General features: G+C 64.0%; 58 protein-coding genes (2 of these 58 running past the window's edge). 20 read left to right on the top strand and 38 right to left on the bottom strand.

Annotated elements, in window-relative coordinates; all coding sequences use genetic code 11:
- The 19 genes from rpsN to rpsL all read right to left on the bottom strand — a co-directional run.
- Positions 1-107: the beginning of a 30S ribosomal protein S14 gene (gene rpsN, locus IYY11_RS14300; RefSeq protein WP_014890750.1), read on the bottom strand. It extends 199 nt beyond the left edge of the window; the window shows 107 of its 306 coding nt (coding positions 1-107); its start codon is at positions 105-107; its stop codon lies beyond the left edge, outside the window.
- Between the two features lie 47 nt (positions 108-154).
- Positions 155-877 (bottom strand): 50S ribosomal protein L5, encoded by a 723-nt coding sequence (gene rplE, locus IYY11_RS14305; protein ID WP_246719987.1) that lies wholly within the window; start codon positions 875-877, stop codon positions 155-157.
- Complete coding sequence (gene rplX, locus IYY11_RS14310; protein ID WP_196404464.1) at positions 870-1187, bottom strand: 50S ribosomal protein L24; 318 nt, start codon at positions 1185-1187, stop codon at positions 870-872. The genes rplE and rplX overlap by 8 nt, the downstream gene beginning before the upstream one ends.
- Complete coding sequence (gene rplN, locus IYY11_RS14315; RefSeq protein ID WP_018266630.1) at positions 1187-1555, bottom strand: 50S ribosomal protein L14; 369 nt, start codon at positions 1553-1555, stop codon at positions 1187-1189. The genes rplX and rplN overlap by 1 nt, the downstream gene beginning before the upstream one ends.
- Before the next feature lie 84 nt (positions 1556-1639).
- The gene (rpsQ, locus tag IYY11_RS14320) at positions 1640-1882 is read right to left on the bottom strand and encodes a 30S ribosomal protein S17 (protein WP_196404465.1); all 243 of its coding nucleotides are present in this window, start codon (positions 1880-1882) and stop codon (positions 1640-1642) included.
- A 6-nt stretch (positions 1883-1888) separates the two neighbouring features.
- The gene (gene rpmC, locus IYY11_RS14325; protein WP_018406013.1) at positions 1889-2101 is read right to left on the bottom strand and encodes a 50S ribosomal protein L29; all 213 of its coding nucleotides are present in this window, start codon (positions 2099-2101) and stop codon (positions 1889-1891) included.
- Between the two features lie 10 nt (positions 2102-2111).
- On the bottom strand, positions 2112-2525 hold the full coding sequence (gene rplP, locus IYY11_RS14330; protein ID WP_029651571.1) for a 50S ribosomal protein L16: 414 nt from the start codon (positions 2523-2525) through the stop codon (positions 2112-2114).
- A 24-nt stretch (positions 2526-2549) separates the two neighbouring features.
- Positions 2550-3299 carry a 30S ribosomal protein S3 gene (gene rpsC / locus IYY11_RS14335; protein ID WP_196404466.1) on the bottom strand — a complete coding sequence of 250 codons (750 nt, stop codon included), beginning with the start codon at positions 3297-3299 and terminating at the stop codon, positions 2550-2552.
- Positions 3300-3312: 13 nt separating this feature from the next.
- Entirely contained in the window at positions 3313-3699 is a 387-nt protein-coding gene (rplV, locus tag IYY11_RS14340) for a 50S ribosomal protein L22 (RefSeq protein ID WP_196399689.1), read from the bottom strand.
- Between the two features lie 22 nt (positions 3700-3721).
- Positions 3722-4000 (bottom strand): 30S ribosomal protein S19, encoded by a 279-nt coding sequence (rpsS, locus tag IYY11_RS14345; RefSeq protein ID WP_018406017.1) that lies wholly within the window; start codon positions 3998-4000, stop codon positions 3722-3724.
- Positions 4001-4003: 3 nt separating this feature from the next.
- On the bottom strand, positions 4004-4843 hold the full coding sequence (gene rplB, locus IYY11_RS14350) for a 50S ribosomal protein L2 (RefSeq protein ID WP_196404467.1): 840 nt from the start codon (positions 4841-4843) through the stop codon (positions 4004-4006).
- Between the two features lie 21 nt (positions 4844-4864).
- Positions 4865-5161, bottom strand: coding sequence for a 50S ribosomal protein L23 (locus IYY11_RS14355; RefSeq protein ID WP_196404468.1), 297 nt, complete (start codon positions 5159-5161; stop codon positions 4865-4867).
- Positions 5158-5778 (bottom strand): 50S ribosomal protein L4, encoded by a 621-nt coding sequence (gene rplD, locus IYY11_RS14360; RefSeq protein ID WP_175095542.1) that lies wholly within the window; start codon positions 5776-5778, stop codon positions 5158-5160. The genes IYY11_RS14355 and rplD overlap by 4 nt, the downstream gene beginning before the upstream one ends.
- A 3-nt stretch (positions 5779-5781) precedes the next feature.
- Complete coding sequence (gene rplC / locus IYY11_RS14365; RefSeq protein ID WP_029651573.1) at positions 5782-6519, bottom strand: 50S ribosomal protein L3; 738 nt, start codon at positions 6517-6519, stop codon at positions 5782-5784.
- A 57-nt stretch (positions 6520-6576) separates the two neighbouring features.
- Entirely contained in the window at positions 6577-6885 is a 309-nt protein-coding gene (gene rpsJ, locus IYY11_RS14370; RefSeq protein ID WP_014890764.1) for a 30S ribosomal protein S10, read from the bottom strand.
- A gap of 112 nt (positions 6886-6997) precedes the next feature.
- Entirely contained in the window at positions 6998-8188 is a 1191-nt protein-coding gene (tuf, locus tag IYY11_RS14375; protein ID WP_196404469.1) for an elongation factor Tu, read from the bottom strand.
- Between the two features lie 46 nt (positions 8189-8234).
- A complete protein-coding gene (fusA, locus tag IYY11_RS14380) occupies positions 8235-10310 on the bottom strand; it encodes an elongation factor G (RefSeq protein ID WP_196404470.1) in 2076 nt (691 codons plus the stop codon).
- Between the two features lie 11 nt (positions 10311-10321).
- Positions 10322-10792, bottom strand: coding sequence for a 30S ribosomal protein S7 (gene rpsG / locus IYY11_RS14385; RefSeq protein ID WP_196404471.1), 471 nt, complete (start codon positions 10790-10792; stop codon positions 10322-10324).
- Positions 10793-10803: 11 nt separating this feature from the next.
- A complete protein-coding gene (rpsL, locus tag IYY11_RS14390) occupies positions 10804-11175 on the bottom strand; it encodes a 30S ribosomal protein S12 (protein ID WP_014890767.1) in 372 nt (123 codons plus the stop codon).
- Positions 11176-11913: 738 nt separating this feature from the next.
- Here rpsL and IYY11_RS14395 point away from each other — a divergent pair.
- A complete protein-coding gene (locus tag IYY11_RS14395) occupies positions 11914-13389 on the top strand; it encodes a hypothetical protein (protein WP_196404472.1) in 1476 nt (491 codons plus the stop codon).
- Positions 13390-13536: 147 nt separating this feature from the next.
- Here the strand turns inward: IYY11_RS14395 and IYY11_RS14400 are convergent, their stop codons facing one another.
- Complete coding sequence (locus IYY11_RS14400; RefSeq protein WP_196404473.1) at positions 13537-14145, bottom strand: phage tail protein; 609 nt, start codon at positions 14143-14145, stop codon at positions 13537-13539.
- 417 nt (positions 14146-14562) lie between these two features.
- On the opposite strand from IYY11_RS14400, the gene IYY11_RS14405 reads away from it, so the two are divergent.
- The gene (locus IYY11_RS14405) at positions 14563-14802 is read left to right on the top strand and encodes a YdcH family protein (RefSeq protein WP_196404474.1); all 240 of its coding nucleotides are present in this window, start codon (positions 14563-14565) and stop codon (positions 14800-14802) included.
- A gap of 186 nt (positions 14803-14988) precedes the next feature.
- Here IYY11_RS14405 and IYY11_RS14410 read toward each other — a convergent pair whose 3' ends face one another.
- Positions 14989-15414 carry a hypothetical protein gene (locus IYY11_RS14410; RefSeq protein ID WP_196404475.1) on the bottom strand — a complete coding sequence of 142 codons (426 nt, stop codon included), beginning with the start codon at positions 15412-15414 and terminating at the stop codon, positions 14989-14991.
- A 503-nt stretch (positions 15415-15917) separates the two neighbouring features.
- Here IYY11_RS14410 and IYY11_RS14415 point away from each other — a divergent pair.
- The 6 genes from IYY11_RS14415 to IYY11_RS14440 all read left to right on the top strand — a co-directional run bounded on the left by IYY11_RS14415 (position 15918) and on the right by IYY11_RS14440 (position 21915).
- On the top strand, positions 15918-16616 hold the full coding sequence (locus tag IYY11_RS14415; protein WP_124739188.1) for a response regulator transcription factor: 699 nt from the start codon (positions 15918-15920) through the stop codon (positions 16614-16616).
- Positions 16617-16638: 22 nt separating this feature from the next.
- Positions 16639-18558, top strand: a complete 1920-nt coding sequence (locus tag IYY11_RS14420) for a sensor histidine kinase (protein ID WP_196404476.1) — start codon at positions 16639-16641, stop codon at positions 18556-18558.
- Entirely contained in the window at positions 18555-19022 is a 468-nt protein-coding gene (locus IYY11_RS14425) for an HPr kinase/phosphorylase (protein WP_196404477.1), read from the top strand. Before IYY11_RS14420 ends, IYY11_RS14425 begins: the two co-directional genes overlap by 4 nt.
- Before the next feature lie 189 nt (positions 19023-19211).
- Positions 19212-19613, top strand: a complete 402-nt coding sequence (locus IYY11_RS14430; protein WP_196404478.1) for a PTS sugar transporter subunit IIA — start codon at positions 19212-19214, stop codon at positions 19611-19613.
- On the top strand, positions 19610-19927 hold the full coding sequence (locus IYY11_RS14435; protein WP_196404479.1) for an HPr family phosphocarrier protein: 318 nt from the start codon (positions 19610-19612) through the stop codon (positions 19925-19927). The genes IYY11_RS14430 and IYY11_RS14435 overlap by 4 nt, the downstream gene beginning before the upstream one ends.
- 173 nt (positions 19928-20100) lie before the next feature.
- Positions 20101-21915: a glucan ABC transporter ATP-binding protein/ permease gene (locus tag IYY11_RS14440; protein ID WP_196404480.1), complete on the top strand. Its 1815-nt coding sequence runs from the start codon at positions 20101-20103 to the stop codon at positions 21913-21915.
- Between the two features lie 113 nt (positions 21916-22028).
- Here the strand turns inward: IYY11_RS14440 and rpsR are convergent, their stop codons facing one another.
- Both rpsR and rpsF read right to left on the bottom strand, forming a co-directional pair.
- Positions 22029-22265 carry a 30S ribosomal protein S18 gene (gene rpsR, locus IYY11_RS14445; protein ID WP_014890780.1) on the bottom strand — a complete coding sequence of 79 codons (237 nt, stop codon included), beginning with the start codon at positions 22263-22265 and terminating at the stop codon, positions 22029-22031.
- Positions 22262-22717 carry a 30S ribosomal protein S6 gene (gene rpsF, locus IYY11_RS14450; protein ID WP_196391599.1) on the bottom strand — a complete coding sequence of 152 codons (456 nt, stop codon included), beginning with the start codon at positions 22715-22717 and terminating at the stop codon, positions 22262-22264. Before rpsF ends, rpsR begins: the two co-directional genes overlap by 4 nt.
- A gap of 350 nt (positions 22718-23067) precedes the next feature.
- On the opposite strand from rpsF, the gene IYY11_RS14455 reads away from it, so the two are divergent.
- The gene (locus IYY11_RS14455; protein WP_196404481.1) at positions 23068-23205 is read left to right on the top strand and encodes a hypothetical protein; all 138 of its coding nucleotides are present in this window, start codon (positions 23068-23070) and stop codon (positions 23203-23205) included.
- A 71-nt stretch (positions 23206-23276) separates the two neighbouring features.
- A complete protein-coding gene (panB, locus tag IYY11_RS14460; RefSeq protein WP_281431701.1) occupies positions 23277-24104 on the top strand; it encodes a 3-methyl-2-oxobutanoate hydroxymethyltransferase in 828 nt (275 codons plus the stop codon).
- Here the strand turns inward: panB and IYY11_RS14465 are convergent.
- A complete protein-coding gene (locus IYY11_RS14465; protein WP_196404482.1) occupies positions 24088-25443 on the bottom strand; it encodes a UDP-N-acetylglucosamine-peptide N-acetylglucosaminyltransferase in 1356 nt (451 codons plus the stop codon). The genes panB and IYY11_RS14465 overlap by 17 nt on opposite strands.
- A 172-nt stretch (positions 25444-25615) precedes the next feature.
- On the opposite strand from IYY11_RS14465, the gene hemH reads away from it, so the two are divergent.
- Entirely contained in the window at positions 25616-26623 is a 1008-nt protein-coding gene (hemH, locus tag IYY11_RS14470) for a ferrochelatase (RefSeq protein WP_196404483.1), read from the top strand.
- Between the two features lie 186 nt (positions 26624-26809).
- On the opposite strand, the gene IYY11_RS14475 is transcribed toward hemH, so the two are convergent.
- Both IYY11_RS14475 and IYY11_RS14480 read right to left on the bottom strand, forming a co-directional pair.
- Positions 26810-29089: a hypothetical protein gene (locus tag IYY11_RS14475; RefSeq protein WP_196404484.1), complete on the bottom strand. Its 2280-nt coding sequence runs from the start codon at positions 29087-29089 to the stop codon at positions 26810-26812.
- 31 nt (positions 29090-29120) lie between these two features.
- Positions 29121-29666 carry a TetR family transcriptional regulator gene (locus IYY11_RS14480; protein ID WP_196404485.1) on the bottom strand — a complete coding sequence of 182 codons (546 nt, stop codon included), beginning with the start codon at positions 29664-29666 and terminating at the stop codon, positions 29121-29123.
- 140 nt (positions 29667-29806) lie between these two features.
- On the opposite strand from IYY11_RS14480, the gene IYY11_RS14485 reads away from it, so the two are divergent.
- The 5 genes from IYY11_RS14485 to IYY11_RS14505 all read left to right on the top strand — a co-directional run bounded on the left by IYY11_RS14485 (position 29807) and on the right by IYY11_RS14505 (position 37582).
- Positions 29807-30256, top strand: coding sequence for a copper uptake system-associated protein (locus tag IYY11_RS14485; RefSeq protein WP_196404486.1), 450 nt, complete (start codon positions 29807-29809; stop codon positions 30254-30256).
- A 611-nt stretch (positions 30257-30867) separates the two neighbouring features.
- Entirely contained in the window at positions 30868-33222 is a 2355-nt protein-coding gene (locus IYY11_RS14490) for a TonB-dependent receptor domain-containing protein (RefSeq protein WP_196404487.1), read from the top strand.
- Between the two features lie 142 nt (positions 33223-33364).
- Positions 33365-34024, top strand: coding sequence for an ABC transporter ATP-binding protein (locus tag IYY11_RS14495; RefSeq protein ID WP_196404629.1), 660 nt, complete (start codon positions 33365-33367; stop codon positions 34022-34024).
- Complete coding sequence (locus IYY11_RS14500) at positions 34021-36489, top strand: ABC transporter permease (RefSeq protein WP_196404488.1); 2469 nt, start codon at positions 34021-34023, stop codon at positions 36487-36489. Before IYY11_RS14495 ends, IYY11_RS14500 begins: the two co-directional genes overlap by 4 nt.
- Positions 36479-37582: a lipocalin-like domain-containing protein gene (locus IYY11_RS14505; protein ID WP_210331369.1), complete on the top strand. Its 1104-nt coding sequence runs from the start codon at positions 36479-36481 to the stop codon at positions 37580-37582. Before IYY11_RS14500 ends, IYY11_RS14505 begins: the two co-directional genes overlap by 11 nt.
- On the opposite strand, the gene IYY11_RS14510 is transcribed toward IYY11_RS14505, so the two are convergent.
- From IYY11_RS14510 to IYY11_RS14540, 7 genes are all read right to left on the bottom strand, one after another.
- The gene (locus tag IYY11_RS14510) at positions 37576-38022 is read right to left on the bottom strand and encodes a MarR family winged helix-turn-helix transcriptional regulator (RefSeq protein ID WP_196404489.1); all 447 of its coding nucleotides are present in this window, start codon (positions 38020-38022) and stop codon (positions 37576-37578) included. The two genes, IYY11_RS14505 and IYY11_RS14510, sit on opposite strands and share 7 nt — an antisense overlap.
- Before the next feature lie 110 nt (positions 38023-38132).
- Positions 38133-39470 carry a glycosyltransferase family 1 protein gene (locus tag IYY11_RS14515; RefSeq protein ID WP_210331370.1) on the bottom strand — a complete coding sequence of 446 codons (1338 nt, stop codon included), beginning with the start codon at positions 39468-39470 and terminating at the stop codon, positions 38133-38135.
- A 412-nt stretch (positions 39471-39882) separates the two neighbouring features.
- On the bottom strand, positions 39883-40869 hold the full coding sequence (hpnA, locus tag IYY11_RS14520; protein WP_196404490.1) for a hopanoid-associated sugar epimerase: 987 nt from the start codon (positions 40867-40869) through the stop codon (positions 39883-39885).
- Positions 40870-41021: 152 nt separating this feature from the next.
- Positions 41022-41771 carry a CDP-alcohol phosphatidyltransferase family protein gene (locus IYY11_RS14525; protein WP_196404491.1) on the bottom strand — a complete coding sequence of 250 codons (750 nt, stop codon included), beginning with the start codon at positions 41769-41771 and terminating at the stop codon, positions 41022-41024.
- Between the two features lie 206 nt (positions 41772-41977).
- Complete coding sequence (locus tag IYY11_RS14530) at positions 41978-43159, bottom strand: polysaccharide biosynthesis/export family protein (RefSeq protein WP_246719988.1); 1182 nt, start codon at positions 43157-43159, stop codon at positions 41978-41980.
- 196 nt (positions 43160-43355) lie between these two features.
- On the bottom strand, positions 43356-43784 hold the full coding sequence (locus IYY11_RS14535) for a hypothetical protein (RefSeq protein ID WP_196404492.1): 429 nt from the start codon (positions 43782-43784) through the stop codon (positions 43356-43358).
- A gap of 37 nt (positions 43785-43821) precedes the next feature.
- On the bottom strand, positions 43822-44583 hold the full coding sequence (locus IYY11_RS14540; RefSeq protein WP_246719989.1) for a hypothetical protein: 762 nt from the start codon (positions 44581-44583) through the stop codon (positions 43822-43824).
- Positions 44584-44719: 136 nt separating this feature from the next.
- Between IYY11_RS14540 and IYY11_RS14545 the strand changes: the two genes are divergently transcribed.
- Positions 44720-45469: an enoyl-CoA hydratase-related protein gene (locus IYY11_RS14545; RefSeq protein ID WP_196404493.1), complete on the top strand. Its 750-nt coding sequence runs from the start codon at positions 44720-44722 to the stop codon at positions 45467-45469.
- 120 nt (positions 45470-45589) lie between these two features.
- Positions 45590-46570 (top strand): DnaJ C-terminal domain-containing protein, encoded by a 981-nt coding sequence (locus IYY11_RS14550; RefSeq protein WP_196404494.1) that lies wholly within the window; start codon positions 45590-45592, stop codon positions 46568-46570.
- Between the two features lie 9 nt (positions 46571-46579).
- Here the strand turns inward: IYY11_RS14550 and IYY11_RS14555 are convergent, their stop codons facing one another.
- Positions 46580-47473, bottom strand: coding sequence for an anti-sigma factor (locus IYY11_RS14555; RefSeq protein WP_196404495.1), 894 nt, complete (start codon positions 47471-47473; stop codon positions 46580-46582).
- 2 nt (positions 47474-47475) lie between these two features.
- On the bottom strand, positions 47476-47976 hold the full coding sequence (locus IYY11_RS14560; protein WP_196404496.1) for an RNA polymerase subunit sigma-70: 501 nt from the start codon (positions 47974-47976) through the stop codon (positions 47476-47478).
- A 218-nt stretch (positions 47977-48194) separates the two neighbouring features.
- Between IYY11_RS14560 and fabI the strand changes: the two genes are divergently transcribed.
- Together fabI and IYY11_RS14570 are read left to right on the top strand one after the other, a co-directional pair.
- On the top strand, positions 48195-49055 hold the full coding sequence (gene fabI, locus IYY11_RS14565; protein ID WP_196404497.1) for an enoyl-ACP reductase FabI: 861 nt from the start codon (positions 48195-48197) through the stop codon (positions 49053-49055).
- A 323-nt stretch (positions 49056-49378) separates the two neighbouring features.
- Positions 49379-49648: a Fis family transcriptional regulator gene (locus IYY11_RS14570; protein ID WP_196404498.1), complete on the top strand. Its 270-nt coding sequence runs from the start codon at positions 49379-49381 to the stop codon at positions 49646-49648.
- A 230-nt stretch (positions 49649-49878) separates the two neighbouring features.
- Here IYY11_RS14570 and IYY11_RS14575 read toward each other — a convergent pair whose 3' ends face one another.
- The 3 genes from IYY11_RS14575 to IYY11_RS14585 all read right to left on the bottom strand — a co-directional run.
- Positions 49879-51924 (bottom strand): M3 family metallopeptidase, encoded by a 2046-nt coding sequence (locus IYY11_RS14575; RefSeq protein ID WP_196404499.1) that lies wholly within the window; start codon positions 51922-51924, stop codon positions 49879-49881.
- Between the two features lie 46 nt (positions 51925-51970).
- Entirely contained in the window at positions 51971-53254 is a 1284-nt protein-coding gene (locus IYY11_RS14580) for a M16 family metallopeptidase (RefSeq protein ID WP_196404500.1), read from the bottom strand.
- Between the two features lie 87 nt (positions 53255-53341).
- Positions 53342-54657: the 3' portion of a pitrilysin family protein gene (locus tag IYY11_RS14585; protein WP_196404501.1), read on the bottom strand. It continues 10 nt past the right edge of the window; the window shows 1316 of its 1326 coding nt (coding positions 11-1326); its start codon lies beyond the right edge, outside the window; the stop codon is at positions 53342-53344.

Below are 54657 nucleotides of genomic sequence, written 5' to 3' on the forward strand. Positions count from 1 at the left end.
AGCGTCTTGTCGTTCGCAACCGCCTTCAGCCGCGCGCGCCGCCCGGCGTAGGACTTCACGAGCCTTCGCTTCCGCTTGTTGTTCTCAATCGCGCTTTTCTTCGCCATTAACAGTTTCGCCTTTCAGTATCCGCGTTTGAGGAGCTGTTACGCCCTCACTGCCGGAACGGGAAATTGAACGCCTTCAGCAAGGCGCGCGCCTCTTCGTCGGTCTTGGCCGTCGTGCAGACGATCACGTCCATGCCCAGGATCGACTCCGCCTTGTCGTAGTCGATTTCGGGGAACACGATGTGCTCCTTGATGCCGAGCGCATAGTTCCCGCGTCCGTCGAAGGACTTCGGATTCAATCCGCGGAAGTCGCGCACCCGCGGCAGCGCCACGGTGATCAGACGATCCAGAAACTCATACATCCGCGTCTTGCGCAGCGTCACCTTCGCGCCGATCGGCATGTTCTCGCGCAACTTGAAGGTCGAGATCGCCTTGCGCGCGCGGGTGACGACCGGCCGCTGGCCGGCGATAAGGCTAAGGTCGGCCGCCGCCGACGTCGCCTTCTTGCTGTCGTTGACGGATTCGCCGACGCCCATGTTGAGCACGATCTTCTCGATCGTCGGCACTTCGAGCGCGTTCTTATAGCCGAACTGCTTCTGCAACGCTTCGCGCACGACCTCATCGTAATGCTTGCGCATGCGCGGCACATAGGAGCCGTCCGCGCCGACCGCTGCCGCGTCGTCGCCGGATGTCGCCGGCCTTTCCTTAGCCGCAGGCTTTTCGCCGGATTTGGCGGCGGCCTTCTTGGGCTCCTTCGCCTCCGCGCCCTCGGCGGCGGGCTTTTGAGCCTTGGCGGGCTTTTCGGCCTTGGGCTTCTTTTCCTCAGCCATCGATCAATTCTCCGGAACGCTTGGCGACGCGGACCTTGCGGCCGTCGTCGAGAATCTTGAATCCAACGCGCGTCGCTCTGCCGTCCTTGGGATCGGCGACCGCAAGATTCGACAAATTGATCGGCGCGGCCTTGTTGATGATGCCGGCTTCGCGATCCTTGGTCTGACGCTGATGGCGCTTGACGATGTTGACGCCGTCGACGACGGCGCGGCCCTCGTCGGGAATCACGCGCAGCACCTCGCCGCTGCGGCCCTTGTCGCGGCCGGCGAGAACGACGACTTTGTCGCCCTTCTTGATCTTGGCGGCCATTACAAAACCTCCGGGGCGAGCGAGATGATCTTCATGTGGTTCTTGGCGCGCAGCTCGCGCGGCACCGGCCCGAAGATGCGGGTGCCGATCGGCTCTTTCTGATTGTTGATCAACACCGCGGCGTTCGAATCAAAACGGATCACGGAGCCGTCGGCGCGCTTGATGTCCTTCGCGGTGCGAACGACGACGGCCTTCAGCACATCGCCCTTCTTGACGCGGCCGCGCGGAATCGCCTCCTTGATCGACACGACAATAATGTCGCCGACGCCGGCGTATTTGCGCTTGGAGCCGCCCAGCACCTTGATGCACATTACGCGGCGCGCGCCGGAGTTGTCGGCGACGTCGAGATTGGTTTGCATCTGAATCATGGCTTACCCGCCTTTCGTTCCGGTCTGGTTTCGGCAAGCCCACTTTGGAGTCGCCGACTTCGTCCGGACAGTTCGTTCTAACGACTACGCCTCGGCCGTCACTTCGACGACCCGCCAGCGCTTCAATTTCGAGATCGGCGCGGTCTCTTCGATCGTCACCGAGTCGCCCACCTTGAACGCGCCGCTTTCGTCATGGGCGTGATAGTTCTTCGTGCGGCGCACCGTCTTCTGGAACAGCGGGTGGGTGAAGCGACGTTCGACCTTCACCACCACGGTCTTGTTCTGTTTGTCGCTGACGACGACGCCCTGGAGAATTCGCTTCGGCATGGCGCTTTAACCCTGCTTTTCGGCGCGCTTATGCGCGGCGATGGTTTTCGTGCGGGCAATGTCGCGACGAACGACGCGCACGCGTGAGGTGTTCTCGAGCTGGCCGGTCGCCCGCTGGAAGCGCAGATTGAACTGCTCTTTCTTGAGCTTCAGCACTTCGTCATTGAGCTGATCTTCGGTCATCGCCTTGATGTCGGAGAGGCGCTGTTTGGATTTCATCACGTTCCCCTTATTCGGCGATGCGTTCGATGAAGCGCGTCTTAATCGGCAGCTTCGCGGCGGCAAGCGTCAAGGCCTCCCGCGCGATAGGCGCCGGCACGCCGTCGATCTCGAACATGATGCGGCCGGGCGCAACGCGCACGGCCCAGAATTCCGGCGCGCCCTTGCCCTTGCCCATACGCACTTCGGTCGGCTTCTTGGAGACCGGCACGTCGGGGAAGATGCGGATCCAGACTCGGCCGGCGCGCTTCATATGACGCGTCAGGGCGCGGCGCGCGGCTTCGATCTGGCGCGCGGTGATGCGATCCGGCTCCAGCGCCTTAAGGCCGAACTGACCGAAGTTCAGCGAAAAGCCCGCCTTGGAGGCGCCACGGATGCGGCCCTTAAAGGCCTTGCGGAACTTGGTGCGTTTGGGTTGCAGCATGATTGCGCTCTTTAATCTTGTTCGTTACGCCGCGTCGCGCGGTTCGCGGTGCTCGCGACGGCGGCGTTCCCCGCCGCGGTCGCGATCGCCATGATCGCCGCCGGACGCCTGTTCGGCCGCCTTCTTATCCTGCGCCATCGGATCGTGCTCAAGGATTTCGCCCTTGAAGATCCAGACCTTGATTCCGCAAGCGCCATAGGCGGTATGCGCGGTGGCGGTGCCGTAATCGACGTCGGCGCGCAGCGTGTGCAGCGGCACCCGCCCTTCGCGATACCATTCGAGACGGGCGATCTCGGCGCCGCCGAGACGGCCCGAGCAATTGATGCGAATGCCCTGCGCGCCCAGCCGCATGGCCGATTGCACGGCGCGCTTCATCGCGCGGCGGAAGGCGACGCGACGTTCGAGCTGCTGCGCAATCGACTCGGCGACGAGCGCGGCCTCGGTTTCGGGCTTGCGCACTTCGACGATGTTGATGACGACTTCGCTGCCGGTGAGCTTGCCCACGAGCTTGCGGATCTTGTCGATGTCCGCGCCCTTCTTGCCGATGACGACGCCGGGACGCGCCGAATAGATCGTCACGCGGCACTTCTTGTGCGGACGCTCGATGACGATCTTCGACACCGCCGCCTGCTTCAGCGTTTTCGACACGGTTTCGCGGATCGCCATGTCCTCGTGCAGGAGCTTGGCGTATTCGCCCTTATTGGCGAACCAGCGCGAATCCCAGGTGCGGTTGACGCCCAGTCGCAGCCCGATCGGATTAACCTTCTGACCCATGGTTTTAAATCCTTTAGGCGTTGGCCTGCGCTTCGACTTCGCGCACGATGATCGTCAGATTGGCGAACGGCTTCTCGACGCGGCTCGCACGGCCGCGGGCGCGGGCGTGGAAACGCTTCATCACCAGCGCCTTTCCGACAAAGGCCTGTGCGACGACGAGATCGTCGACGTCGAGACCGTGATTGTTCTCGGCGTTGGCGATGGCGCTTTCAAGCGCCTTCTTCACCTCATGCGCGATCCGCTTTCTGGAGAACTCCAGATCGGCGAGCGCGCGATCCACCTTCTTGCCGCGGATCAACTGCGCGAGCAGATTGAGCTTCTGCGGCGAGACGCGCAGCATGCGCGCGACGGCCTTCGCTTCATTTTCCGCAAGCCGGCGCGGATTGGCTTCCTTAGACATCGTGAGCCTCTCTTAGCCTCTCTTAGCCCCTCTTGGCCTTCTTGTCGGCCGCATGGCCGTGGAAGGTGCGGGTCGGAGCGAATTCGCCGAATTTGTGCCCGATCATGTCTTCCGACACCGCCACGGGAATATGTTTCTGGCCGTTGTGCACGCCGAAGGTCAGTCCCACGAACTGCGGGATGATCGTGGAGCGGCGGCTCCAGATCTTAATCACCTCGGAGCGGCCTGAACCGCGCGAGGTCTCGGCCTTCTTAAGAAGATAGCCGTCGACGAACGGGCCCTTCCAAATCGAGCGCGCCATGGGTTAGCCCTTCTTCTTGCGATTGTGTCGCGAGGACACAATGAAACGGTCGGTGGATTTATTGGTGCGGGTCTTCTTGCCCTTGGTCGGCTTGCCCCAGGGCGTGACCGGATGACGACCGCCGGAGGTGCGGCCTTCGCCGCCGCCATGCGGATGGTCGATCGGATTCATCGTGACGCCGCGATTGTGCGGGCGGCGGCCGAGCCAGCGTGAGCGGCCGGCCTTGCCGATCGAGGTGTTCATATGATCGGGATTGGACACGGCGCCGAGCGTCGCGAAGCACTGGCCATGCACCAGGCGCTGCTCGCCAGAATTCAGTCTGACGATCACATAGCCCTGGTCGCGGCCGACGATCTGCGCATAGGTGCCGGCTGACCGCGCGATGGCGCCGCCCTTGCCGATCTTCATCTCGACATTGTGCACAATTGCGCCGACGGGGATGTTGGCGATCGGCATGGCGTTGCCGGGCTTCACGTCGACCTGATTGCCGGCGATCACTTCGTCGCCGACGGAGAGCCGCTGCGGCGCGAGAATGTAGGCAAGCTCATTGTCCGCGTAGCGAATGAGCGCGATGAACGCCGTGCGGTTGGGATCATATTCGAGCCGCTCGACCTTGCCAGCAACGTCGAGCTTGCGCCGCTTGAAGTCGACGACGCGATAGGCCTGCTTATGGCCGCCGCCGCGAAAACGCACGGTGATCCGGCCGGCGTTGTTGCGGCCGCCTTTTGAGCTCTTGCCCTCGGTCAGAGTCTTGACCGGCTTGCCCTTGTAAAGCTCTCTGCGGTCGACAATCACGAGCTGGCGAAGGCTCGGCGTGACCGGCTTGAATGTCTTCAGCGCCATCGTTCTATCCTCACGCCTTCCTTACAGTCCGGTCGTCACGTCGATCTTGTGGCCCTCGGCGAGAGTCACGACCGCTTTCTTGACGTCGCTCTGCTGACCGCGCCGGCCCCGGAAGATCTTGACCTTGCCCTTGCGCACCAGCGTATTGACCGCTTCGACCTTGACGTCGAAGAGACCTTCGACCGCCGCCTTGATCTGCGGCTTCGTCGCGGTCTTCACGACCTTGAAGACCACCTTGTTGCTCTCCGAGGCGAGCGTCGCCTTCTCGGTGATGACCGGGGCGACGATCACGTCGTAATGGCGAACGTCCTTGCTCATTTCAGTCGCGCCTCCAGCGCGTCCACTGCGGCGCGGGTCAACACCAGCTTCTCGCGGCGGAGGATGTCGTAAACATTGACGCCTTCGACGGGCAGGATGTCGATCTTCGGGATATTGCGTGCGGCGAGCACGAAATTGTTCTGCGGCGCGCCGCCAACGATGATGATCGCGTTCTCGAGGCCCGTCTTGGCGAAACTCGAGGCGAGCAGCTTCGTCTTGGGCTCGGCGAGCTCCGCCGTCTCCCAAACGATGATGCCGCCGTCCTTGGCTTTCGCGGACAGAGCATGCTTCAGCGCGAGCTGGCGCACCTTCTTGGTCAGGTCATGCGCATGGCTGCGCACCACCGGGCCGAAGGCGCGTCCGCCGCCGCGGAACTGCGGCGCGCGCGCCGAGCCGTGACGGGCGCCGCCGGTGCCCTTCTGCTTGTGCAGCTTCTTGCCCGAGCGCGCGATCTCGGCGCGGTTCTTCACCGCATGGGTGCCGGCGCGCCGCTTGGCGAGCTGCCAGCGGATCATGCGGAAGATCAGGTCCTTGCGCGGCTCAAGGCCGAAGACCTCATCGGAGAGTTCGATCGAACCGGCCGCCTGGCCGTCGAACGACGTGACGTCGATCTTCACGGCTCAGTCCTCCTTCTGCGCTTCTTGCGGAGCGGCGTCTAAATTCGCGGCTTCACCCTGTCCGTTGCCGAGGCGGAACTTGCCCGGCTGCGGCGCATCCTTCGGCAGCGCGCGTTTCACCGCGTCGCGCACGAAAATCCAACCGCCGGCCGTGCCCGGCACCGCTCCTTCGACCAGCAGCAGTCCCCGCGCCGGGTCCGTCTGCACCACCCGCAGATTTTGCGTGGTGACGCGGTCGACGCCCATATGGCCGGCCATCTTCTTGTTCTTGAAGGTCTTGCCCGGGTCCTGACGGCCGCCGGTCGAACCGTGCGAACGGTGCGACACGGAGACGCCGTGGGTCGCGCGCAGACCGCCGAAGCCCCAGCGTTTCATCGGGCCGGCAAAGCCTTTGCCGGTGGAGGTCCCCGTCACGTCGACGAACTGGCCGACGACGAAATGATCCGCCGTGATTTCGGCCCCGATCGGCAGCAACTCTTCCTCTTTCACCCGAAACTCGGCGAGCTTCATCTTCGGCTCCACCGAGGCCGCCGCGAACCGCGTGCGTTCGGCTTTCGAGACATTCTTGACCTTGGCGCGGCCAATGCCGAGCTGAACGGCGGTGTAGCCGTTCTTCTCTTGAGTCCGCTGCGCGACGACCTGGCAGCCGTCGAGCTTCAGGACCGTGACCGGCACATGCTCGCCCGCCTCCGTGAAGATGCGGGTCATTCCGACCTTTTGCGCGATGACGCCCGACCGCATGATCCAATCCTTCGCAAAGCGCGCTCGCATGTTTTAGCGAGCGCCGCCTGAATTCCGTTAGAGCTTGATCTCGACATCCACGCCGGCGGCAAGATCGAGCTTCATGAGCGCGTCCACCGTCTGCGGGGTGGGATCGACGATGTCGAGAACGCGTTTATGCGTTCTGATCTCGAACTGTTCGCGCGACTTCTTGTCGATGTGCGGCGAACGGTTCACCGTGAATTTTTCGATGCGTGTCGGAAGCGGAATCGGACCGCGGACCTGAGCGCCCGTGCGCTTGGCCGTCGAGACGATCTCCTTCGTCGACGTGTCGAGAATCCGGTGATCGAACGCCTTGAGGCGAATCCGGATATTTTGACCGTTCATTTTTCCGTCCTTTAGGACCGCGAGCGGTTCTGCTCGCCTTCATGCGCCGCGCGCCGTTGCGCGCGACTTCTTTCACAAGAGCGAGCGCTTGGCCCGCGGCCCAAGATTCGCTTTACTCGATGATGCTGGCGACGACGCCCGCGCCGACCGTCCTGCCGCCTTCGCGGATGGCGAAGCGCAGCTTCTCCTCCATGGCGATCGGCACGATCAGCGCGACTTCCATCGTCACATTGTCGCCCGGCATCACCATCTCCACGCCCTCGGGCAATGTGACGATGCCGGTCACGTCCGTCGTGCGGAAGTAGAATTGCGGGCGATAGTTGGTGAAGAACGGCGTGTGGCGGCCGCCCTCTTCCTTGGTGAGGATATACGCCTCAGCCTTGAACTTCGTGTGCGGCTTCACCGAACCCGGCTTGCACAGCACCTGGCCGCGCTCGACGTCCTCACGCTTCGTGCCGCGCAGCAGGCAGCCGACATTGTCGCCCGCCTCGCCCTGGTCGAGCAGCTTGCGGAACATCTCGACGCCCGTCACCGTCGACTTCACCGTCGGACGGATGCCGACGATCTCGACTTCCTCGCCCACCTTGATCACGCCGCGCTCGATGCGCCCCGTCACCACCGTGCCGCGGCCCGAAATCGAGAACACGTCCTCGACCGGCATCAGGAACGGCTGATCCTTCGGACGCTCCGGCTGCGGGATGTAGGCGTCGACCGTCTCCATCAGCTTCAGGATCGCGTCATGGCCGATCTCGGGGTTCTTGCCCTCGAGCGCGCACAGCGCCGAACCCTTGGTGATCGGAATGTCGTCGCCGGGGAACTCATATTTGCTGAGCAGCTCGCGCACTTCGAGCTCGACGAGCTCGAGAAGCTCCGGATCGTCGACCATGTCGACCTTGTTCAAGAACACGACGAGCGCCGGCACGCCGACCTGACGGGCGAGCAGAATGTGCTCGCGGGTCTGCGGCATCGGGCCGTCGGCGGCCGAGACCACCAGGATCGCGCCGTCCATCTGCGCCGCGCCGGTGATCATGTTCTTCACATAATCGGCGTGGCCGGGACAATCGACATGGGCGTAATGGCGGTTCTTCGTCTCATATTCGACATGCGCCGTCGAAATGGTGATGCCGCGCGCCTTCTCTTCCGGCGCCTTGTCGATCTGATCATAGGCCGTAAAGGTCGCGCCGCCCGTCTCCGCCAGAACCTTGGTGATCGCCGCCGTCAAAGACGTCTTGCCATGGTCGACGTGCCCAATCGTCCCAATGTTGCAGTGCGGCTTCGTGCGTGAAAACTTTTCCTTGGCCATCGCCGTGCTCCTTTGAAGAGTACCTGTCGCCCCGTCGCGTTCGAGATCAGGCGTATTTCGCCTGGACCTTCTTCGACTCCGCTTCGGGGACTTGTTCGTAGTGATCGAATTGCATCGTGTAGCTGGCGCGTCCCTGCGTGAAGGAGCGCAGCTGATTGACGTAGCCGAACATGTTGGCGAGCGGCACCATGGCGTTGATCACCACGGCGTTGGCGCGCATGTCCTGACCTTGAATCTGTCCGCGACGGGAATTCAGATCGCCGATGACAGAACCGGTATATTCCTCCGGCGTCACCACTTCGACCTTCATGATCGGCTCGAGCAGCACCGAGCCGCCCTTCTGCAGCGCTTCGCGCGTCGCGGCGCGCGAGGCGATCTCGAAGGCGAGCACCGACGAGTCGACATCGTGGAAGGCGCCGTCGATGAGCGTCGCTTTCAGATCGACGACCGGGAAGCCGGCGAGAATGCCGGACGTCGTCACCGACGCAATGCCCTTGTCGACGCCGGGGATATATTCCTTCGGCACCGCGCCGCCGACGATCTTGCTTTCGAACTCATTGCCCTTGCCGGCTTCATTGGGTTCGAAAATGATCTTCACGCGCGCGAACTGGCCGGTGCCGCCGGTCTGTTTCTTATGCGTATAGTCGATTTCAAGCTTGCGGCCGAGGCGCTCGCGATAGGCGACCTGCGGCGCGCCGATATTGGCGTCGACCTTATAGGTGCGCTTCAGAATGTCGACCTTGATGTCGAGATGCAGTTCGCCCATGCCCTTGAGAATGGTCTGGCCGCTTTCCTGATCGGTTGAAACGCGGAAGGAGGGATCCTCGGCGGCGAGCTTCTGCAGCGCGATGCCGAGCTTCTCCTGATCGGCCTTCGACTTCGGCTCGATGGCGATCTCGATGACCGGATCCGGAAACTCCATCCGCTCCAGAATCACGGGCTTCTGCATGTCGCAGAGCGTGTCGCCGGTGCGCGTGTCCTTGAGGCCCGCGAGCGCGACGATGTCGCCCGCAAAGGCTTCCTTGATGTCTTCGCGATTATTGGCGTGCATCAGCAACATGCGGCCGATGCGCTCTTTCTTCTCTTTCGTCGAATTGAGCACTGTCGTGCCGGAGTCGATCTTGCCCGAATAGACGCGGGCGAAGGTGATCGTGCCGACGAAGGGATCGTCCATGATCTTGAACGCGAGCATGGAGAAAGGCTCGGAATCGAGCGGCTTGCGATCCAGCTCCGCGCCCGTGTCCACATCGACGCCCTTGATCGCCTCGCGATCGACCGGCGACGGCAGATAATGCACGACCGCGTCGAGCAGCGGCTGCACGCCCTTGTTCTTGAAGGCCGAGCCGCAGAACACCGGAATGAAGGCGATCTTGCGCACGGCGGCGCGGATGAGCCTGTGCAGCGTCTCCTCGTCCGGCTCCTGGCCGTCGAGATAAGCCGCCATGGCCTCGTCGTCCATTTCGACCGCGGCTTCGATCAGCGCCAAACGATATTCCTTGGCCTTGTCAAGCAGGTCCGCCGGAATCTCTTCGTCGTGATATTTCGCGCCGAGCCCTTCGTCTTCCCAGACGACGGCCTTCATGCGCACGAGATCGATAATGCCCTTGAAATTCGACTCGGAGCCGATCGGCAATTGCACGCAGACCGGACGACCGCCGACGCGCGTCTTGATTTCCTCGACGCAGCGGTCGAAGTCGGCGCCGATCTTGTCCATTTTGTTGACGAAGACGATGCGCGGCACATTGTATTTGTCGGCCTGACGCCACACCGTCTCGGTCTGCGGCTCGACGCCCTGGTTGCCGTCGAGCACGCATACGGCGCCGTCGAGAACGCGCAGGCTGCGCTCGACTTCGATGGTGAAGTCGACGTGGCCGGGCGTGTCGATGATGTTGAGGCGCTTGCCGTTCCAGAACGTCGTCGTTGCGGCGGACGTGATGGTGATGCCGCGCTCCTGCTCCTGCTCCATCCAGTCCATCGTCGCGGCGCCTTCATGCACCTCGCCGATTTTATGGCTCTTGCCGGAGTAATAGAGGATGCGTTCCGTCGTCGTCGTCTTGCCCGCATCGATGTGGGCCATGATGCCGAAGTTACGGTAGTCCTCGATCGGATGAGAGCGGGCCATGACGGTTGTCCTTACCAGCGGTAGTGCGAGAAGGCGCGGTTGGCTTCCGCCATGCGATGCGTGTCTTCGCGCTTCTTCACCGCGGCGCCGCGGTTGTTGGATGCGTCGAGCAGTTCGGCCGACAGACGGTCGACCATGGTCTTGTCGTTGCGGGCGCGGGCCGCGGTGATGATCCAGCGAATGGCGAGCGCCTGACGACGCTCGTTGCGCACTTCGACCGGCACCTGATAGGTGGCGCCGCCGACGCGGCGGGACCGAACCTCGATCGCCGGCGCGACATTCTCGAGCGCCGTCTTGAAGACGGCGAGCGGATCGCTCTTGGCCTTCGTCTCGACCTGATCGAGCGCGCCATAGACGATCTGCTCGGCGACCGACTTCTTGCCGTCGTACATGATCGAGTTCATGAATTTCGTGAGAACGATGTCGCCAAATTTGGCGTCTTCGATCACTTCACGCTTTTCGGCCCGGTGGCGACGAGACATCGAATGGCTCCTTACTTCGGACGCTTCGCGCCGTATTTCGAACGGCGCTGCTTGCGGTCCTTGACGCCCTGCGTGTCCAGCACGCCGCGCAGAATGTGATAGCGAACGCCGGGAAGATCCTTCACGCGGCCGCCGCGGATCATCACGACCGAGTGCTCCTGAAGATTATGGCCCTCGCCCGGGATGTAGCCGATGACCTCGAACCCGTTGGTCAGGCGCACCTTGGCGACCTTGCGAAGCGCGGAGTTCGGCTTCTTCGGCGTCGTCGTATAGACGCGCGTGCACACGCCGCGCTTCTGCGGGCAGGACTGCAGATGGCGCGCCTTCTCGCGATAGGTCGGCGCTTGGCGCGGCTTGCGGATCAACTGGCTGATCGTCGGCATTCAATAGGGTCCTTCGCGTGATTGCGAATGGCGGATGTCAAGGGATCCCGCCGCGCATGGCCCTTAAAGGCACGCGCAAACGAGCGAAGCGCCGATGGCCGTAAGGGCCAAGGCGCTTCTAACGCAGAGGATCCCGTCGCCGGGATCGTGCCTTCCTGTCAGTCGCTTTCGCGACGTGCTGATTACCAACTACATTTGGCGGTCACAGGCAAGGCGACAGCGTTTAAGTTCGAAGGATCGAGAGCGAGGCGCTCGCCGACGGCATGAACTTACGGCCTGTCGAAAGTGGGCGGAACCTAATCGCGACGTTGGGCGGCGTCAAGCGGAGAATGTCACGCTGATTCCAAAAAAAGCTATGTTCTTGCTCGAGCCTTCAAAGCCGCATAGCATTCGCCTTAGCGACGCGTTCCGTTTTTTAACATTGAGAGGAACCTCCCCACCAGGGATGTCCCCCCCATTTGAATGCCTTCTTGCAGGCCGTTTGGCCGGAATGACATGCTGAAACCCGCCGTACGATTCTCGTGTGTCGTTGACAACGAACCTATTTTTCTTGCGCAAGCGATGAGATGGGCGCGAAGCCTAATTGAAATCGCGAAGGTTCCGCCCGAAGATCTTGTGGTGCATTACATTCTAGGGCTGGGCCAGGATTGTGTGGCGAGCTTTTCGCCGCTCGGCGTCAGAACGACAGAAGTGCAGGCGGTTTCGCGGCGGCGTCCGCATCTCAACAAACTCGCACAATTGCGGTCGGCGCTGCTGCGCGACGCCGACCTGGCTGTGTTATGCGACTGCGACACGCTCTTTGTCGCCGATCCGCGACCCTATTTCGCGAAGAACCTGGTCGCGGCCGCGGTCGTGGACCGGCCGAACCCGCCGATCGAACTCTGGGACATCATGCTCCGGCGCGCCGGGCTGACGCGTCGGCGACCCGACATCGCCGTGGCTTCGGACGCCGCCACGACTATTTTCGAGAACAGAAACGGCGGCCTCTACGTGCTGCCCGGCACGCTGCTTGGCGAACTCGACGAGCCTTGGCGCAAATGGGCTCAGTGGCTCGAGGCGCAGGGGGATGTTCTTGGCGACTACGTGTTTCACATCGATCAGATCGCGTTCGCGCTGACCTGCCTAGAGCTGCGCATTGAACCGGAACTGCTGCCGAAAGCCCTGAACTTTCCAACCCATCTGCCGGCGGCCGACATTGGCGACGGCGCGCCGATCATACTGCACTACCATCGTCAGGTGGACGACAGCGGCATGCTTCAGCCGCTGGGCCAGCCTACGGTCGATCGAGCGGTCGCCTTCGTCAACGAGAGCCTGGCCAAACCCGCGATGATACGCCGGAAGCGGCGGTTGTTGCTCCATGTCGGATTGCCCAAGACCGGCACCAGCGCGCTACAGAGATGGTGCTATGCGAATTCCGGCCGGTTCCTTGAGCAGAGCATCCGCTACCCGACGCCCAGCGCCGACACGGAGATGCCAAAACACCAGTTCATCGTTTCGGACCTGATGACTGGCGATCTTTCCCGCACCGCCCGGGCGGTCGCCGAAGGCGGCGAAGAATGCACGGTCCTCACCACCGAGGGGTTGACCAATCATCTCTATGATTTTCGTCCGATCGGGCTGGAGAAGATCCGCGACCTTTTCGAAGCGTTTCACCTGACAGCGTTCCTGGTTCACCGGAAACCGGAAGACTGGCTGAGGTCGTATCACAAGCAGTGCGCGATCAATCCGCGGATTGCCGAATACTGCTATGGAACGGGCCTGGATCTCCATGGGTTCGGTGAGTTGCCCCGCGTTCGCAAGCTGATGAATGTCCCCAACCTCGGCCAGGACTGCGCCGCGGCGTTTGGCGCGCAAGAGGTCGTCACGGCGGATTACGGGTCCGATTGGCTGGCGCGTTTTCTTGGTCTCTGCGGCTACACGCCGACTGAAAAGGTCGAACTGGAAGTCACCAACGAGAGCCTGCCCGACTGGCTCTTCGAGGCGGTCCTGCGGATCAACCGCCAACCCTTCAGCGACCACGCCCGCATCGCGTGGCTAGGCTCGCTGCAGCGCTTCGCCAGCTCCCGGCATATCGGCCTGAGGAAGCACGAAGCGACTGCGCATTCCTGCGACCTGTGGCGGGAACTCGATCCAAAGCTGGTTGACAGGATTGCATCCCCGGACGCCCGCTGGGCGGGCTACCAAGAGCTCCTGAGCGAACTGAGCCGGCGCTAGAGCGCGGCTGGCGAAAAAGTGGCAACCGGTTGTTCGTATAGAGCGCGCTCTGAACTTTTGGAATCAATCACGCTGCAATGAGCGATTCCGCCCAAATGCAGCGTTCTCTTCAGCGCCCGGCGCGAGCGCCGCGCGCCGCCGTTTCGGTCAGTTGCGCGATGGAAAGATGCCTTGCAGCGCAACGCACCACATCATGGTGAGATAGGGTCCCCTTTGGCTCACCGGCTGGCCGCCCCCGCTGGGCTGGATCATGTCGCCGGCCATGACGCGGTTGGGCGGACCATCGTGGTAGGTGTCGTCGGAGCCGACGCCGCCGCCAAGATACCGGCCGTCCGGGCCGCCCTTGTCGGCGGTGGCGTTGGTCGCCTGCACGCCGTGATTGTGAGCCGGCATCTGGCTGGTTGTGATGGTGAAGTTCTCGCGGCCGCCGACCTGGCCCTCGACATAATTGGAAAGGCCCGGCCCGGTCCCCTGGTGGATCGGCGCGCGGCCGCGAAGGTCGGGCAGGGCGAAGGTGGTCGAGCCGTTGCCGCCATAGGTCGTGCCGTACAGGGAAAACAGCGCCGTGTTCTGCGAAATGGACAGAAGCTGGCCGTCCGCCTGCGCCCAATTGCGGGGACAGAAGGTCGCGCCCGTGAGCATCAGCTGGCCGAGGAAAGGCTCGGCCTGCGCCGCGGCAGGGGATATCGATGCGAAAGTCGCGACGACCGACAATGAAGCGGCGATCGGGAGAACTGCAAAGAGTCTGTGCGACATATTGTTTCCCTCAAATATTATCATTGTTGCAACGCCCCAGGTTAGCATCGAGTTTTCTGAAGTTACAGGGGGCGGCGCAATTAAATTGCGGATGCAACCAAGCCAATTCTGCCGATGAATCGAATCCTTGTTTTTTATTCATGTTCATTCGGCGTCGGAGTGGCCTGCGCCTTCGCCATTCTGGACGCTGCATGCTACGGTTGGATCGAAACCGCCCCGAGATTCTGGCCGACCGATCGCAACCGTGTGGCGCCGGCGCGCCGTTGGCTCGGGACGAGCAAGCGCCCAACCCGTAGACGTCGACTCATCTGCGCAGTTTGGTCGCATGCCGACGGCATTGCGCCGGGCGCAAGCCGGTAACATCATCCCCCACTGCGACGGCGACGCCGCCAAAGTTGATCAAGGAAGGAAGCTCGAATGAGCCATGTTGCGCATGAGTTGCACGAAGAATTTCCCGAACAGGCCGAGGCCATTCACGCCTTGAAGGCCAGCAATGCCCACTTCGCGCGCCTCACCGAGGAATATCACACGCTCAATCGCGCCATTCACCGCATGGAGACCAATGTCGAGCCGGCGGATGACGCAACGATCGAAGATTTGAAAAGGAAGCGGCTCGCGCTCAAGGATGAGATCGCCGGCTTCCTGGCGACGGTTTAAGACCCCCTCCCCGTCCCTCCCCCGCTGCGCGGGAGAGGGAGCGGGCGCCGCACTTCATCGCCTTTCCTAGCCTCGACTTTCATCATCATTCTGGGCCTTTGGAAGATTCAGCCGAGACGCCGTTCCTCCCCTCTCCCGCGTAGCGGGGGAGGTGGCGAGCGCAGCGAGCCGGAGGGGGCGCAAATCTTATCGATATTGCGCAGGCGCCTGCGGATTGTTCGCGGGGTTGCTGTCGTGCTTGGTCAGGCGGGCGACCAGCGGGCCGCCGACCAGGTGCTGAAGCTCCGCCTCCAGCGCGTCGGCGACGTCCTTTCCATAGATTTCCTCACCGGCGACATGGATCGAGAAAGCTTTGCTGTGCTTCTCGATTTTCGCCGGATCTTCAATCACCGCCTTTGTCCATTTGTAGAGCGGGAAATTCTCCTCGCCGCGCTGTTCGGCCGCGGCGACATAGTCGGCAAAGGCGTCGAGCTGGTTCCGAAGCTTCGCGTTATGTTGGGCCAGAATATCGCTGAGCGGCTTGAGCGCCGGATTTTCCGGATCCTTGCGGGCGAGCTTGGCCGCCGCGTCGGCGAGATTGACCCGAACCTGATATGCCCACTCTTCGCTCATTGCTCCGCTCCCTGGGACTAACGCCGCGCGCCGCGCCTTCTTTTCACGCGCGCCTCACTTGCGCCTTATGAGCCGAGCGGCGTCGGGTCTGAAAGAACCTATAGAAGATTGGCGAAAACCCGAGATTTTCCAAGCCCCCGGGGCGCCGCCAGCTGTCGCGCCCGCCGAGCTATCCCCTTGTCGCGCTTACGTTTAGTCGGGCATGCCCAGGCATAAGGTGATTTTTTTGGCAATACTGTGTATAAGCGCTCTAGCGGCATCGAGGCGGCGCCGCCTTGTGGGAACGGACGTCGGCCACATTTCAGCCGCCTTGGCCTCGGACTTTGTCGGGTCGACCGGCGCGCCTTTCGAAAGTCCGGCTGTCGAGTCGATATGAGTGTCGACTGTTGAGCATCGACGTCGCGCCCTTCGAGGAGTCGGGGGCGGCCGTATCGCGCGGAAAGCGCAGTCACGTCGCGCCGGCCCGGACGTTAAATTGCGGCCGCAAATAGCAAAGGGTGAAGATGCCGACCATCGCTCTCGTCGACGACGATCGAAACATTCTCACCTCTGTCTCCATCGCTCTGGAGGGCGAGGGGTATCGCGTCCAGACCTATACCGACGGCGCGCAGGCGCTCGACGGGCTGCGCGCCAATCCGCCCGATCTGGCGATCTTCGACATTAAGATGCCGCGGATGGACGGCATGGAGCTTCTGCGTCGACTGCGGCAGAAGTCGGACCTCCCGGTGATTTTCCTCACCTCCAAAGACGAGGAAATCGACGAGCTGTTCGGCCTGAAGATGGGGGCGGACGACTTCATTCATAAGCCTTTCTCGCAACGGCTGCTCGTCGAGCGGGTCAAGGCGATTCTGCGGCGCTCCAATCCAAAGGAGGCTGCGGCTCAGAAGGAATCGGAGGCCAAGGTCCTGGAGCGCGGCGCGCTGCTGATGGACCCTGAGCGCCACACCTGCACCTGGCGAGGCGATCCGGTGGTGCTGACGGTCACGGAATTCCTGATTTTGCAGTCGCTGGCGCAGCGTCCCGGCGTCGTGAAGAGCCGCAACGCGCTCATGGATGCGGCCTACGACGACCAGGTCTATGTCGACGATCGAACGATCGACAGCCACATCAAGCGTTTGCGCAAGAAATTCAAGGTCGCGGACAACGACTTCGAAATGATCGAGACGCTCTATGGCGTGGGCTATCGATTCAAGGAAGCCTGAGTTCTCGCGGAGGGGACGCGAGATGGACGCAAGCGTCGAGGGAGACGGCGACGTGACCGCCGTCGGCGACCAGGTTGCGGAAGCGCCGCGTCCGGCGGTCCCGGCGACCGCTCCAGCGCGAGACGCCGCGGCGGCGCGGGCCCGCCTGTGGCGGACGATCTCCGTCCGTTTGGCGCGGGCGCAGCGCACGGTGCAGCGAACCGTCCAGTCGCATCTTTCATCCTCGCTCACCCGCCGCATCGTCGTTCTCAATCTTGGCGGGCTGGTCGCGCTGCTGGCCGGGTTCCTCTACCTCAACCAGTTTCGCGAAGGTCTCATCGACGCCCGCGTGCAAAGCCTGCAAACGCAGGGCGAGATCATCGCCGCGGCGGTGGCGGCGTCAGCGACGGTCGACACCGACGCCATCTCCATCGATCCCGAGAAGCTGTTGAAGCTTGCGCCGGGAGAAAGCGCGAGCGACGCCGACGGCTCCCCGCTGGAGTTTTCGCTCAACCCCGAACGCGTCGGCCCGCTGCTACGGCGACTGGTGTCCCCGACGCGGCTGCGGGCGCGCATTTACGACCGCGACGGCTTTCTGCTGCTCGATTCGCGCTCCGTCTCCGGTCGTTCGAACATTCTGCGCTTCGAGCTGCCGCCCGCGGGCGGCCAGCCCACCACATTCGACGCATCGTCATTCCTCGAACGGTCGCTGGAGTTTGTCCAGCGCCTGTCACATCGGCCGGAGCTGCCGCTTTACGAAGACATCGGCATGGGCAATGGCAAAGCCTATCCTGAGGTCGGCAGCGCGCTCGGCGGCCATATTCATTCGGTGGTGCGCGCCAACGCCAGGGGCGAAACCATCATTTCCGTCGCCGTCCCGGTTCAGCGTTACCGGTCGGTGCGCGGGGCGCTGCTCCTCTCGACCATGGGCGGCGACATCGACGCCGTCATCGTCACGGAACGCTGGGGCATCATCCGCATCTTTCTGGTCTCGGCCGGCGTGATGCTGCTGATTTCGCTGTTCTTCACCAACACGATCACCGAACCGATGCGCCGCCTCGCCGAAGCGGCCGAGCGGGTGCGGCGCGGCGTCAAATCCCGCCAGGAGATCCCGGACTTCTCGGACCGGCCCGACGAGATCGGCCATCTTTCGGGCGCGCTGCGCGACATGACGAAGGCGCTCTACAACCGCATCGACGCGATCGAGCATTTCGCCGCCGATGTCGCGCATGAACTGAAGAATCCGTTGACGTCTCTGCGCAGCGCCGTCGAGACGCTGCCGATCGCCAAGACCGAGGAGTCGCGCGACAGGCTGCTCGCCGTCATCAAGCATGACGTCGGCCGGCTCGACCGTTTGATCAGCGATATTTCCGACGCGTCCCGTCTCGACGCCGAACTCGCGCGCGCCGACATGGACGTCGTCGATCTCTTGGCGGCGCTGTCGACCGTCGTCGACTTGGCGCGCGCGGTGGAGCGCGGCGACGGCGTCACCATTCAGCTGACCGTGCGCTCCTCTCCCTACGACGCGCCGCGCAGCCGCTGGCGCGTTCTCGGCAATGACTCGCGCCTCGGTCAGGTGTTCAACAATCTGATCGACAACGGCCGCTCGTTTTCAAAGCCCGGCGGCGTCGTGCGGGTGCTGCTGTGGCCGGAGCGGGCGAAGGGGCCGGGCGGCCAGCAGATCGAAGGCTTCGAGATCATCGTCGACGACGACGGCCCCGGCATTCCCGACGGCGCGTTCGAACGCATTTTCGAGCGTTTCTACACCGACCGGCCGGAACAGGGGTTTGGCCAGAACTCCGGGCTCGGGCTCTCGATCTCCCGCCAAATCATCGAGGCGCATGGCGGACGCGTCCGCGCCCTCAACCGCACCCGGGCGCATCCGCAGGGCACTGACGAGCCCCACCCTGGCGACGCCGTGCTCGGCGCGCGCTTTGTCGTCTGGTTGCCGTCGGCGCGATGACGCCGCCGCCGCAAGCGTCAGAGTATGTTCACGCCAATGCGCTGGTTCTCGGCGCGTTCGGCCTGCTGCTGCGCGGACCGTCCGGCGCCGGCAAGAGCGCGCTGACCTTGCAGCTTGTCGCCGACTGGCGGGCGCACGGCGCTTTCGCGGCGCTCGTCGGCGACGACCGGGTCGCGCTCGAAGCGCTCAACGACCGGCTGATCGCAAGGCCGCATCCGTCGATCCGCGGGATCATCGAGGCGCGCGGCCTCGGGCTGATGCGCGTCGCCTATGAGCCCGCCTGCGTCTTGCGGGCCGTCGTCGACCTCCTCGCGTCCGGAGAGTCGCCGAAGCGATATCCCGATGAGGCCGACGCGACCACTGAGTTGAGCGGCGTGACGCTGCCGCGTATGTTCGAAAACGCCGCAAACGTCGGAGCGGTGGCGCGAATTGCAGCTTACATTCAGAACGTTGCGACAAATTGACGGGGCCCTGCTGTTTTCGCTTGCCTATTTCGCCGCGTTGCACAAAATGTCGCCCCTGTTGAGCGGGGCGATCACGGCGGGCGCAACGGCTCCTCCTGGGATGCAATTTGGCTCCGTTCGCCCTTGCGGGCCGACGCATTTTACGAGACATCGGCGCGCAAGAGACGTCTTCATGAGTGGTAGGGTCGTATGATCGGAATGGTCTTGGTGACCCATGGCCACCTTGCCACTGAGTTTCGCGCGGCGCTCGAACACGTCGTCGGACCTCAAAAGCAGATTGCGGCGATCTCGATTGGGCCCGAGGACGATATGGAGCGCCGACGCGGGGATATTATTGACGCGATCCGCGAGGCCGACAGCGGCGAAGGCGTGGTGCTGCTCACCGATATGTTCGGCGGCACGCCCTCCAATCTTGCAATATCCGTCATGGATGGCGGAAAGGTGGAGGTTCTCGCGGGGGTCAACCTGCCAATGCTGATCAAGCTCGCTTCGGTCCGCGATACGCAACCTTTGGAGCAGGCGGTGCTGCAGGCGCAGGACGCCGGCCGCAAATATGTTTACATCGCCAGCAAAGTGCTCAACGCCAAATGAATGATCTCGTGACCGATAAATTTCATCAGGCTGCGGCCGAAGACTCCATGTCGCGGGAGCTCCCGATCATCAATAAGAAGGGGCTGCACGCCCGCGCAACCGCCAAATTCGTGCAGTGCTGCGAAAAATTCGACGCCGTCATCACTGTTTCAAGAGGCGACGAAACCGTTGGCGGCAGCTCGATCATGGGCATTCTGACGCTGGGCGCCAGCCAGGGCACGACGATCGCCGTCACCGCGACTGGCCCCCAGGCGAAGGCGGCGCTCGACGCGCTGGAGACGCTCGTCGCCAACCGCTTCGGCGAGGACGAATAGCTCGGCGAGACCCCGCCGGAAGCCGATCGCAAGATCTCACTCGCAAAACTTGCGCGCGAGCGGCCAGCCCTGTACAGCGCGTCCGCCACAATCGCCATGTTATTCGAAGCAAACGCGCAAGTTGCGATCCGTCGCAGGTTTGCTGAACCTTCCCCTGCTGGCAGGCGTCGTCCATGTCCGTCTTTAAAGTTTACGTGCGCGTGCTGGGGCTGTTGCGGCCTCAGGCGCGGCTTGCGCTCATACTGGTCGCGGCCAATCTGGCGCTCGCGATCTCGGCCTTCGCCGAGCCGATGCTCTTTGGGCGCATCATCGACCGCATGACGCGCGCGCAAGCGCCCGGCGCGACTTTGACATGGAGCGATCTGCTGCCGCTCGTGTCCGCCTGGGCCGCCTTCGGCCTGTTCTCGATCGGCGGCGCCATTCTCGTCGGCCTCAACGCCGATCGGCTCGCGCATCGCCGGCGGCTCGCGATCATGTCGGATTATTTCGACCACGTTCTCAGCCTGCCGCTGAGTTTTCACACCAACGTCCACTCCGGGCGTCTCTTAAAGATCATGCTCGACGGGGCGAACGCCATGTCGGGGCTGTGGCTGTCGTTCTTTCGCGAGAACTGCGCGTCCTTCGTTGCGCTCTTCGTGCTCTTGCCGGCGACGCTGTTCTTCAATTGGCGGCTCGGCTCGCTGCTCATGGCGCTCGTCGTGATCTTTTATTTCGTGACGAGCTTCGTCCTGCGACGCACGGAAGATCTGCAGGGTCAGGTCGAGCGCTACAATTCGACGCTCGCCGAACATGCGTCGGATGCGCTTGGTAACATCCCAGTGGTGCAGAGCTTTACGCGCATCGAAAGCGAGTCGCATGCGCTGAACCGCATCATCGACGACGTCATCGCGGCGCAGATGCCGGTTCTCTCCTGGTGGGCCTTCGTCGCCGTCGCCAGCCGCGCCTCGGCGACGCTGACGATTCTGGCGATTTTCCTGCTCGGCGTCTGGCTGCATTTGCGCGGACAGGCGACGATCGGCGAGATCGTCGCCTTCATGAGCTTTGCAACGATGCTGATCGCCCGCCTCGAACAGGCGGTCGGCTTCGTCAATGTCCTGTTCCAGCAGTCCGCGAAGATTGCGGACTTCTTCGGCGTCCTCGACACGCCGCCGAGCGTCGCCGATCGCCCGCATGCCCGCGACGCGGAGCGGCTTGTGGGCGCGGTCGAGTTCGACGCCGTCACCTTCGCCTACGACGGGCGACGGCCGGCGGTGCGCGACGTTTCGTTTACGGCGAAGCCCGGAGAGACGATCGCGCTCGTCGGCGCGACGGGCTCAGGCAAATCGACGACGCTCGGGCTCTTGCATCGGGCCTTCGATCCAGACAGCGGCGCGGTGAAAATCGACGGCGTCGACATCCGCGAATTCACCTTGAGTTCGCTTCGCCGCAATATCGGCGTCGTCTTTCAGGAGCCGATGCTGTTTGCGCGATCGATCGAGAAAAACCTGCGCATCGGCAATCCGGACGCGACGGACGAGGAGATCGCCCATGCGCTCGAACTGGCGCAGGCGACGGAATTCGTTGCGCATCAGAGCGACGGGCGGGCGACGCGCGTCGGCGAACGCGGCCGCTCGCTCTCGGGCGGCGAGCGCCAGCGGCTCTCGATCGCAAGGGCGCTGTTGAAAAACCCGCCGATCATGGTGTTCGACGAGGCGACCTCGGCGCTCGACGCGACGACCGAGCGGCTAATTCAGAAGGCGCTGGAGGCGGCGATGAAGGGCCGCACGACCTTCGTCATCGCCCATCGGCTGGCCACGGTGCGCAACGCCGACCGCATCCTCGTCTTCGATCAGGGCGAGATCGTCGAGAGCGGCGGCTTCGACGAATTGGTCGCCAAGGGCGGTCGTTTCGCGATGCTCGCGGCGGCGCAGTTCATGACCGAGCCCACCGTTTCGACGACGCCGCTCGACGGGGTTTACGAAGCCGGCGCGCAGCAGCCGGCGGAGTGAGAGGCCGGCGGCGCGCGACGCGAGCAGCAAGCCGGCTCCGAACGCCAATGGTGAAAACAAAAAAGCCGCGCCCCTTTCGGGGCGCGGCCACAGGCTTCAAACACGCGATCTTCTTAGCGGATCACGTAAGGCAGCAGGCCCAAGAAGCGGGCGCGCTTGATCGCCTGGGCGAGTTCGCGCTGCTTCTTGGCCGAAACGGCGGTGATGCGCGAGGGCACGATCTTGCCGCGCTCGCTGATGTAGCGGGACAGCAGACGCGTGTCCTTGTAGTCGATCTTCGGCGCGTTGGCGCCGGTGAACGGGCAGGACTTGCGGCGGCGGAAGAAGGGGCGGCGCGGGGCGGTGCTCATTCGACCTCTCCTTCAACCTTGCCTTCTTCACGGCGCGGGCGACGCTCGGGACGATCTCCGCGATCGCCGCGGTCTCCACGATCGCCTCTGTCGCCGCGCGGGCCGCGGCGATCGCCGCGGTCGTCGTCTTCACGTTTGCGAAGCTGCGCGGAGGGACCCTCCTCCAGCTCGTCGACGCGCAGCGTCAGCACGCGCAAAATATCTTCGTTGATGCTCTGCTGGCGCTGCATCTCGGCGAGCGCCGCCGGCGGCGCATCGATGTTCATCAGGGTGAAATGCGCCTTGCGGTTCTTGTTGATCCGATAGGCGAGCGACTTGACGCCCCAATATTCGGTCTTGCCGACCGTGCCGCCGAGCGACGCGATGACGTTTTTGAACTGCGCGGTCAGAGCCTCCACCTGCTGGGGAGAAACGTCCTGACGCGCGAGATAGACATGCTCGTACAGAGGCATGGATTTTCGCCTTTCCGTTGCCGCGAGCCGCTCCGGCGCCAAGCCCTTCGAGCGCTTCTTGGGGACCTGCCCCCGGAAAGGCTCGAGAAGGAAAGTTCGAAGGCGGAGGCACGGGAAGACAGGATTTAAAACCCTCGCTCGATTTAGCGCATATCCTTGCCCGAAAACCGCTATGCACTTTTCGGGGATATGCGCTCAAGCGCTTCCGTTCAGCCCCCGGCCGGGAACGTCGCGATCGGCGGTTTATACGCGGCTTTAAGCAGGATGCAAGAGCGCAAGGCCTCGCGGCTTGCCGCAGGGCGGCTCGGCCAGTATGGTCGCGCCGTCAAGCCGCCGCCAGGAGAGACGAGATGACGCGGAAAATCCGAGTGTTCGCGCTGCTGGCGGCCCTCTCCGCGCTGCTCTCCGCCTGCGACAAATGCGGCGGCTTCCAGGAAATCCGCGTTCCCGGCCAGCCGCACGCCTGCCGGGATGGCGTGGCGCGCTGACGCCTTCAAAGCCAGCGCCAGCCATCTGATATAGAGTGCCGTCCTGACGATTAGGCGCGCCGGAGCCCCCATTGCCCAACGCCAGCACCTTCCTCGACATGAAGCGCCGAGGCGAGAAGATCGTGGTCGTCACCGCCTATGACGCGCCGACCGCACGCATCGAGGCGGAGGCCGGCGTCGACATTATCCTCGTCGGCGACAGCGTCGGAGTGAATGTTCTTGGCTATGCGCATGAGCGCGAGGTGACGCTCGCCGATATGGCGCATCACATCGCCGCGGTGCGGCGCGGCGCGCCCGAAATCTACATCATCGGCGATTTGCCCTATGCGACCTATGACACGCCCCAGCAGGCGATCGAGAGTTCGCGCCTGCTGCGCGAATCTGGCGCCGATTGCGTGAAATTCGAAGGCGCGCAGCCCGACATCATGCGCGCCTTGACGGCGGCGGGCTTCGACGCGTGCTCACATCTGGGCCTCGAATCGCAGCATCACGACGTGAAGCGGCGCCAGGGCAAGACCGCGGAGGCCGCCGCGAAACTTTATCAGGACGCGTTGGCGCTCGACGCCGCCGGACAGAAGTTTGTGGTGCTGGAGCTCGTGCCGCAGGAGCTCGCGGCGCAGATCACGCAAGCGATCGGCGCGCCGACGATCGGCATCGGCGCCGGCGCGGCGACGGATGGACAGGTGCTCGTCGTCAACGATCTCGCAGGGATCACCGCGCGTGAATTCAAGCACAACCGCCGCTACGGCGCCGTTGGCGCGGCGCTGCGCGACGCCGTCGAGGCCTATGCGCGCGACGTTCGCGCCGGGCTCTTTCCGGCGGACGAGCACGCCTTTCATATGGCCGACGACGAACGCTCCGCCTTCGAGCGCGCGGCGAGTCTTAGTCCGCTCCGATGACCACGGGCGGCGCGCCGGCGAGACGCCGCCGCCACATGTCTTCGAACAGCGATTCCAGCGCGCGCGTGTAGGCGTAGACGTCGAAAAGCGCCGTCGTCAGGCGATTGGCGGCGAGCTTCGCCCGCAGTTCGGCGCAACGCACGGGATCGTCCGCCAAGACCAGCGCGATCTCCAAATATTCGTCAAAATCCGCCGCGATCAACTCCGGCAATCCGATCGCATGCAAGAGGCTCCCGGCCACGCGCGAGGGAAAGGTGTCCCCGGCGCAGGTCACGATCGGCACGCCCGCCCACAGCGCGTCGCTCGCCGTCGTATGCGATCCGAAGGGCGCCGTGTCGAGCGCGAGATCGGCGAGTTGCAGGCGCGCCAGATGTTCGGCCTGCGGCAAATGCGGCGCGAAGATCATCCGCGCCGCGTCAATTCCGCGTCTGCGCATTTCATTGCGCAGATTGCCCTCCGCCAGCATCGCCGCCGAGAGCCACAGCACCGCGCCCGGCGTCGCCTCGAGCAGTCGCGCCCAAAGATCGAAGATAAAGGGCGTGAGCTTATAGGCCTGATTGAAACAGCAATAGACGAAGCCTTCCGCCGGCAGACCGGCGGCGGCCCGCGACGGTGGCGCGCACAGCGGCGTCCCGCGCCCGTGCGGCTGATAGGCGTGCGGCAGATAGGCGAAGGCTTCCGAATAGGCCGACGCCGAAGAGGGCGGCGTGACATAGCGATCGGTCACGATGTAATCGCACACGCCCGTTCCGAGCGTGCCTGGATAGCCAAGATAATTGACCTGAACAGGCGCCGGCCGCAGCATCATCACGCTGGTGCGCGCGCCATGGGTGAAACCCTTGAGGTCGATCAGAATATCGACGCCATCCGCATTGATGAGGCGCGCCGCCTCGGCGTCGGTCAGCTGCGAAATGTCGACGAAATCGTCGAAGGCGGCCCGCAGCCGCGTTCGCATCGCCCCCTCGACGCCGCAATAGCTGTAAGCGCGAAACTCGAAGCGGGCGCGATCATGCGCCTCCAGCGTCTCGACGAGAAGATGCGCGGTCGCATGCTCGTGGAAGTCGTTTGACAGATAGCCGACGCGGATCCTGCTGCGGGTGGAGAGGTCGAAGCGCATCGCGAGGCTGGCGCGCAGCGGCCCGGCCGCCAACAGCCGCGCGGCTGTCCAGCTCTCGGAACAGGCGCGCTGTTCGCCGGCGGTGATGCCAGGCTCCGACAGCAGGAGGAAGGGGGGCGTAGCCGGCCCATCGGACAAGGCCAGCGCCGCGCGAATTTGCGGCGCGGCGGTGTCGAAATCGTCCCATTCGCACATGGCGCGGCTGCGAGATATGGATTTCATGGCGCCCTTTCGCGAGGGGCCAATCCGCACATCCGCCGGCCTTTGTGCGCGAAGCGATTTCCATGCCGCGCGACGATCCTCATCTGGCGAGTTGCCAGAACCGCCGCCGCCGCTAGAAGATGTTCTTTTGCCGCGCCGCGATCCGGGCGGGCGGTCCGCAACAAGGCTCATCATGACGTCAGCCACGGTATCGAGAGAAGCGCCGGTCGGACTCCTTCTCGTCAATCTCGGCACGCCTGATGCGCCCGATGTCGCGGCGGTGCGGCGCTATCTGGCGGAATTTCTGTCCGACCGCAGAGTCGTCGACCTCCCGCGCGCGCTATGGCTGCCGATCCTCTACGGCGTCGTGCTCAACACCCGCCCCGCGCGCTCGGCGAAGCTCTATGAGTCGATCTGGAACAGCGACACGGGCGAGGGTCCGCTGAAAACCTTCACCCGCCTGCAAGCCGAGAAGCTGCAGGCGCGGATTGGCGCTTCGAACCTCATCATCGACTACGCGCTGCGGTACGGCGCGCCGTCGATCGCGACGCGGATCGAATCGCTGATCGTCAAAGGCTGCGAGCGGATCGCGGTGCTGCCGCTCTACCCGCAATATGCGTCGTCGACCACGGGCTCCGCCGCCGACGCCGCATTCGACGCGCTGCGCGAGATGCGCAAGCAGCCGGCGCTCCGCATCGGCGCGCCCTATTACGACGACCCCGCCTATATCGACGCGCTCGCGACGAATATTACGCGCGCGCGCGCCGCGCTCGATTTCGAACCAGAGGTCATCATCGCCTCGTTCCATGGCCTTCCGCAGGCGCAGATCGATCGCGGCGATCCTTATCGCGCGCACTGCGAAGCGACGTGGCGACTGCTCTGCGAACGGCTCGGGATGAACGCCCAAAGCCTGCGTCTCGCCTTTCAGTCGCGCTTTGGGCGCGCGCGGTGGATCGAGCCCTATACGTCGGATGTGGTGACCGAGCTTGCCGGCGCCGGCGTCAAGCGCATCGCCGTCGTCGCGCCGGGGTTCGCCGCCGACTGCCTGGAGACGATCGAAGAGCTTGGCGTCGAAATTCGCGATCTCTTTCTCGAGAAAGGCGGCGAGAAATTCGCCCGCCTGCCCTGTCTCAACGAGAGCGACGAAGGCATGGCGCTGATCGAGACTCTGGCGAAGCGCGAGATCGCGGGATGGATATAACAGGGATTCAGGCTGATCCATTCGCTCCGACCCTGTCATTCCCGCAGGCCGAAGGCCTGACGTGGAATCCAGAGCCGATCTAACAATGTTGGTTTTGCTCTGGATTCCCGATCGCGCGCGTCGGGAATGACATCCGAAGCCGTGCAAAGAGAAGCGCGTCACGCGCGAATTGCCGACATTCGCTCGCTATCTTCGCGACGATTCGGTCAGCATTCCGCGCAGCGGCTGAAAGTCGAAGCGCACCTCATGGCGCCCTTCCGGAATCGCGACGGCGCGGAACATGACATTCGCGCGCAGAATCGGCGCTTCCACGCCGTCGAGGTTCGCGAACCACCACGGATGCCAGACGTCGTGCAAAACAAGCCAGCCTCCGCCCGGAGGCGCGCTGGCCTCGGCGACGATGCGATCGTTCTCGTAGGAGAGGATTTTCGCCGTCGCCGGCGGCGCATTTTTGCGCGTATGGCAAATCGGCGGCGTCTCCAGGAGCACCGTCTCGCGATAGTCCGCCTCCGGCCACTCGCCGCTCTTCGTCATCGCCGCGAAATCGACGTGGATGGCGCAGGTTGCGAGTATGACGCGCGGCATGGCGCGGGGATTTTCGTAAATGTGAACGTCGCCAATGCGTGTGAGTTCGACGAAGTCGCCCGACTTGTAATTCTCATCGATCTCTTCAATGGGCACGCCGGTCGCGATAAATCGCAGGCCGAGCATGTCCGACAGGATTGAGCGATAGGCAGGATAGAGCTTGGAAAACTGGCGCTGCTCGGGAAGCGCGAGATGGTCTCCGGCGCCGGTTACGTCTTCGAAGAGCCGCAACCGGATGGGATTGTAACCGAGAACATGATCGAAGCCGTGGACGAGCGACGCGTTCGGCCAATGAAAATCGATCGCCGCAAGTTCGACGCGGTCGCGACGATCCGGCCCCGCCGTCTCCTTTAGCTTCCCGCGCAGATAGGCGATCACCGGATCCTTGCCGTTGACCCGCAAGGCGTCGAACTGCTCAGGCGGCAAGGCCGTCGATTCATTGGGACCGTTGCCGATCGTCAGATCGACGCTCATCAACGTGGCGACCGCCGCGAGCAGATACGGGCCGCGCAACAACCTGTCGCGAGTGGCGAGGATAAGCGCGACGGCGAGCGCGGCGAGAATCGCGCTTGTCGCGAGCGGCCAGAAGGCTTGGTTGAGATGGCCCTTCACGCCCGCGACAAGCAGCGCGACCGCGAACAGCGCGGCGACGGCGCCGACAAGCCAAGCCGTGCGCGGCGTGGCCTCGCCCCGCTCGACGAGATTGAAGCCATAGCCCGCGAGGATCGCGAGCGTCGCGCCGAGCAAGAATGTAGCGTCGGCCGGCCGCCGCCAAAGGTCGACGCCCGGCAGATGATAGAAGAAGGCGAAGGCTGGCGTATAGCGGCCCAGGGCGTAGAGGGCGAAAAACAGCGCGGCGGCGGCGAAGAAGCGGATTTCCTTATTTGAGAAAAAGCGCCTGCCCAGCGCCGCGATCAACGATACGAGCGTCAGTTCGCCCAAATAAACATTGGTCATGTTGCGCGCGAGGAACAGGTCGCGCTCGCCCGCCGGTGGCCCCCAGAAGTTTTTGAGCGGACCATCCGTTCCGAACATATTGGCCGAGATCAGCGTCCAGAAGGAGCCCGGCGGCAACGAGCCCTTGAAGGCGCCGTCGAGATCGATCTCGGGTCGGTTTGAATGCGCGGCGAGATCCAGCGTGAACGCAAGCGGCACGGCGATGATTGTCAAACCGACGAGCGCGCCCGCCGCGAGCGGCGTAACCGCGCCGAGTTTGGGCGATTCATCCGTAGCGACGCGATAGGCGGCATAAGCGGAAAGCATCAGCACGCCTAGGAACGCGACCTGGTCCCGTCCCAGCACCAGCAGTGCGGCGGCGGCGCCCGCAGCGGCGCCATAGAGGGCCGAGCGCCGATCGAGCCCCCGCGCCAGCAGCCACAGCGTGACCGGGAGCCACGCGAGACTCATGATCTGCCCGACATGCTGAATGCGCCACGCCGCCGAGCCGCCAAAGGCGAATGCGAGAGCAGCGAGCAATCCCCCCGCGGCGCTCCAGCCGCGATCGCGAAAATAGGCGATGAGCGCAAGGCCGCCCATGGCCAGCATCGCGAAGACGATCGCGTCGGCGAGGACGAAGGACGGCTCGGGAACGAGCGCCGCCGCCATCAGGAAAAACGGAGAGAAGATCAGCGATTGCGGATCGGCGATCTGCGGCATCCCCGCAAAGACGTGCGGCGTCCAGAACGGCGACTGGCCGCTGTGTAACGCATGGGCGAGAAAGGCGAACTGCGGAAAAAAATGCGCTTTCGCGTCCCAGGGAATGGTGACGCGCCCGGAAAGCCAGGGAAAGGCGAGCGCCAGCGCGCAGACGAGGAAAAACGCCGCCGCGAGGGCGTAGGGCTGACCTTCCGGGCGGCCGGCGCTTCTACCGATTCGTTGCATGGCCACAGTTCTAGCGGCTCCAGACCCTGGCTCAAAGCCGCGCTTCAGGCGACCGCCTGAGGCCGAAGCGCGCAGCGAGCGCGTCGATATCCACAGCCGCACGGCGCTTGTCATCCGATTCCAGCAGGAGGCGCAACCCCATGCCGCGCAGCATGTCAATAAAGGCGCTGATATCAGGATCGTCGGCGGTCCGGCCGAAGACCGGCGCGAGCTGCTCGGCCACGCCTCGGGCGTGCGCAGCGAGCGTCGCCCGAATGTCCGATTGGTCGCTCGCCTGAGCCACGACGCTCACGAAGAAGCGCATCCTGTTGCGCTCGAACATGAGCGCGCGCACCGCTTCGACGGGATCGACGTCGCTTCCGATCGAACCGCGCTTGGGCTTATGCGCCTGCGCATGCGACGCTTCGAGCGTCGCGGCGAGCAAATCCGTCTTACGCGGAAAATAATAGGTCAAATGCGACTGCCGCAGTCCGGCCGCAGCGGCGACGCGGGTTTGGGTCAGCGCGGAGACGCCTTCCTTCCTGAGGATTTTGAGCGCAGCGTCCAGAATGCGCTGACGCGCGCTTTTTTCCACCATCGCCATTCGCGTTCATTCAACCTTTGCCGCGCCAGCGTCGTATCAAAAAAAACGCGCCGCGGAAACGCCTCTGACGCTTGCGCCACATTCTATTGGTAATATACCAACCTAGCGCGCCACGCTAACGTTGGAGAAGATCGATGAGATTATTTCTTATTGGGATGATCAGTGCAGCGGCGTGCCTGAGCGCGCGGGCCGACGAAGGATCCGAGGCGGCGCGCCGCCTGCTGTTCGAAACGTTCGACAAGCCGGAAACGCGCCTGTTCGTCGACGCAATCGTCGTCGAAGGCGACGTCGCCATCGCCGACTGGCGCCAGGGCGAACTCGGCGGCCGGGCGTTTCTGACGCGTAAGGGCGATGCGTGGAGCATCTCGCTTTGCGCCGGCGACGCCTTGAAAGACAGCGCCACGCTGGAAAAGCTCGGCGTTTCCAAAGCAAATGCGGAAACGCTTTCAAGACGGCTGGCGGCCGAAGAAACGCGGCTATCCCCCGACGTCATCGAGCGTTTCTCCCGATTTGACGGCATGGCCGCCATCGAGGCGGATGGGAGCCATTCGCCGCTCGATCCCCATCACAAGCCCATTCCCTGACTGTCGCTCACTGTTGCGCCGGAGCAACAGCAACCGAAAATGCGCCCGTCGGACCCGGCAAAGCGTTGCCCCACGTAATTTGGTATATTACCAACAATCAGGTTCGGCGCTCTGAACGCCCTTCCTTCACGCCTTCGGCGAGACGCAGCCACGAGGATCCGAGACAAGATGACGGCCCTTGCGAGAATGCCTCGCTCGATGATTTTGCGGCGCATCGGGGCCCTTTGCATCGCGCTGCTCTTCGCGCTCGCGGCCATTTCATCTTCGGCGCCGGCGCATGCCGCGCATGCGCCGCAGGGGACGGCCGTGCACTGTCCGGACACTTCCCAACCTGCGCCGACGAAGCATCCATGTGGCGGCGAGCAATGCTGCTCGCTCTGCGGTCACAGCCAGAAAGACCTGGTTTCTCCTTTTATTGAGTCTGCATCGGGCGCCATCGCCTATGCGCCTCCGCGCGCCGCAAGCCGCGCATTCTGCGCCATTCAGGCGCCGGCCAGAAAAACCGTCCGCGCACATTCGCGCGCCGCCCCGCGCGCGCCGCCCCGCTTCTCCTGATCGCGACAGCCTTCCCCTAACGATCGCGCGGCGAGAGGCCGCTCAGGAGAGATTCCATGTTTCGGACCGGCTTGCTGCGCGGCGCGTCCGCCGTCGCCCTCATTCTTTCGCTCGCGGATTCGAGCGCTCTTGCGCAACAGAGTCTGCCGACCATCGACATTGGCGGCGCCAAGCCGCGCGTCGTCGGACGCGGCGGCGGCCGCGCCCCGGCCACGGCGACGGCGCCAGTCCCCGCCACCTGGACGCAAACCGGCGGAGGCGGCTCGCTCACAGTGCCGTCAGTCGCCCAGCAGCGCCGCGAACTCGAGCGCAGCGTCGGCTCGGTCGCCTTCGTCGACGCCAATACGCCTGAAATTCAAACCCGCTACGTTCATGACCTGCGCGACGCGCTCAAGGACGTCCCGGGCGTCTATGTCGAAAGCCGCTACGGACAGGAACTGCGTCTTTCGATCCGCGGCTCAAATCTGACGCGCGACTTCCATCTGCGCGGACTGGAGCTGCTGCAGGACGGCATTCCGATGAACTACGCCGACGGCGGCGGCGACATGTATCAGATCGATCCCAAATATTTTCGCGCGATCGAAGTCATGAAAGGCGGCAACGCCCTCGCCTATGGCTCCTCGACGCTCGGCGGCGCGATCAATTTCATCTCGCCCACCGCCTATACGGCGCTCGCGCCGAACATGGCGTCGCTCGAGGGCGGCAGTTATGGGACGGTGCGCGGGCAAGCGCAGATGTCGCGCATCATCGGCAATTTCGATTTTCTCATCAACGGCACGTTCACCCATGCCGACAATTACAGAAAACATTCGACGACGGACTACACGCAGCTCAACGGCAATCTCGGCTATCGCTTCTCCAACGATCTCGAAACGCGGTTCTACTTCGGCGTCTATGACACGTGGCAATTGCTGCCGGGGCAACTCAACGAATTCGATGCGCGCAACAATCCGCGATTGTCACTGCCGCCGTTTCCGCCGGGGTTCGGACCGGACGGCTTTGGCGCCAATCAGGCGCGCAACGTCAAGAACTGGCGCATTTCGAACAAGACCACGATCCTGAGCGAAATCGGCCGCATCGACCTCAATAGCTGGTACACGCACAACTATCTCTATCATCCGATTTTCGTGGTCATCGAACAGGAAGGCGGGACCTGGGGATTCACCCCGCGCCTCACCTCGAATTTCCTGGTCGACGGCCACCCCAATGAACTCATCCTTGGCGGCCGCGTCTGGGGCGGATCGTCGAGCGACAATTGGGCCGACAACTACAATGGCATGCGGCTCAATCCCTACGGCGGGATCCCCGCCAATTTCGGCAACGCGCAGTTCTCCTTTCCACCCTATTCGTTCAATGGACTCGCGCAATTTGGCGCGGCGAATTCCTGCTTCGGTTTCTGCGGCCTGTTCATCAATCCCGGATTGGATCCGCGTCTGCGCAACAATCGCGCGACGGCGCTCAATCTCGAAGCCTATTTCGAGGATCGCCTGCACATCACGCCGCAGCTCATCTTCATGTTCGGCGCCAAGCTTTTCGCCGACACGCGGCGCTATGCGGTTCTCGGCGGCATTCCCTTCGAGCCAGTTCCCGGCGTATCGGACCAAGTCTTCCGCGGCATCGTGCCCAAGGTCGGTCTGATGTACGAACCGACGCCGGACATTCAGTTCTTCGCCGACATGACCGGAAGCCGCGACGTGCCGGACTTCATCGACCTGACGCAAGGCGTGTTTCCGCCGCCGCGCGACGGCACCAAATTCACGCCGCTCGCGGCGCAGAAAGCCTGGACCGGGGAGCTCGGCGCGCGCGGCAGATGGGACCGCTACACCTGGGATGTGACCTTCTACCATTCGGAACTGCAGGACGAACTCTTAAAATTCACCACCAATCCCGGCCTCGGCATTCCGGCGACGACCTTCAATGCGAAACGCACCATGCACCAGGGCGTCGAATTCGCTGCGAGCGCCGAACTCCTGCGCGATATTTTCGCGCCGGATGCGGGCGACGCGCTAAAGCTGTCGCAGGTCTGGACCTGGAACGATTTCCGCTTCGTCGGCGATCGCGACTTCGGCGACAATACGCTGGCCGGCATTCCGCGCCACGTCTTGCGCACCACGCTGTCCTATTGGCGGCCCGACGGCCTCTATCTCGCGCCGCAGATGGATTGGGTTCCCGGAGGCGCTTTCGTCGACTACGCCAATACGCTGCAGGCGCCCGGCTATGTCTTGCTGGGCGTCCAGGCGGGCATGAAGCTGCCCTACGGGCTCTCGTTCTTTGTCGAGGCGCGCAATCTGACCAATCGCCACTACATCAGCGACGTGACCACGATCGTCGACGCCCGCGGTCTCGATCCGAGGGTCTTCTATCCGGGCACGGGACGGGTGATCTACGGAGGCTTGCGCCTCGCGTTCTAGCTCGGCGACGTTTGGGCGATCGGCGCGGCGGGCCATATATAGGGCTGGCGCGCCGGCCGCCTTCGCCGGTCCGATCAGGGCGCATGGTTTGTCGATTCACGCGACGCCGGAAAATCTCGCCGCTGGGCGGACAAGCGCGCCGATGCTGCGCGTCGATGGGCTTAAAAAATCCTATCCGACGCCGCAGGGCCGCATTCCCGTGCTGCGCGGCGTGGACTTCACGCTCGCCGCCGGCGCCAGTCTCGCGCTGACCGGCGAATCGGGCAGCGGCAAGAGCACGCTGCTGCATCTGGTCGGCGCGCTCGACGACGCCGATTCCGGCGAGATCGTTCTCGATGGCGTCGTGCTGACGCGGCTATCGGAAACAGCGCGGGCCGCCATGCGGCGTGAAAGCATTGGCGTCGTCTTTCAGCAGTTCAATTTGATTCCGAGCCTGACCGTCGGCGAAAATCTGGGCTTCCAGGCGCGACTCGCCGGGCGCTACGATCCGTCGTGGCAGGAAGAGCTCACCGCGCGTCTTGGCCTTGCGACGCTGGCCGCCCGCTATCCTGAGGAGCTGTCCGGCGGACAGCAGCAGCGCGTCGCCATCGGCCGCGCCCTCGCCGTACGCCCGAGGCTTCTCCTCGCGGACGAACCGACCGGCAATCTCGACGAAGCGACCGGAGACGCCGTCATGGCGCTGGCGCTCGACCTCGTCGCCGCGACTGGCTGCGCCTTTCTGATGGCGACGCACAGCGAACGGCTTGCCGGCCGGCTGCAACGCCGCGTGCGGCTGGAGGCCGGTCTTCTGGCGGCGCAATGAGAGAGACGCTCTGGACGCTCGCCGCGCTGATCAGCCACTGGCGCCGACGGCCCGGGAACCTCGCGACGCTCGTGCTGGGTCTCGCCATCGCCACGGCGCTGTGGAGCGGCGTGCAGGCGCTGAACGCTCAGGCGCGCAACAGTTATGACGCCGCGGCGAACGCGATTTCGGGCGGCGGCGCCAGAACGCTCGTCGCCGCGCGCGGCGGCCTGTTTGACCAGGAGCTCTTCGTAAGGCTGCGCCGCGCCGGCGTCACCGTCTCGCCCGTCTTGGAAGGCGCCGTCCGGATCGGCGAGAAGAATATTCGGATCATCGGCGTCGAACCGCTGTCGCTGCCGCGCCGCTCGCCGATCGCCGACCGGCGGACGCGATCGGATGTGATCGAAGATTTCTTTTCCGGCCCAGGCCGTAGCTTTGTCGCGCCGCAGACGTTGCGCCGGCTCGATCTCGCCGAGGGCGCGCAGCCGCAAACCGAGCGCGGTCAGCAGCTCCCGCCGCTTGCCGCGCTCGCCGAAGCGCCGCCCGGCGCAATCATCGTCGACATTGGCGTCGCGCAACGCCTGCTCGATCGACCCGGAAAGCTCTCGCGACTCGTTATCCTCGATGAGGAGACATTCGACGAGGCGCGGCTTAAGCCAATCGCCGGCGATGCGCTGCGGCTGGTCGCGCCGGATGATGAGAGTGATCTCGCCCGCCTGACCGACAGTTTTCACCTCAATCTCACCGCCTTCGGCTTTCTTGCGTTCCTGGTCGGTCTGTTCATCGTGCACGCCGCTTACGGCCTCGCCTTCGAACAACGGCTGCCGACCCTGCGCACCTTGCGCGCGCTCGGCGTTGGGCCGCCCCATCTCGTCGCGGCGATGGCCTGCGAAATCGCCGTCCTGACGCTGATCGCGGGGGGCGCGGGCGTCCTCGGCGGTCACGCGATCGCGCAGGCGCTTCTGCCGGATGTCGTAAAAAGTCTCGAGAGCCTCTACGGCGCGCAAATCTCCGATCGCCTTGCGCTCGATGCGCGCTGGTGGCTCTCCGGCCTTGCGATGGCGGGCGCCGGCGCGGCGCTTGCGGCGGCGAGCGGCCTGACGAAAGCATTGCGGCTGCCGGCGCTGTCGTTCGCGCGTCCCATGGCCTGGCGCGGCGCGCATCACCGCTATTTGCGACGGCAGGCCGCGCTCGCGGCGCTTGCTCTTGTCGCGGCGGCCGGCGCATACCGCTTTGGCGAAGGACTTGCGTCAGGCTTCGCGATCATCGGCTTGGCGCTTCTTGCCGCGGCGCTCATTCTGCCCGTCGGACTTGCCGGCGCCTTGGCGCTCGCCGAGCGTTTTGCGCGCCGGCCGCTCACCCGCTGGTTCTTCGCCGACGGACGCCAGGAAATTTCCGGTCTTTCGCTTGCGCTGATGGCGCTGCTGATTGCGCTTGCGACCAACATCGGGGTCGGCGGCATGGTCGAGGGCTTTCGCCAGACGTTCGATCGCTGGCTCGACGCGCGCCTCGTCGCCGAGGTCTATTTCGAAGCGGCGACGCCCGCCGATGCGCGCGACATCGAGGCGTGGGCGCGCACGCAGCCCGACATCGCCACGATCCTGCCGATCTGGCGCGCGAAGACGCGCATCGGCGGATGGCCCGTCGACGTGCTCGGCATGACGCCTCACGAAACCTATACGGCGCATTTTCCCTTGATCGACGCCACGTCGGACGTGTGGACGGCGCTGCACGCGCAGGACGCCGTTCTCGTCAGCGAGCAGTTGGCGCGCCGCCTCAGTCTCGCGATCGGCGAGACGCTCGACATTCCGACGTCGGGACGAGACTTGCGCGCGCGCATCGTCGGCGTCTTTCCCGATTACGGCAATCCGAAAGGCCAGCTGCGCATCGATCACGAAAAGCTGACGCGCTATTTCGACGACGCTTCCGGCGTGCATTACAGCCTGCGCGTCGATCCCGGCGCCACGACGCGCGTCATCGAAAACATGCAGCAGCGCTTCGGCGGAAAAATCGCGCGCATCGTCGATCAGGCCGAAGTCAAAACGCTGTCGACGGACATCTTCGAGCGCACATTCGCCGTCACGACGGCGTTGAACACGCTCACGCTGATCGTGTCCGGCGTCGCGCTTTTCGCCAGCCTGCTGACGCTCAGCGACATGCGGCGCGCCCGCATCGCGCCAGTCTGGGCCCTGGGCGCGACGCGGCGAAAGCTGGCGGCGCTGGAAATGGCGCGGATCGTGGCGTTCGCCGCCGGCGCCGCGGCTTTCGCGATCCCGCTTGGACTGTTCATGACCTGGAGCCTTGTCGCGATCGTCAATGTCGCCGCCTTCGGATGGCGGCTGCCATTCCATATGTTTCCGGCGCAGTGGCTTGTGGTTTCCAGCATCGCGCTCTGCGCCGCGTTCTTTGCGGCGCTCATCCCCGTCGTTCGGCTCGCACGCGTTTCGCCGACCGAACTGCTCAGGGTCTTCTCGAATGAACGCTAGATCCCCGAACAGTTCCCCGGAACGGCGCTCGGCGATTTCGAGGCGATCGGCGCTGCTTCTTGCGCTGTCGTCGAGCGGCGCGTTGGCGCAAGGCTTCGGCGGACTTGGCGCGACGGCGCCCGGCTTCGCAATTCCCCGACCTGGAACGCCGCTCGCATTTCCAAGTGACCATGGCGCGCATCCCGATTTTCGTACCGAATGGTGGTACGTCACCGCAAATCTAAAAAGCGATGACGGCGCCGCCTATGGCCTGCAGTGGACGCTTTTTCGCTTTGCACTGCAGCCGAACGCGGCGCGAGCCGGCTGGGACGACCGCAATGTGTGGATGGGCCATGCGGCGGCGACGAGCGCGAACGAACATCTCTTCGCGCAAAAATTCGCGCGTGGCGGCATTGGCCAGGCGGGCGTCGAGGCGGCGCCCTTTCGCGCTTTCATCGACCACTGGGTTTTGGAAACGCGCGACGATTCCGTGGACGCCGGAATCGAGCGGCTGCGCGTTTCCGCGGGCGACAGGAATTTCGCCTATGCGCTCGATCTCACAGCGAAGGGACCGATCGTTTTGCAAGGCGAGGGCGGCTACAGCCGCAAGTCCGAGGCTGGACAGGCCTCCTATTATTTCAGCCAACCATTCTTCGAGGCGAAAGGCTCGTTGTCGATGAACGGACGCAAAATCCAGGTTTCCGGCCGCGCCTGGATGGATCGCGAATGGTCGAGTCAGCCGCTCGGCGCTGATCAAAAAGGCTGGGACTGGTTTTCGCTGCATCTTGAGGGCGGCGCCAGACTGATGCTGTATCGCATGCGCAGCGTCGAGGCGCCGTCGTTTCTCTTTGGGAATTGGATCGACGCCGATGGCGCAACATCCATACTCGCGCGCGAAGACATCTTCCTCGAGCCTTTAGAGACGATACGCATCGCAGATCGGGACGTGCCGGTCCGCTGGCGCGTGAAGATTAAAAACCGCGACGTTGACATTGAGACGCGGCCGCTCAATCCAAGAAGCTGGATGGGAACCGATTTCGCCTATTGGGAAGGTCCGATCCGCTTTACGGGTTCGCACAGCGGCGAGGGCTATCTCGAAATGACGGGCTATTGAGCCCCCGTGGCCGTGCGAAAAAAGTTCAAAAGAGCGCCTCGCGTATCCCGAAGCTTTTTCAAATGCACGGCGGCGAGTTCCGACAGCCGCCGGTCGCCCGCCCGCGTGATGACCACCAGCGATCGACGACGGTCGGTCGGATCGGTCTTACGCCTGACAAGCTTCGCCTGCGCCAGGCGCGACACCAGCTCCGCCGCGCTGTGATCGCGGATCATCAGCTGGTCGGCGAGTTCGCCGACGCTGATGTGTTTCGCGCCGCGAAAGGTGCGCACCACAAGAAGCGCCTGATACCATTGCACGGTCACGCCATGGTCGGCGGCGACCTGTTCGCTGAAGGCCAAAAACCTTCGCAAGTCGGAGCGAAATTGCGCGAGCGCGACCAGGTCGTCTTCACTTGGCGACTTGCGCGGAGTCCCTTGTGTCTGTTCGCAGAGATTCAAATGAAACCTCTTACTTCCCGAGTCGTTCTCGCGCTGGGCGACTCATTTGGAGTAAAGAAACAATGCGCGCGCAGCGCCGGCGGGTCAATTCTTGTCGGCGTCAAAGCGCCTCATAATTGCGCGATGAATTCATCAATCTTTGCAAAAAAAACATTGGGATCAGACTCTCCTCTACTGATGCGCGCAAGCGCCGCGCGACGACGCGGCGACTGCGGCGTCGAATAGTCGCGAACCGCTTGCAGCCATCCAAGTCCGTCGAGCGGATCGACATAGTCGATCGCGTCGCCGCCGACTTCGCGGAAGGCTTCGATGTCAGAGGCGATGACCGGCGTTCCCGCCGCAAGCGCTTCTGCGACGGGCAGACCAAAGCCTTCCGCAAAGGAAGGCATGAGCAGCGCGCGCGCGCCGGCCAGCAGGCTGCGCAGTCCCGGCGTGGAAAGTCCGCCCGCCTCAATGACGTGAGGACGCAAGGCGGCGCTGCGTTCCAGCATTTCGATCACGGCGGCGCTGAGCCAGCCGCGCTTGCCGACGATGATGAGCTTTGGCGGAGCCGTATCTCGCGCCAACACGCGCCATACGTTCAGCAGCGTCAAAAGATTCTTGCGCGGTTCGATCGTGCCGCAAACAACGAAATAGTTGACGCCGTCGAGCGCCGCCGGCGGCTCGGCGCGCGATGAAAAGACCGGCGATACCGGGAGACGGGCGACGCAGATCGGCAGTTCGGGCCTTCCGCATTCGGCGGCGAATTGACGAAGGCGCCCGGCGACGGCTTGCGATCCGACGACAACGCCTGCGCCATAGCGGCAGACATTGCTCATGCGTCGGGGATGCAGCATCGCTTCTCTTGCGCGAAAGAACTCCGGCGCCTCGATGGGAAGCAGGTCGTGGACGAAGAACACCGGCTTCACATCCGGCCGCGCCGTCAGCCAGCGCAGATACCAGCTTCGATCGACAAGAAATTGCGTGACGTTGAAATAGATCGCGCCACGCGGCGCCTCGGCCGTTGGCCTTCCAAGATAAGGCGCCCAGCGCCGCATCGCCTGCCAGTTTCGCTCAAGGAAAGAGAGATTCGGCGATCTTCTGACGCGAGTCATCGAGGCCCGAGCGGCGCCGTTGGAGAGAAGCGCCGCGACGACGGCGCGATAGACCTCATCCTCCCCGGCGTCGCCATCTTCGCGCCAGAGACTTTCGACGCCTTCGATCGTCTCAAGCGCGCTGTCGGGATCGGCGAGGCGCGGGCCGATCGCCGTACAAATGAGCGCGCCTCGCTCGCCTGCGCTGCGCGCAAGAAAATGCCTTGCGAGAGCGAAATCGACGCGATCGATGCCATTTGGCGCCGCATTCAGCGCGCGTGTCACGATTCTCGTGACGTCATAGATGACGGTGCTGCGCGCCGCGTCAGTCGCCGTCGACGTCAGTTGCGGCACTTCGTCTCGTCCAAACGACATCGCCAAATCTCTATCGCGTCATTGGCTTCTCGAACAGCGCGTTCCGTTTCTCTTTCGAGACACTCCCGATAGCGAAAAACCATTTTTGTAAAGAGCTGCACTTCTTCATCACAAGCGGCCATCGCGAGTGCGGCGGCGGACGTATCAATGCAGCTGGGGCGTGACGGCGGCGCGCAGTAGGTGACGCCTCGAAGCGCTTGCGCGGCGACCGGCTGCGCATGCGTCAGGAAAGCAGCCGCAGTCGCAAGCGCGGCGCTGCACATGCTCCTCCCGGAGAACCGCATCGAACCCACTCCGGTTGTCGAGCGTTTATCGAGCGCATTGGGATACGTGATCGATAAGGAATCGCTCAAAATCAAAATGCTGGAGCAAGTCCCAAAGAGAAAGTCTGTGAACTTTTTCGGCACTTGCTCTATGCGCCGCGGCTAGCGAACCAATGCACCGCATCGGCGACTGCATCGGCTGGCGGCCGCGTCTTGTAGCCGAGCGTGCGGCGCGCCTTGGAATCGTCGAAGAACATGCGCTTCCCCGAAAGCCGCAAGCTCTCCCGATTGAGAAACGGCTCCGAGCCGGCAAAGCGCGCGACGATTTCATTGGCGTAGGCGAGCGGCATGAGCGGCCAGCGCGGCAATTTCGCCCAAGGCGGCGGCCGCCCCGTGATCCGCGATATTTCAACGAGCAGGTCGCGCAAGGTCAGATTCTCGCCTCCGAGAATATAACGCTCGCCGATCCCGCCGATTTTCATCGCGGCGATGTGGCCCGCGGCGACATCCTCCACGTGAACGATGTTGAGTCCGGTATCGACGTAGGCCGGCATGCCGCCGCGCATCGCCTCGCAGACGATCCTGCCGGTTGGCGTCGGCCGAACGTCGCCGGAGCCGAGCGGCGCGGAGGGGCACACGATGACGGCAGGCAGTCCTTCATCTCGGATCATGCCTTCAACCAACCGCTCGGACAGGATTTTGCTGAGCTTGTAGGCGCCGATCGCCCGTTCTGGAATCAACCGGTTGAATTCCGTGCAGGGCGCCGAATCAGGATCAAGCGTCGCGACGCTGCTCGTATGCACGACGCGCTGCACGCCGGCCCGCAGCGCCTCCCGCATGACGATCTCGGTCCCGCTCACATTGACGCGCATCACCGGTTCTGGATCGGGAGCCCAAAGGCGATAGTTCGCTGCAAGGTGAAAGAGAGCCGAGACGCCGGTCATGGCGCGCCGGACGCTCTCGCGATCAGTGACGTCGCCTTCGACGATCTCGCAATCCGGCGGCACATTGCCGCGCGGACTCGATCCGCGCAGAAGCGCGCGTACGCAGAATCCTTCCGCCAGCAAACCTCTCGCGACAGCGCCGCCGATGAAACCGCTTGCGCCCGTGACAAGTACCGTTCCGCGAGAAACCATGCTCCTTCCCTGCCCCAGCGCCAGCGCCCTCTTAAAGAGCCCAGACTCCTTCGCCTCTCATTGTTGATGGAATCGACAGAGAATGCCGCTTCACGGAAAATGGGCGGCGACCCCGTGAGGTCTAGATCTGGCCATGCGCTCGTCAGCGGCCGTCAGTTCGCGGCAGGCTCAATCAGACTTTGATCATCTACGTCCAGTATGGATGGCTCGTGCGCCGCCAACGCCGGTGGGAGCGATTCCATAATCTCGCGCTCCTCGCGCTGCATCCGCGCAAGATCCTTCTGTATGACGACGACGAAGCCAAGGAAGGTCAACCCGGACAGGCCGCCGATCACGAGATCCAGCACCACGAAACCATAGGCCTGCGCCGTCGTCGCGCTGGAACCGAGCCAAGCTGCAAAAAGCGCCCAGGACGCGACGAGAAGTCGAAACTCCGTCGCGCCCATGCCGCCGTAAGACAACCGATGCACCCGCTCCGTGACGACCCTCAGATAGGTGTAGGAACTCATCAGCAGATAAAGCGAGAGCACCAGCAGCGATGAGCCGAGCGTGAAATAAGGCGACACGCCCAGACCGACAACGATCAGAGTCTGAGCGATGAGATCGGACGAATGGTCGATGAAATAGCCATAATGCGGCCGTTCGATCGAACGATGTCGCGCAAGCGTGCCATCGAGAGAATCGCCGAACCAGTTGAGAAACAGGCCTCCAACGACCAGGACGAGAAATCCATTTGACCAGTGACAGCCGATGAAGCCGAGCAGGGTCAGGCCCGCGCCGAACAATCCTATCGCTGTTAGATGATCCGGGGTCGCCCAGTCGGGCAAACGCCGCACCAAGGCCAACAGCACAGCGCGCTCCTTGAGCGCGAGAAAACTTTGGTTGATGCGCTGATTGGCCACGAGAACCCCTCAAAAGCGTTCAACAAGTCAGCGTCTGCGCAATTTCCGATGACGCTCAAGCGAACAACCGATCATATCCCAGCCATATTACGGACGAAACAGGCAAAACGATGACATATTCAGAACTTAACCGGCACTAACCAAAATTCAAAAACTGTAATGCATCGGCATTTTCGGTCTCGAATGCGAAGCAAGCTTTATGCCTATCAGTACAAAACTCGGGTAACGGCGACGCCCTGAATTGCCGGCTGCCCAACCGTGCCGACGAGCTGCATGAGCTTGCTGATGTCGGAGAACGGGGCGTTGCTGACGTAAAGAATGTCTTTGTCGCGAATGGGGAAGCGGCGCGCCGCAAACAACGCCGCGGGTTCGCGAAGATTGAGGTGATAGGCGACCGGCACCAGCCCTAGCGCAAGCAGATGCGGCGAGACCTGCGGATATTCGCGCGCGAGACTTGCCGGCTCGTAGCGCAGAATGAAAACCCCATCGGGGTCGGCGCGTGAATCGGTCAGGCCGCCGGCCCTGCCGATCGCCTCTTCGAGCGTGATTCCGCGTGCATCGAATGGAACGACCGCGTTGGACCCGGTCGCCCCCATGACGGTAAACGTCTGCGGCGTGCGCTCGACGGTCAAAATGTCGCCCGCCCGCAAATAGATGTCTTCGCGAGGATTGACGAGCAGCGCCTGAATGGGCGCCCGCGCCGTGCGGTTGCCTCGCGTCAAGGTCACGAAAGTTTCGTGGACGGGCGAGCGATAGCCGCCGGCCGCGGCGATGACGTCCATGATGCGATCGCCGCCGAGCGTCAGCGGAACGCGCGAACCATTGGAGACTTCGCCGGTGACCGTGACGGCGTTGGTGATGTTGCGAGTCACATTGACCACGACCTGCGGCTCAATCGCCTTGCCGCGAAGCCGCTCAATGATGGCCGACTCGACTTCCTGCTGATTGCGGCCGGCGACCTGGATGCGGCCGGCGTAGGGCACGGTGACCGAACCGTCGCGCCCGACCATCTGGTCCGGAATCGCGGCGGATCGAGATCCAGGGCTCATCCGATCGGCGACGGGCGCCGAGAACAATCCGCCGGAAGCGGCCTCCCAAACAGTGATTTGAACCGAGTCGCCAATTCCGATCGCTTGGGCGGCGGCGGGCCGGTAATCGCCAAAGTAGCCCCGCAATGTCGGCGGCGCACGGCGGGCGAGCACGCCCAGCGAATTTCCGTCGATCTCGACCAGCGCAAAGCTCGGCTCCGGCGTCGCCAACGTCGGCGCCATACTCTCTACAATGTCCTTACGGGATGGACCTGCCGCCGGAAAAATCGAGCACCCCGCCAGCTGCAATCCGAGAGCGAGCGCAAGGCAGAGCCGCAGCGGGGGAATGGCAATCGTCAAAGTCGCTCCAATATATGCGCCCGCCGGCGCGAATTATTGAACACAGAGGAAGAGCCCTCCCAGAGACGCCGGGAGCTTGTGCGGGCCAACGGAATATGCCGGCTATATGGCGGAAATACCACCAGTTTTGTGAAGGATCGTAAAAATTTTACCAATATGTGTGGATGGTTAACCGACCCGCCAGAATCGCCGGTTTTCAATCAGTTTCGTCGAACATTCTTAGCGAGAGCGCGCGCACGCGGGCATCCGGTAGACGCTCGAAATCGATCGGGCTGTGGCGCTGGCCTTCGGCGCCGCGAAACACGAAAACGCCGCCTCGCGTCACGATCAGATCGTTATAACGAAGGGTGGGATCTTCAAGCGCCGCCAAGAGCGGGTCCAACGAGGTCGGCGCGCCAGCGCGCGTTGGCCGCCCCACGCGCAGCTCGGATTCCGCACGCGCGGCGAAGGCTTCATAGCGTTGCCGCGCCGCTTCGACTTTCAGACGCCAGCTCGTATAGGCTGCGGGCGCGTCTCTCGCTTCAAGCGCTGAAGGAGAAGGGGAGGCGGGGCGTGCGCTGGCGGTTGCCCCAACGGCTCCCAGCAGAACTCCAATGACTGTCATCGTCAGGAAGGCGGCGCGCATGAAGGTAAATGCGCCCGCTTGACGAAAGTTCCAGCGATTACTCGTCGCTGCTTTGCGCGGAGGCTGCCGCGATCCGGCGCCCGTCCTTGAACAGCTTGCCGAAAAGCCCGAGGACCGAGACCAGCGCCAGCCCGATCACCGCGACGTCGATCGCAGGCAGCGGATCGTGCTGACTTGCGGGAACGCCGAGCGCGATCGCGGCGAAAGGCCAGAAGGCCAGAAGTATGCGGAACTCCGTCACGCCGAGACCGATGTAGGCCATCTGCTGAACGTGGCGCGTCGCGGCGCGAATGTAGCCATAGGAGGAGAATAGCAGGTAGCAGACGAGCACCGCAGCAGCAGCGCGCAGCGTCAGAAACGGCGAAAATCCGTAGGCGATGATGAGCAGTATGTGCGAGAAGAGTTCAGAGACGTGATGCGACATGCCGGCGCCCGGCCGTTCGCCGCCGCGCAGCCGCGCCAGCGGAAGATCCGTCGTCAGGCCGAACCAGTTGACCAACATCGCCGGCGGCACGAGCCAGACCAACTCAGGCCATGAGCGGCAGCCAACCAGCGCCGCCGCCGCGAGCGCCGCGCCGCCCGCGCCGATCATCGACAGATGTGCAGGCGCGATCCAGCGCGGCGCGGCGCGCGCCATGCTTTGGACCAGGCGTTGTTCCGCGGCGTAGAGGAAGCTCTGCCCGCGCCCGGGTGAACCGCCAAATAACCGATTGGCCACCTCGCCGAAATTCATGACGCGCACGCCCTTGCTGCTATGGGGTCGGAAAAACGGCGCCCCAGCCGTCGCCAATCTCAACATGCTGAAATCTACGCGCTTGCGGCGCTGCTGCAAGTCGCCGATGATCTTCGGCCCTGGCGCCGCATTTAACCTATCTCAGGGAATTTCTTCAAAACTTTGGCGAAGCTCGCCGCAGCGAGCTGATCCGGAGACCTTTATGTCGGAAAAGATCATCGTTTCGAGGGATGCCGGGGTGCTGCGCCTGCTGCTGAACCGCCCCGAAAAAAAGAACGCGCTGAACCGCGAAATGTATCGCGCATTGATCGCCGCTCTTGATGGAGCGGCCCGAGACGAGACGGTGCATGCCGTCGTCTTCGCCGGCGCGGGCGGAAATTTCACGGCGGGCAATGATCTCGCCGACTTTCGAGATTTTGCTCCTGGCGCAGAAACATTTCCGGCGCTGACCTTCGTTCGCGCGGCGGCGGCCTTCGAGAAGCCGCTCGTCGCCGCCGTGACCGGGGACGCCGTCGGCGTGGGGACCACCCTGCTCTTCCATTGCGACCTCGTCTACGCCAGCCCAGAAGCGCGTTTCAAAATGCCGTTCATCGATCTCGCCCTGCCGCCGGAGGGCGGCGCCAGCCTGCTCGTCCCACAGCGGTTCGGGATGGCCAAGGCGTCCCAATATCTCCTGCTTGGCGAGAGTTTCGATGGTGCGGAAGCCCTCCGTCTTGGCCTCGTCAACGCTCTCGCCTCCCCGGAAGACGTCCTCGACCTTGGGATGGAGGCCGCGCGCCGCCTGGCCGCAAAGCCCCGTGAGGCGCTTCTCGCAGCGCGGCGGCTGATGCGCGGCGAACCAAACGACATACTGTCGCGCATCGACGCGGAAGCCGCGCTTTTCGCCAAGGCGCTGACGTCGCCCGAAGCGCGCGAGCGCTTTGCCGCCTTTTTTGCTTCCCGGGCGCGCTAGGCTTCAGCGCGACGCGACCTTCGCCGCTTGCGTTGCGAACAGGCTTCTCCCAAATAATAGGGCGGACATACGCGCCCGCGCCGCCAAGGGCGGGCGCTCACATGGGCTGATTGGAAGATTATGCGCGATCCTTACGACGTTCTCGGCGTGCCCAAATCGGCGAGTCACGCCGAAATCAAGAAGGCCTATCGCCAGCTCGCCAAGAAATTCCACCCTGACCGCAACAAGGACGACACGAAAGCCAAGGAGCGATTCACGGAAATCAACTCCGCCTATGAAATCGTCGGCGACGAGACGAAGAAGGCGCAGTTCGACAAGGGCGAGATCGGTCCGGACGGGAAACCTCGCTTCACCGGCTTCGAGGGCTTCGGCGCGGGCGGAGGCGCCGCCCCCGGCGCCCGCGGCTGGCGCCCCGGCGGCGGAGCGCCCGGCGGCGATCAGCATTTCGAGTTTCACTTCGGCAACGAGGCGCCCGGCGGCGGCGGGCGCGCGGGCTTCGACCCTTCCGACCTCTTCGCCGATCTCTTCGGCGCCGGCGGACGCCGTCGCGCCGGCCCGCAGCCGACCCGAGGCGACGACGTCGTCGCCACCGCCACCGTGCCGCTCGAAACGGTCGCTCATGGCGGCTCGGCCCGCGTCATTCTGCCCAGCGGCCGCACGCTGGACGTCAAGATTCCGGCGGGCATCGAAGACGGCAAGCAAATTCGGCTGCGCGGCCAGGGCCAGCCCGGCTCCATGGGGGGCGAACCCGGCGACGCGATGATCACCGTGAAGGTCGCGCCCCATCCTTACTTCAAGCTGGATGGCCGCGATTTGCGGCTGGAGCTGCCGGTGACGGTTTATGAAGCGGCGCTCGGCGGACGGGTCGAGACCCCGACGCTGGATGGCAAGGTGGAGCTAAGCATCCCGCCGCACTCCAACAGCGGGCGCGTGCTGCGGCTGCGCGGCAAGGGGCTGCCAGCGAGCGACGGCAAAATAGCCGGCGACCTCTATGTCTCGCTGAGGATCATGCTGCCGGAAACGGCGTCGAGCGATCTCGACGCGCGGATGCGGGAATGGCGCGACGCGCAGCCCTATGATCCACGCGCCAAAATGTCTTGAGGTCCTCGATTATTTAACTTCGGCTGGCGTCGCCGCGACCGCGGCGGCGGCGGCTTCCGCAGCGGCCTGCATGACGTCGGGGGGCAAGGCGCCAACGAGCACGAAGGCGAAGCCGCCAGCGCGCCATTCGATAACCGAAACGCCCTGACCGCGCTGACCCGCCGGCGCGGCGAGGGCCTCCGCCCGCTCGAAATAAAGACCGATCCGCCCACCATCGTCGCGCTCATAGACGAGAAACGCCGCCGGCGCCGCGACGCCGGGCGCGACGCGTCCGCCAAGCAGCCGCAATCCAACGCCGCTCAAATCCGGCGCGCGTGAAAACCCCACGCGCTCCTGAAGCCATGCGAGAAGTTCGCCGCGCCGGCTGGCCTCGACCTCCACGGGTCGCGGGTCAAGAATGTAAGTCGCGTAGGTCAAGCCCGCCCGCGCGGCATAGCTCGTGGCGGCGATGGCGCGCGTCGTCGGACTTTGCGCCGGGGGCCGGCTTGCCAGAAACAGCAACGCCGCCGCAGCGACGGCCGCGCCGGCGATGAGCGTCAGCAGCGTCGACGCGAGCGCCTGGCGCCGACGGCTGGCGCGGATTTCATCGAGCTTGCGCGTCGGACGCGGCGCCGCGCCGGGCCGCCCCCAGTGGATGGCGCCGGTTTCGATCGGTCCCTGACCCGCAGGCGGGGCCGGCGGGCGCGCCGCCGCCTCCCGCAGCGACAGCGGCGGCGTCTCGAGCGCCACCGGCTCGAAAGCGGCGCGCAACGCCGCGTTCTGTCGCCGCCAGCCTTCAACGAGCGCGGCGTCCTCGGGATGCTGCAGGAGATGGTCTTCGACCTTGCGCCGCTGCTCGGGGTCGAGTTCGCCGTCGACGAGGGCGTGCAAATCGGCTTCTTCGATCAAGGCCGAGGGCGTCATCCTTACTTCACGACCCGCAGATGCGAAGCGGCGCGGCGGCCGCCCTCCGACGACGCGACGGGCCGCAAGCCCTCGGCGCCGAGCGCCGCGCGGGCGCGCATCAGCCGCGCCAGCGCCGTTTCCCGGCTCGCGCCGACGATGCGCGCCGAGGCGTCATAGCCGAAGCCCTCGAGCGAAACGAGCAGCAGCATGGCGCGCTCGTCGAAACAGAGACTTGCAAGCCCATGCACGACCGGCGGGTGGCGCGACGCCGGACCTGGCGCATCTGCGAGCTTTTTCTGAGCGAGCCCGACAAGCGCCGCATAGGCCTCGATGCGCGCTTCGGCGAGATCGGCGGGGCGCAGCGCGCGCGCCCGAATCCGCGCGCCCACCGACTGCAGCGCGCTTTGCACGAGATCGTCGGCGATCGCCGGTCCAGCGCCGGCGCAGAGCGCGCGCGCATAGCGTCTCAGGGCCGGAGTCGCTCCGCCCAGATCCGCTATGATGTCGGCTCTTCTGCCCATGCGGCCCGCTCCGCTCGGTCTTCTCGCCAGTCTGCGAAGCCAATGACGTTTCCTATGGGATGATAGGGCATCGCCGCGCAATTGGCTATGCTTGGCCGCTCCGGCGCGTGCGATTTCACATCCGCCGCCGCCCGTGGCGCGAGGGTTTCCTTTGCGCCCAAACCACGCTAAACGGCGCGAGCCGCCGAGCACCTTCCTCGCCCAGGATATAGACACGCATGACACAGCAAGCTGCGCCCGCCGCCCTTTTCGCCGGATTGCTCAAGGGCAAGAAGGGGCTCATCCTGGGCGTCGCCAATAATCGCTCGATCGCCTGGGGAATCGCCAAGGCCTGCGCCGACGCCGGCGCCGAAATCGCGCTCACCTATCAGATCGAAGCGCTGGAAAAGCGCGTGCGGCCGCTGGCGGCGGACATCGGCGCGACGGTCGTCGGGCGCTGCGACGTCTCCGAGCCGGAGACGATGGACGCCGTCTTCGCCGAGATCGAGAAGCTTTGGGGCCGGCTCGATTTCGTCGTGCATTGCCTCGCCTATTCCGACAAGGACCAGCTCGACGGGCGCTATGTCGAGACGACGCTGGAAAACTTCCAGATGTCGCTGAACATCTCCTGCTACTCCTTCACCGCGATCGCGCAGCGCGCCGAGAAGCTGATGACGGACGGCGGCTCGCTCCTCACGCTGACCTATTACGGCGCCGAGAAATGGATGCCGCATTACAATGTGATGGGCGTGGCGAAGGCGGCGCTGGAGGCGTCGGTGCGCTATCTCGCCGCCGATCTCGGCGTCAAGAATATTCGCGTCAACGCCATTTCGGCCGGGCCGATCAAGACCATGGCGGCCTCGGGCATCGGCGACTTCCGCTACATTCTGCGCTGGAACGAATATAATTCGCCGCTGCGCCGCGTCGTGACGATCGAGGAAGTCGGCGAGACGGCGGTCTATCTGCTGTCGCCGATGGCGCGCGGCGTCTCTGGCGAAGTGCTGCATGTCGACGCCGGCTATCATGTCGTGGGCATGATGAACCCCGCCGCCGCGCCGAAAATGGCGGATCTCCTGGCGCTGCTGCCGCAGCAGAAGTGAGCCACGGCAGAAGTGGCGCGCTTGCCGCGCCACGCCCGCGCGCGTCGCGGGCATCTTGCATCCGGGCGCGCTTCTAAAGCTGAGTTTATCAAGTCCGTTTGAACGGCTCGGATGTCATTCCCGACGCGCGAAGCGCGATCGGGAATCCAGAGCAAACCCAGCATTCTTGGATTGGCTCTGGATTCCCGGTCAGGCCTTCGGCCTGCCGGGAATGACAAGGTCCATGCGAACGGATCAAACGGCATCCGTGCTATCTGCCTGAAAGAGCTTTATTGCTAAATTCATTGTCGCCACGCCGCATTTTTGAAGGGCGAGTTATTGTCATGACGAAGCAAACTAACCGGCATGTCGGCTCGACCTTAGAGAGCTGGCTCGATGAGCAGGGCATACGCGAGGAAGTCACCGCCGCCGCCATCGAGGAAGTGCTTGCGCAACAGCTCGCCGCCAAGATGAAGAAGAAGGGCATCACCAAGTCGCGCATGGTCGAGATGATGGAGACCAGCCGCGCGCAAATCGACCGCTTGCTCGACCCAAAGAATAGCAGCGCGACCTGCATCTCGATCTTCGTCGAGGCGTCGAAGCGCAGCGCATAGGAGCCGGTGAGGAACTGTCGGTCCTCTATTGTCTCTGAGGTCCGAAAAGGGCGGTCGCTACCGTGGGATCGGAGAAGGGTTTCCTCATCCTGAGGAGCGTGCGAAGCACGCGTCTCGAAGGACGAGGAAGCCCGTTTTCGCGTATTTTTCCTCACCCTCGCCCTTCGAGACGCCGCCTGCGGCGGCTCCTCAGGATGAGGGTGAGGAAAACAATTCTCTAGACGGCTCGTCTACCCCGCCAGCTCCGCAAATCCTCGTTGCCTTAGCAGCGGCTCCACCGTCGGCATTCGCCCGCGGAACGCCACATAGGCGTCCGCCGCGTCCTGCTTGCCGCCTGCGGCGTAGATGTGATCGCGCAGGCGCTGCGCGACCTCGGGCGCGAAGGGGTCGCCCGTCTCCTTGAAGGCCTCGAAAGCGTCGGCGTCGAGCGTTTCTGCCCAGAGATAGCTGTAATAGCCGGCCGAATAGCCGTCGCCGGAGAAGATATGCGAGAAATGCGGCAAGCGGTGTCGCATGACGATTTCCGGCGGCATGGAAATCCCCGCGAGGCTGTCCGCCTCGAAGGCGCCGGCGTCGAAATCCGGCGCGACGCTTTGCGCGTGAATGTCGAGATCAACATGGGCCGAGGCGCAGAACTCGACCGTCGCGAAGCCCTGATTGAAATGGCGCGCGGCGGTGATGCGCGCGACGAGATCATCGGGAATGGGCGCGCCCGTCTCGGCGTGCAGCGCGAATTTCTTCAGCACCGCCGGCTCCAGCAGCCAGTGCTCGTAAAGCTGCGAGGGCAGCTCGACGAAATCGCGCGCGACATTGGTGCCCGCGACCGAAGGATAGGTCACGTCCGACAGCATGCCATGCAAGCCATGGCCGAACTCGTGGAACAGCGTGCGCGCGTCGTCGACGCTGAGCAGCGTCGGCGCGCCATCGGCGCCTTTGGTGAAATTCATCACATTGACGATGATCGGCCTGGTTTCGCCATCGAGCTTATGCTGCGCGCGAAAGTCCGACATCCAGGCGCCGCCGCGTTTCGACGGCCGCGCAAAATAATCGGCAAGGAACAGCGCGACATGCTTGCCGCTGCTGTCCAGCACATCGAAGGCGCGCACATCCGGATGGTAGAGCGGCAGGCCCTTCTGCTCGACGAAGCGGAGGCCGAAGAGTTTTTGCGCGACGTCGAAAGCCGCGGCGATCATGTTGTCGAGCTGGAAATAAGGACGCAGCGCGGCCTGATCGAGATCGTAGCGCTTGGCGCGCACGCGCTCGGCGTAGAAGCGCCAGTCATGCGCCGCGACGGTGAAATTCGCGCCCTCTTCTTCGACCATCGCCTGGATCTGAGCGCGTTCCTCGGCGGCGCGCATCAGCGCCGGCGCCCAGATGCGATTGATCAATTCGCGCACGGCGTCCGGCGTCTTCGCCATCGTGTCGTCGAGTTTGAAAGCGGCGAAACTGTCGAAACCAAGCAGCTTCGCGCGCTCTTCGCGCAATTGCAGGATTTCGCGGATGAGCGGGCGGTTGTCGGTCGCGCCCGCCTTCTCGCCGCGGCTCGCGAAGGCGCGAAACACCGTCTCGCGCAGATCGCGCCGCGTTGAGCTTTGCAGAAAGACTTCAGCGCTGGAGCGCGACAACGTCACGCCATATCTGCCGGGCGATCCACGCTCCGCCGCGATGCGCGCGGCGCCGGCGCGAAAGTCCGGCGAAAGCCCGTCGAGATCGCTCTCGTCGAGCAGCAGCAGCCATGAGGATTCATCGGCCAGCACATTTTGCGAAAACTGCGTCGAGAGGCCCGCCAGCCGCTCGAGGATCGCCTTGAGACGCGCCTTGTCGGCGTCGTTCAGCGTCGCGCCGGCGCGCACGAAGTTCTTGTAGGTCAGCTTGAGAACGCGAAGCCGCTCCGGCGTCAATTCGATCGCCCCGCGCGTCTCGTAAAGCGCCTCGATCCGGCGAAACAGCGCGGGATTCATCGAGATGTCGCTCGAGTGACGCGAAAAGGCGCCGGCCATATCGCGCTCGATCGCCTGCAACTTTGGCGTCGTGTCGGTGGCGGCGAGATTCCAGAACACCGCGCCAACATCGGTGAGACGTCGCCCCGCCCGCTCCAGCGCGCCGATGACATTGTCGAAACTCGGCGGCGACGGGTCGTTGGCGATCTTGCCAATTTCGGCCTTGTGCTCGGCGAAGGCTCTTTCGAACGCCTCGCGGAAATGCGCGGGCTCAATCGCGTTGAAAGGCGGCAGGCGGAAAGGGCCGCTCCAGGCCGTTAGGAGAGGATTATCCATGACAGTCTCTTAGCAAGATGCCGACCAGCGGCCCCGTGGCCGGCCGCTAAACCCCCGCGGGCTTCCCCACCACCGTGACCAGCAGATCGCCGTCGCCGAGCAGCCGCTTCGCGCCGCGCTGACAATCCTCCATCGTCACCGCGGCGATCTTGCCGTTGCGCTCGTCGAGGAAGCTCGGCTCGAATCCGTCGAGCTGCAGATTGACGAGCTGGCTCGCGATTTTCGTCGAGGTGTCGAAGCGCAGCGCATAGGAGCCGATGAGGAATTTCTTGGCCTTGTCCAATTCGTCTTCGGTCGGACCATCGGCGACGAAGTTTCTGAATTCCTCCTGGATCACGCCGATCGCTTCGCCGGCGCGCTCGTTCTTGGTCGCGGCGGCGCCGATCAGCATCGGGCAATGGTCATATTCATTGAGATGCGAATAGACCGAATAGGCCATGCCGCGCTTCTCGCGCACCTCGCGGAACAGCCGCGACGTGAAGGTGCCGCCGCCCAGAATGTGATTGGCGACGACCACGGCGTAATAGTCGGGATCGTGCTTGGTGATCGACGGGCGTCCGAAGCGGATCGTCGATTGCGGCACGTCGAGTTCGACGACTTGGCGCATGCCGACATTGGCGACGGCGATCTTGGGGACCGGCGCGAGATCGTTTTGCAGCGCGAGGCCGCCGAACGTCGCGTCCAGCAGCTCCGAGAGCCGCGTCGCGTCGATCGCGCCGACGACGCCGATCTTGAGATCGCGTCGCGCGAAGAGCCGCTCGCGCAGGGCAATCAAATCTTCGCGCGAGAGCGTGTCGATCGACGCAAGATCGCCGCGCACCGGGCGCCCATAGGGATGGTTCGGGAAGGCCGCTTCACGGAAGGCTTTCGACGCCATCGAGTCGGGGTCATTGGCGTCGCGCTTCAATTCCGCGGCGAGTTGGCTGCGCACGCGCGCGACGTCGCCGGCTTCGAGCCGCGCATCGTTGAGCGCGAGCTTTAAGAGGCCGAACGCCTTGTCGACATTGCGCGAGAGCGTCTGCAGATGGCCAGAGATCGCGTCGCGATCGGCGCCGAAGCCGACATGGATCGCGAGATCGTCGATGGCGCGATGGAAACCGCGCGCGTCATAGGGGCCGGCGCCTTCGTCGAGCGTCGACGCGAGCAGCGTCGCCAGTCCGGGCTTCTCGCAAGGGTCCTGCGACGCGCCGCCGGGAATCGCGAATTCGAGCGCGACGAGCGGCACGGCGTGGCTCTCCACGAGCCAGGCCTCAAGGCCGGCCGGCGTCGTGATCCGCTGCACATGTTCGGCGCGGGAGGCGATGGTGACGATGGGCGCGTGAGCGGTCATTTCAGTTCCTAACGGAGGTCGGCGGTAGGTCTTGGGCAGTCGAGTCAGGCGTCGGCTTTACGCCGACAGCCTGACGCGATCGCGGTCTCAGGCCGGAAGCAGAAAGCCCGTAACGGCCCTGCGCTTGTCGAGCCATTTGCGCGCGGCGTTCTGCACGCTCTCGGCCGTCACCTGCTCCATGCGCTCGGGCCAGGCGACGACGTCGTCGATGGTGAGGCCGGTGGCCAGCGCCTCGCCATACCAGCGGGCAAGCGAGGCTTGGCTATCCTGCGCGTAGATGGCGTCGGCGATCAGCCGGGTTTTGGCGCGCTGCAGATGTTCCGCGTCGATCGGTTCTTCGGCGAAGCGTCGCAGCACGCGATCAATCGCGACGTCGAGGTCCTGGAGCGAAACGTCCGGCGCGGGCGTCGCATAGACCCAGAGCCGCGTGTCGTCGACGGCGGAGCCCATGTAATATGCGCCGGCGCCGACCGCGACCTGCTCTTCGACGACCAGCGTGTCATAGAGCGCGCTCGTTGGTCCGCCGCCGAGCATATAGGCGAGCGTCTCCAGCGCCTCGGCTTCGCCGGGCTTCGCCGTGCTGTAGGACGGCACGAGATAGACCTGCTCATGCGCCGGCTGCTCGACCTTCTCATCGCGCAGCGTCACCAGACGGTGGGCGCGGTGCGGCGGCTCCTGGGCGCGGGCGCGCCGCGGCGGCGCAGCCTGCGCGGGAACCTTGCCGTAGGTGTCCTTGGCGAGACGCTCGACCTCGTCGGCCTCGACGTCGCCGGCGACGATCAGGATGGCGTTTTCCGGCGTATAGAAGCGTTGGTAATAGGCGAGCGCATGTGCGCGCCCAAGCCCCTCGATCTCGTGGTTCCAGCCGATGATCGGGATGCCGTAGGGATGATGCGCGAAGAGCGCCGCCTGTACCGCCTCGTCGAGCTGCGCCGAGGGGTCGCTGTCGGTGCGCATGCGGCGCTCTTCAAGCACCACGTCGCGCTCCGGATCGACGACCTCGTCGGTCAGGACCAGATTGCGCATGCGATCGGCCTCGAACGCCATCAGCGTGGCGAGATGCTCCTTGCCGATGCGCTGGAAATAGGCCGTGTAATCGTAGCTGGTGAAAGCGTTCTCCTGGCCGCCGAGTTCCGCGACAAGATTGGAGAACTCGCCCTGCGGATGCTCCGCCGTGCCTTTGAACATCAGATGTTCAAGAAAATGCGCGATGCCCGACTGGCCAAGCGGGTCGTCGGCGGCGCCGTTTTTGTACCAGACCATATGCGTGACGACAGGCGTTCGCGCGTCCGGGATGACGACGACCTCCATGCCGTTGCCGAGCGTGAAGCTCGTAATGCTCGCGCGCGCAGGCCCCGGCGCGGCGGCCCCGGGCGCAAGCGAAACGGCTGACGCCTTCGTCT

The organism is Methylocystis sp. H62, from assembly GCF_015709515.1.
Taxonomy (GTDB): Bacteria; Pseudomonadota; Alphaproteobacteria; order Rhizobiales; family Beijerinckiaceae; genus Methylocystis.

Excerpts from the sequence above, each read along its gene's own strand:
- rplE (WP_246719987.1), bottom strand. The coding sequence starts at position 877 with ATGGCTGAGGAAAAGAAGCCCAAGGCCGAAAAGCCCGCCAAGGCTCAA.
- IYY11_RS14425 (WP_196404477.1), top strand. The coding sequence starts at position 18,555 with ATGACGCCGCCGCCGCAAGCGTCAGAGTATGTTCACGCCAATGCGCTG.
- IYY11_RS14440 (WP_196404480.1), top strand. The coding sequence starts at position 20,101 with ATGTCCGTCTTTAAAGTTTACGTGCGCGTGCTGGGGCTGTTGCGGCCT.
- rpsG (WP_196404471.1), bottom strand. The coding sequence starts at position 10,792 with ATGTCTCGTCGCCACCGGGCCGAAAAGCGTGAAGTGATCGAAGACGCC.
- IYY11_RS14535 (WP_196404492.1), bottom strand. The coding sequence starts at position 43,784 with ATGCGCGCCGCCTTCCTGACGATGACAGTCATTGGAGTTCTGCTGGGA.
- rpsS (WP_018406017.1), bottom strand. The coding sequence starts at position 4,000 with ATGGCGCGCTCGATTTGGAAGGGCCCGTTCGTCGACGGCTATCTTCTT.
- IYY11_RS14475 (WP_196404484.1), bottom strand. The coding sequence starts at position 29,089 with ATGCAACGAATCGGTAGAAGCGCCGGCCGCCCGGAAGGTCAGCCCTAC.
- hemH (WP_196404483.1), top strand. The coding sequence starts at position 25,616 with ATGACGTCAGCCACGGTATCGAGAGAAGCGCCGGTCGGACTCCTTCTC.
- rplX (WP_196404464.1), bottom strand. The coding sequence starts at position 1,187 with ATGGCCGCCAAGATCAAGAAGGGCGACAAAGTCGTCGTTCTCGCCGGC.
- rpsF (WP_196391599.1), bottom strand. The coding sequence starts at position 22,717 with ATGCCTCTGTACGAGCATGTCTATCTCGCGCGTCAGGACGTTTCTCCC.
- IYY11_RS14555 (WP_196404495.1), bottom strand. The coding sequence starts at position 47,473 with ATGACGCCCTCGGCCTTGATCGAAGAAGCCGATTTGCACGCCCTCGTC.
- IYY11_RS14405 (WP_196404474.1), top strand. The coding sequence starts at position 14,563 with ATGAGCCATGTTGCGCATGAGTTGCACGAAGAATTTCCCGAACAGGCC.
- IYY11_RS14540 (WP_246719989.1), bottom strand. The coding sequence starts at position 44,583 with ATGTTGAGATTGGCGACGGCTGGGGCGCCGTTTTTCCGACCCCATAGC.
- IYY11_RS14435 (WP_196404479.1), top strand. The coding sequence starts at position 19,610 with ATGAATGATCTCGTGACCGATAAATTTCATCAGGCTGCGGCCGAAGAC.
- fusA (WP_196404470.1), bottom strand. The coding sequence starts at position 10,310 with ATGGCCCGCTCTCATCCGATCGAGGACTACCGTAACTTCGGCATCATG.
- IYY11_RS14500 (WP_196404488.1), top strand. The coding sequence starts at position 34,021 with ATGAGAGAGACGCTCTGGACGCTCGCCGCGCTGATCAGCCACTGGCGC.
- IYY11_RS14490 (WP_196404487.1), top strand. The coding sequence starts at position 30,868 with ATGTTTCGGACCGGCTTGCTGCGCGGCGCGTCCGCCGTCGCCCTCATT.
- IYY11_RS14480 (WP_196404485.1), bottom strand. The coding sequence starts at position 29,666 with ATGGTGGAAAAAAGCGCGCGTCAGCGCATTCTGGACGCTGCGCTCAAA.
- IYY11_RS14495 (WP_196404629.1), top strand. The coding sequence starts at position 33,365 with ATGCTGCGCGTCGATGGGCTTAAAAAATCCTATCCGACGCCGCAGGGC.
- IYY11_RS14415 (WP_124739188.1), top strand. The coding sequence starts at position 15,918 with ATGCCGACCATCGCTCTCGTCGACGACGATCGAAACATTCTCACCTCT.
- IYY11_RS14550 (WP_196404494.1), top strand. The coding sequence starts at position 45,590 with ATGCGCGATCCTTACGACGTTCTCGGCGTGCCCAAATCGGCGAGTCAC.
- IYY11_RS14455 (WP_196404481.1), top strand. The coding sequence starts at position 23,068 with ATGACGCGGAAAATCCGAGTGTTCGCGCTGCTGGCGGCCCTCTCCGCG.
- rplB (WP_196404467.1), bottom strand. The coding sequence starts at position 4,843 with ATGGCGCTGAAGACATTCAAGCCGGTCACGCCGAGCCTTCGCCAGCTC.
- rpmC (WP_018406013.1), bottom strand. The coding sequence starts at position 2,101 with ATGAAATCCAAACAGCGCCTCTCCGACATCAAGGCGATGACCGAAGAT.
- rpsL (WP_014890767.1), bottom strand. The coding sequence starts at position 11,175 with ATGCCGACGATCAGCCAGTTGATCCGCAAGCCGCGCCAAGCGCCGACC.
- fabI (WP_196404497.1), top strand. The coding sequence starts at position 48,195 with ATGACACAGCAAGCTGCGCCCGCCGCCCTTTTCGCCGGATTGCTCAAG.
- rpsC (WP_196404466.1), bottom strand. The coding sequence starts at position 3,299 with ATGGGTCAGAAGGTTAATCCGATCGGGCTGCGACTGGGCGTCAACCGC.
- rplC (WP_029651573.1), bottom strand. The coding sequence starts at position 6,519 with ATGCGGTCGGGCGTCATCGCGCAAAAGGTCGGAATGACCCGCATCTTC.
- hpnA (WP_196404490.1), bottom strand. The coding sequence starts at position 40,869 with ATGGTTTCTCGCGGAACGGTACTTGTCACGGGCGCAAGCGGTTTCATC.
- IYY11_RS14410 (WP_196404475.1), bottom strand. The coding sequence starts at position 15,414 with ATGAGCGAAGAGTGGGCATATCAGGTTCGGGTCAATCTCGCCGACGCG.
- IYY11_RS14430 (WP_196404478.1), top strand. The coding sequence starts at position 19,212 with ATGATCGGAATGGTCTTGGTGACCCATGGCCACCTTGCCACTGAGTTT.
- rplN (WP_018266630.1), bottom strand. The coding sequence starts at position 1,555 with ATGATTCAGATGCAAACCAATCTCGACGTCGCCGACAACTCCGGCGCG.
- IYY11_RS14465 (WP_196404482.1), bottom strand. The coding sequence starts at position 25,443 with ATGAAATCCATATCTCGCAGCCGCGCCATGTGCGAATGGGACGATTTC.
- IYY11_RS14570 (WP_196404498.1), top strand. The coding sequence starts at position 49,379 with ATGACGAAGCAAACTAACCGGCATGTCGGCTCGACCTTAGAGAGCTGG.
- rpsQ (WP_196404465.1), bottom strand. The coding sequence starts at position 1,882 with ATGCCGAAGCGAATTCTCCAGGGCGTCGTCGTCAGCGACAAACAGAAC.
- rplV (WP_196399689.1), bottom strand. The coding sequence starts at position 3,699 with ATGTCTAAGGAAGCCAATCCGCGCCGGCTTGCGGAAAATGAAGCGAAG.
- rplP (WP_029651571.1), bottom strand. The coding sequence starts at position 2,525 with ATGCTGCAACCCAAACGCACCAAGTTCCGCAAGGCCTTTAAGGGCCGC.
- IYY11_RS14485 (WP_196404486.1), top strand. The coding sequence starts at position 29,807 with ATGAGATTATTTCTTATTGGGATGATCAGTGCAGCGGCGTGCCTGAGC.
- IYY11_RS14560 (WP_196404496.1), bottom strand. The coding sequence starts at position 47,976 with ATGGGCAGAAGAGCCGACATCATAGCGGATCTGGGCGGAGCGACTCCG.
- IYY11_RS14420 (WP_196404476.1), top strand. The coding sequence starts at position 16,639 with ATGGACGCAAGCGTCGAGGGAGACGGCGACGTGACCGCCGTCGGCGAC.
- IYY11_RS14400 (WP_196404473.1), bottom strand. The coding sequence starts at position 14,145 with ATGTCGCACAGACTCTTTGCAGTTCTCCCGATCGCCGCTTCATTGTCG.
- IYY11_RS14545 (WP_196404493.1), top strand. The coding sequence starts at position 44,720 with ATGTCGGAAAAGATCATCGTTTCGAGGGATGCCGGGGTGCTGCGCCTG.
- IYY11_RS14355 (WP_196404468.1), bottom strand. The coding sequence starts at position 5,161 with ATGAGCAAGGACGTTCGCCATTACGACGTGATCGTCGCCCCGGTCATC.
- rpsJ (WP_014890764.1), bottom strand. The coding sequence starts at position 6,885 with ATGAACGGTCAAAATATCCGGATTCGCCTCAAGGCGTTCGATCACCGG.
- tuf (WP_196404469.1), bottom strand. The coding sequence starts at position 8,188 with ATGGCCAAGGAAAAGTTTTCACGCACGAAGCCGCACTGCAACATTGGG.
- IYY11_RS14515 (WP_210331370.1), bottom strand. The coding sequence starts at position 39,470 with ATGTCGTTTGGACGAGACGAAGTGCCGCAACTGACGTCGACGGCGACT.
- rpsR (WP_014890780.1), bottom strand. The coding sequence starts at position 22,265 with ATGAGCACCGCCCCGCGCCGCCCCTTCTTCCGCCGCCGCAAGTCCTGC.
- IYY11_RS14575 (WP_196404499.1), bottom strand. The coding sequence starts at position 51,924 with ATGGATAATCCTCTCCTAACGGCCTGGAGCGGCCCTTTCCGCCTGCCG.
- IYY11_RS14505 (WP_210331369.1), top strand. The coding sequence starts at position 36,479 with ATGAACGCTAGATCCCCGAACAGTTCCCCGGAACGGCGCTCGGCGATT.
- IYY11_RS14580 (WP_196404500.1), bottom strand. The coding sequence starts at position 53,254 with ATGACCGCTCACGCGCCCATCGTCACCATCGCCTCCCGCGCCGAACAT.